Origin of the sequence: Asticcacaulis benevestitus DSM 16100 = ATCC BAA-896 (assembly GCF_000376105.1) — a bacterium.
GTDB classification, from domain to species: Bacteria; Pseudomonadota; Alphaproteobacteria; order Caulobacterales; family Caulobacteraceae; genus Asticcacaulis; species Asticcacaulis benevestitus.
On the sequence record NZ_AQWM01000024.1, the window covers coordinates 1 to 57,033 of the forward strand.

Annotated in this window: 48 protein-coding genes and 1 pseudogene; 22 read left to right on the plus strand and 27 right to left on the minus strand. The window is 57.7% G+C overall.

Annotated features, from left to right (window positions below):
• From B060_RS27630 to B060_RS0117525, 4 genes and pseudogenes are all read right to left on the minus strand, one after another.
• Window positions 1–221: pseudogene (locus tag B060_RS27630) on the minus strand (IS701 family transposase); the annotation flags it as partial.
• 207 nt (window positions 222–428) lie between these two features.
• Window positions 429–596, minus strand: a complete 168-nt coding sequence (locus B060_RS27330; RefSeq protein ID WP_155847831.1) for a hypothetical protein — start codon at window positions 594–596, stop codon at window positions 429–431.
• A 62-nt stretch (window positions 597–658) separates the two neighbouring features.
• A complete protein-coding gene (locus tag B060_RS25050) occupies window positions 659–2,947 on the minus strand; it encodes a beta-glucosidase family protein (protein WP_031220911.1) in 2,289 nt (762 codons plus the stop codon).
• 43 nt (window positions 2,948–2,990) lie between these two features.
• Entirely contained in the window at window positions 2,991–3,929 is a 939-nt protein-coding gene (locus B060_RS0117525; protein ID WP_018083104.1) for an aromatic alcohol reductase, read from the minus strand.
• Between the two features lie 80 nt (window positions 3,930–4,009).
• Here B060_RS0117525 and B060_RS0117530 point away from each other — a divergent pair, with 80 nt between their 5' ends.
• Window positions 4,010–4,456: a winged helix-turn-helix transcriptional regulator gene (locus B060_RS0117530; RefSeq protein WP_018083105.1), complete on the plus strand. Its 447-nt coding sequence runs from the start codon at window positions 4,010–4,012 to the stop codon at window positions 4,454–4,456.
• A 353-nt stretch (window positions 4,457–4,809) separates the two neighbouring features.
• Here B060_RS0117530 and B060_RS0117535 read toward each other — a convergent pair whose 3' ends face one another.
• Window positions 4,810–5,244: an RbsD/FucU family protein gene (locus tag B060_RS0117535; protein ID WP_018083106.1), complete on the minus strand. Its 435-nt coding sequence runs from the start codon at window positions 5,242–5,244 to the stop codon at window positions 4,810–4,812.
• Window positions 5,245–5,422: 178 nt separating this feature from the next.
• Here B060_RS0117535 and B060_RS0117540 point away from each other — a divergent pair, with 178 nt between their 5' ends.
• The 3 genes from B060_RS0117540 to B060_RS0117550 all read left to right on the plus strand — a co-directional run bounded on the left by B060_RS0117540 (window position 5,423) and on the right by B060_RS0117550 (window position 6,653).
• Window positions 5,423–5,848 carry a glycoside hydrolase family protein gene (locus tag B060_RS0117540; protein WP_269078015.1) on the plus strand — a complete coding sequence of 142 codons (426 nt, stop codon included), beginning with the start codon at window positions 5,423–5,425 and terminating at the stop codon, window positions 5,846–5,848.
• 134 nt (window positions 5,849–5,982) lie between these two features.
• A complete protein-coding gene (locus B060_RS0117545; protein WP_155847832.1) occupies window positions 5,983–6,375 on the plus strand; it encodes a glycoside hydrolase family protein in 393 nt (130 codons plus the stop codon).
• Between the two features lie 74 nt (window positions 6,376–6,449).
• Window positions 6,450–6,653, plus strand: coding sequence for a hypothetical protein (locus B060_RS0117550; RefSeq protein WP_018083109.1), 204 nt, complete (start codon window positions 6,450–6,452; stop codon window positions 6,651–6,653).
• Here the strand turns inward: B060_RS0117550 and B060_RS0117555 are convergent.
• Window positions 6,650–7,858, minus strand: a complete 1,209-nt coding sequence (locus B060_RS0117555; protein WP_018083110.1) for an ROK family transcriptional regulator — start codon at window positions 7,856–7,858, stop codon at window positions 6,650–6,652. The genes B060_RS0117550 and B060_RS0117555 overlap by 4 nt on opposite strands.
• Before the next feature lie 471 nt (window positions 7,859–8,329).
• On the opposite strand from B060_RS0117555, the gene B060_RS0117565 reads away from it, so the two are divergent.
• From B060_RS0117565 to B060_RS0117620, 10 genes are all read left to right on the plus strand, one after another.
• Window positions 8,330–9,646 (plus strand): sugar porter family MFS transporter, encoded by a 1,317-nt coding sequence (locus B060_RS0117565; protein WP_031220914.1) that lies wholly within the window; start codon window positions 8,330–8,332, stop codon window positions 9,644–9,646.
• 59 nt (window positions 9,647–9,705) lie between these two features.
• The gene (locus B060_RS25055; protein ID WP_018083113.1) at window positions 9,706–10,626 is read left to right on the plus strand and encodes an ROK family protein; all 921 of its coding nucleotides are present in this window, start codon (window positions 9,706–9,708) and stop codon (window positions 10,624–10,626) included.
• A 2-nt stretch (window positions 10,627–10,628) separates the two neighbouring features.
• Window positions 10,629–11,336 (plus strand): HAD family hydrolase, encoded by a 708-nt coding sequence (locus B060_RS25060; protein WP_018083114.1) that lies wholly within the window; start codon window positions 10,629–10,631, stop codon window positions 11,334–11,336.
• Between the two features lie 81 nt (window positions 11,337–11,417).
• Entirely contained in the window at window positions 11,418–13,037 is a 1,620-nt protein-coding gene (locus B060_RS0117580; protein ID WP_018083115.1) for a glycoside hydrolase family 32 protein, read from the plus strand.
• Between the two features lie 492 nt (window positions 13,038–13,529).
• Complete coding sequence (locus tag B060_RS0117590; RefSeq protein WP_018083117.1) at window positions 13,530–13,775, plus strand: hypothetical protein; 246 nt, start codon at window positions 13,530–13,532, stop codon at window positions 13,773–13,775.
• Window positions 13,776–14,522: 747 nt separating this feature from the next.
• Window positions 14,523–15,626, plus strand: coding sequence for a transporter substrate-binding domain-containing protein (locus tag B060_RS0117600; RefSeq protein WP_018083119.1), 1,104 nt, complete (start codon window positions 14,523–14,525; stop codon window positions 15,624–15,626).
• 519 nt (window positions 15,627–16,145) lie between these two features.
• Window positions 16,146–17,237, plus strand: a complete 1,092-nt coding sequence (locus tag B060_RS0117605; protein WP_018083120.1) for a hypothetical protein — start codon at window positions 16,146–16,148, stop codon at window positions 17,235–17,237.
• Entirely contained in the window at window positions 17,228–18,355 is a 1,128-nt protein-coding gene (locus tag B060_RS0117610; protein WP_018083121.1) for a hypothetical protein, read from the plus strand. Before B060_RS0117605 ends, B060_RS0117610 begins: the two co-directional genes overlap by 10 nt.
• Window positions 18,356–18,435: 80 nt before the next feature.
• Window positions 18,436–19,068, plus strand: a complete 633-nt coding sequence (locus B060_RS0117615) for a hypothetical protein (protein ID WP_018083122.1) — start codon at window positions 18,436–18,438, stop codon at window positions 19,066–19,068.
• The gene (locus B060_RS0117620) at window positions 19,068–20,513 is read left to right on the plus strand and encodes a CsgG/HfaB family protein (RefSeq protein WP_018083123.1); all 1,446 of its coding nucleotides are present in this window, start codon (window positions 19,068–19,070) and stop codon (window positions 20,511–20,513) included. Before B060_RS0117615 ends, B060_RS0117620 begins: the two co-directional genes overlap by 1 nt.
• Window positions 20,514–20,709: 196 nt before the next feature.
• On the opposite strand, the gene B060_RS0117625 is transcribed toward B060_RS0117620, so the two are convergent.
• On the minus strand, window positions 20,710–20,970 hold the full coding sequence (locus tag B060_RS0117625) for a hypothetical protein (protein ID WP_018083124.1): 261 nt from the start codon (window positions 20,968–20,970) through the stop codon (window positions 20,710–20,712).
• A 482-nt stretch (window positions 20,971–21,452) separates the two neighbouring features.
• On the opposite strand from B060_RS0117625, the gene B060_RS0117630 reads away from it, so the two are divergent.
• Together B060_RS0117630 and B060_RS25065 are read left to right on the plus strand one after the other, a co-directional pair.
• Window positions 21,453–24,080, plus strand: a complete 2,628-nt coding sequence (locus tag B060_RS0117630) for a glycoside hydrolase family 2 protein (protein ID WP_018083125.1) — start codon at window positions 21,453–21,455, stop codon at window positions 24,078–24,080.
• 47 nt (window positions 24,081–24,127) lie between these two features.
• Entirely contained in the window at window positions 24,128–26,605 is a 2,478-nt protein-coding gene (locus B060_RS25065; RefSeq protein ID WP_211210476.1) for a glycoside hydrolase family 95 protein, read from the plus strand.
• A 156-nt stretch (window positions 26,606–26,761) separates the two neighbouring features.
• On the opposite strand, the gene B060_RS0117640 is transcribed toward B060_RS25065, so the two are convergent.
• From B060_RS0117640 to B060_RS25070, 8 genes are all read right to left on the minus strand, one after another.
• Window positions 26,762–27,724: a Rieske 2Fe-2S domain-containing protein gene (locus tag B060_RS0117640; RefSeq protein ID WP_018083127.1), complete on the minus strand. Its 963-nt coding sequence runs from the start codon at window positions 27,722–27,724 to the stop codon at window positions 26,762–26,764.
• Window positions 27,725–27,753: 29 nt separating this feature from the next.
• Window positions 27,754–28,761 carry a GNAT family N-acetyltransferase gene (locus B060_RS0117645; protein ID WP_157405667.1) on the minus strand — a complete coding sequence of 336 codons (1,008 nt, stop codon included), beginning with the start codon at window positions 28,759–28,761 and terminating at the stop codon, window positions 27,754–27,756.
• Window positions 28,758–29,831 carry an ATP-grasp domain-containing protein gene (locus B060_RS0117650; protein ID WP_035423465.1) on the minus strand — a complete coding sequence of 358 codons (1,074 nt, stop codon included), beginning with the start codon at window positions 29,829–29,831 and terminating at the stop codon, window positions 28,758–28,760. Before B060_RS0117650 ends, B060_RS0117645 begins: the two co-directional genes overlap by 4 nt.
• Window positions 29,828–31,009, minus strand: coding sequence for a hypothetical protein (locus B060_RS0117655; RefSeq protein WP_018083130.1), 1,182 nt, complete (start codon window positions 31,007–31,009; stop codon window positions 29,828–29,830). Before B060_RS0117655 ends, B060_RS0117650 begins: the two co-directional genes overlap by 4 nt.
• Window positions 31,002–31,838 carry an MBL fold metallo-hydrolase gene (locus B060_RS0117660; RefSeq protein ID WP_018083131.1) on the minus strand — a complete coding sequence of 279 codons (837 nt, stop codon included), beginning with the start codon at window positions 31,836–31,838 and terminating at the stop codon, window positions 31,002–31,004. Before B060_RS0117660 ends, B060_RS0117655 begins: the two co-directional genes overlap by 8 nt.
• Entirely contained in the window at window positions 31,828–32,820 is a 993-nt protein-coding gene (locus B060_RS0117665; RefSeq protein WP_026172942.1) for an NAD-dependent epimerase/dehydratase family protein, read from the minus strand. Before B060_RS0117665 ends, B060_RS0117660 begins: the two co-directional genes overlap by 11 nt.
• Window positions 32,820–33,647, minus strand: coding sequence for a 3-oxoacyl-[acyl-carrier-protein] synthase III C-terminal domain-containing protein (locus B060_RS0117670; RefSeq protein ID WP_244874638.1), 828 nt, complete (start codon window positions 33,645–33,647; stop codon window positions 32,820–32,822). Before B060_RS0117670 ends, B060_RS0117665 begins: the two co-directional genes overlap by 1 nt.
• 329 nt (window positions 33,648–33,976) lie before the next feature.
• Window positions 33,977–34,246, minus strand: coding sequence for a hypothetical protein (locus B060_RS25070; RefSeq protein ID WP_018083134.1), 270 nt, complete (start codon window positions 34,244–34,246; stop codon window positions 33,977–33,979).
• A gap of 4 nt (window positions 34,247–34,250) precedes the next feature.
• Between B060_RS25070 and B060_RS0117680 the strand changes: the two genes are divergently transcribed.
• From B060_RS0117680 to B060_RS0117690, 3 genes are all read left to right on the plus strand, one after another.
• A complete protein-coding gene (locus B060_RS0117680; RefSeq protein WP_155847834.1) occupies window positions 34,251–34,724 on the plus strand; it encodes a hypothetical protein in 474 nt (157 codons plus the stop codon).
• A 127-nt stretch (window positions 34,725–34,851) separates the two neighbouring features.
• On the plus strand, window positions 34,852–35,394 hold the full coding sequence (locus tag B060_RS25075) for a DUF6438 domain-containing protein (protein WP_018083136.1): 543 nt from the start codon (window positions 34,852–34,854) through the stop codon (window positions 35,392–35,394).
• Between the two features lie 184 nt (window positions 35,395–35,578).
• Window positions 35,579–36,691, plus strand: coding sequence for a DUF5694 domain-containing protein (locus B060_RS0117690; RefSeq protein ID WP_236621642.1), 1,113 nt, complete (start codon window positions 35,579–35,581; stop codon window positions 36,689–36,691).
• Between the two features lie 57 nt (window positions 36,692–36,748).
• On the opposite strand, the gene B060_RS26235 is transcribed toward B060_RS0117690, so the two are convergent.
• From B060_RS26235 to B060_RS0117705, 3 genes are read right to left on the minus strand one after another with little or no spacing between them, the layout of a single operon-like run.
• Entirely contained in the window at window positions 36,749–37,486 is a 738-nt protein-coding gene (locus tag B060_RS26235) for a spermine/spermidine synthase domain-containing protein (protein WP_018083138.1), read from the minus strand.
• Between the two features lie 12 nt (window positions 37,487–37,498).
• Window positions 37,499–38,251 (minus strand): YoaK family protein, encoded by a 753-nt coding sequence (locus tag B060_RS0117700; protein ID WP_018083139.1) that lies wholly within the window; start codon window positions 38,249–38,251, stop codon window positions 37,499–37,501.
• A gap of 25 nt (window positions 38,252–38,276) precedes the next feature.
• Window positions 38,277–38,513 carry an alkylphosphonate utilization protein gene (locus tag B060_RS0117705; protein ID WP_018083140.1) on the minus strand — a complete coding sequence of 79 codons (237 nt, stop codon included), beginning with the start codon at window positions 38,511–38,513 and terminating at the stop codon, window positions 38,277–38,279.
• A 203-nt stretch (window positions 38,514–38,716) separates the two neighbouring features.
• On the opposite strand from B060_RS0117705, the gene B060_RS0117710 reads away from it, so the two are divergent.
• Window positions 38,717–38,983, plus strand: coding sequence for a helix-turn-helix transcriptional regulator (locus B060_RS0117710; protein ID WP_026172943.1), 267 nt, complete (start codon window positions 38,717–38,719; stop codon window positions 38,981–38,983).
• Window positions 38,984–39,122: 139 nt separating this feature from the next.
• Here B060_RS0117710 and B060_RS0117715 read toward each other — a convergent pair whose 3' ends face one another.
• Window positions 39,123–40,598 carry a methyl-accepting chemotaxis protein gene (locus tag B060_RS0117715; protein ID WP_236621643.1) on the minus strand — a complete coding sequence of 492 codons (1,476 nt, stop codon included), beginning with the start codon at window positions 40,596–40,598 and terminating at the stop codon, window positions 39,123–39,125.
• A 443-nt stretch (window positions 40,599–41,041) separates the two neighbouring features.
• Here B060_RS0117715 and B060_RS0117720 point away from each other — a divergent pair, with 443 nt between their 5' ends.
• The gene (locus B060_RS0117720; protein WP_023447378.1) at window positions 41,042–42,082 is read left to right on the plus strand and encodes a glycoside hydrolase family 43 protein; all 1,041 of its coding nucleotides are present in this window, start codon (window positions 41,042–41,044) and stop codon (window positions 42,080–42,082) included.
• Between the two features lie 221 nt (window positions 42,083–42,303).
• Here B060_RS0117720 and B060_RS0117725 read toward each other — a convergent pair whose 3' ends face one another.
• The 4 genes from B060_RS0117725 to B060_RS0117740 all read right to left on the minus strand — a co-directional run bounded on the left by B060_RS0117725 (window position 42,304) and on the right by B060_RS0117740 (window position 52,201).
• Window positions 42,304–43,932: a methyl-accepting chemotaxis protein gene (locus B060_RS0117725; protein WP_031220931.1), complete on the minus strand. Its 1,629-nt coding sequence runs from the start codon at window positions 43,930–43,932 to the stop codon at window positions 42,304–42,306.
• A 341-nt stretch (window positions 43,933–44,273) separates the two neighbouring features.
• Window positions 44,274–46,484: a beta-glucosidase family protein gene (locus B060_RS0117730; RefSeq protein ID WP_018083145.1), complete on the minus strand. Its 2,211-nt coding sequence runs from the start codon at window positions 46,482–46,484 to the stop codon at window positions 44,274–44,276.
• A gap of 29 nt (window positions 46,485–46,513) precedes the next feature.
• Window positions 46,514–49,723, minus strand: a complete 3,210-nt coding sequence (locus B060_RS0117735; RefSeq protein WP_018083146.1) for an alpha-L-rhamnosidase — start codon at window positions 49,721–49,723, stop codon at window positions 46,514–46,516.
• 231 nt (window positions 49,724–49,954) lie between these two features.
• The gene (locus B060_RS0117740; RefSeq protein WP_018083147.1) at window positions 49,955–52,201 is read right to left on the minus strand and encodes a TonB-dependent receptor; all 2,247 of its coding nucleotides are present in this window, start codon (window positions 52,199–52,201) and stop codon (window positions 49,955–49,957) included.
• 462 nt (window positions 52,202–52,663) lie between these two features.
• On the opposite strand from B060_RS0117740, the gene B060_RS0117745 reads away from it, so the two are divergent.
• Complete coding sequence (locus B060_RS0117745) at window positions 52,664–53,704, plus strand: LacI family DNA-binding transcriptional regulator (RefSeq protein WP_018083148.1); 1,041 nt, start codon at window positions 52,664–52,666, stop codon at window positions 53,702–53,704.
• Between the two features lie 210 nt (window positions 53,705–53,914).
• Here B060_RS0117745 and rhaT read toward each other — a convergent pair whose 3' ends face one another.
• From rhaT to B060_RS0117765, 4 genes are all read right to left on the minus strand, one after another.
• Window positions 53,915–54,994, minus strand: a complete 1,080-nt coding sequence (rhaT, locus tag B060_RS0117750) for an L-rhamnose/proton symporter RhaT (protein WP_018083149.1) — start codon at window positions 54,992–54,994, stop codon at window positions 53,915–53,917.
• 20 nt (window positions 54,995–55,014) lie between these two features.
• Window positions 55,015–55,932: an amidohydrolase family protein gene (locus tag B060_RS0117755; RefSeq protein WP_018083150.1), complete on the minus strand. Its 918-nt coding sequence runs from the start codon at window positions 55,930–55,932 to the stop codon at window positions 55,015–55,017.
• A gap of 62 nt (window positions 55,933–55,994) precedes the next feature.
• Window positions 55,995–56,741: an SDR family NAD(P)-dependent oxidoreductase gene (locus B060_RS0117760; protein WP_018083151.1), complete on the minus strand. Its 747-nt coding sequence runs from the start codon at window positions 56,739–56,741 to the stop codon at window positions 55,995–55,997.
• Window positions 56,738–57,033: fumarylacetoacetate hydrolase family protein (locus B060_RS0117765; protein ID WP_018083152.1), on the minus strand; the 296-nt coding region annotated here is incomplete at its 5' end. The genes B060_RS0117760 and B060_RS0117765, both read right to left, overlap by 4 nt.

Sequence of the window (57,033 nt, forward strand, 5' to 3'; positions counted from 1 at the left end):
CGCCCGAGCAAGGATTGAATGCGATAGGGCCTCTCAAGCCCAGCTTCTTCCGCTAGCATCCACCCTGTCTTGCGCTCAGCCCGCGACATAAGGCCTTCAATGAAGGCACCGGCAGATGCGCGTTGCTCTGAGCGCTTAAGCGCTGGAGCAATCGCCGCCTTCATCTCCGTCAACGCTTCGCGCCAGTTAGTCCCTGTACCCACCCAATCTGACACACTCATGACAATCTCCGCTCATCCTAACCAACGAAAGGGAATCATGATTTTCCATTATGCGCAACTGTAGTACTAGGTAGAGACCCTTCCCATCCTGATGGTCTCTACGATGCGTCGGATAAGCTAGGCGATAAAAGCGGTTATATAGCGCTGCGACCAAGTGTAATTGCCCTGCCCCTTGATCTCGAAATAAGACATGTCGAGGCTGATGTTTCAGGCAAACTCTGTGCGTCCCAGCGGCGCGCCGTTCGCACGGCGCACGGTGGCAGGCTTCGACCAGTCGGCCCGCTTGGCCGGATCACCGCCTTCGTGCATTGGATATTGGATCATCTCGGGGAAAGGAGGGAAGTGCGATGGCCTTGATTGTGCTTTCCCGCTCATAGGCGTCCTTGGCTTGATATAGTCGTGTTTTGGACGCCTGCGGACCGAAAATCACGTAATGCTTATGGCTCTAAGACAGAGATCGAACCTGACAAAGGCGTATCGTTTGCGGCTCGGCCCACGAAGAAGGTATATTTCCCGGGTTTGAGAACCCATGCATTCGCCTTTTCATCGAATGTCGAAATGTACATCGGGTCGATTTTGACGTCGACCGTTCGCTTTTCTCCTGTTTTTAGCGGAATGCGCGTCCAGCCGACCAATCGGCGTGTCGAGCCGTCAACGTCACCGGGGCGTTGCGCATAGACCTGCGCGGTTTCAATACCTTCAAAAGCTCCTGTGTTTTTGACTGTGAAATGCACCGTGTCGGCGGATACACTTAGGCCTTCATAGCCGTAACTCGTATAGCTCAGACCAAAGCCAAATCCGAAAATGGGTTTAATTTTCTTCAGTTCGTACCAGCGATAACCCACATTGGCCCCTTCGGGATAGGTGATATCAAAGGGTGGTGGCCCTACGCGCTGCCTTCCCAAACTATCCATTACAGGGGCACCGGTTTCGTCGACCAAGCCTTGCGTCTTAAGCGTAGACCCTGGGAGCACAGGGTTCGGCAGATCGGCAATTGAGCGCGGGAAGCTGATCGGCAGCTTTGCAGAGAAATTGACCTTACCCGTCATTAATCGCGCCATGGCTTCGCCGCCGCGGGCGCCTGGATACCAGGCTTGGATGACGCCACCAACCAAATCCAGCCAAGGCATGGTGATCGGCCCGCCGGTTTCAAGGACGACCACGGTGTGCTTATTAGCGGTGGCTATGGCCTTGATCAATCCGTCCTGATTTCCGGGCAGACTAAGATCCGGCAGGTCGACGGCTTCGCCCGCCGGCTTGTTCGCAAAGACGATGACAAGATCCGCCGTTTTTGCCAATTCTGCCGACTTTTGGGGATCGTTGCCTGAGTCATAGATTATGTTCGCATCGGGTCGAAGGGCCTTGAGCGCCTTAAGGGGCGAGGATGGATACCAAATTGGCCCCCGGCTAAAGACACCTGCGGCACCTTGATCCGAGACAGATGTCTCGGCTTTGACTGCACTGCCACCTGGAGGGTCGACCTGGCCGGAGCCCCCGCCGGTCAAGACCCCGACATCTGCGTGACTGCCTACCAACAGGATTGATTTTGCCGTGGCAGCGATAGGCAGTTCACCGTTATTTTTTAAAAGAACCATGCCATTCTCTGCGGCCATCTGAGAAATTTCGAGGCCACCATCAATATCGACGACCATAGTCACCGGTGGATTGTCCACAACACCAGAAGCAAACAGGGTGCGTACAATGCGCAAAGCGGCATCGTCGATGCGGGATTGCGGCACTTCGCCGGCGGCTACAGCGGCGGCGAGCCGTTCGCCGAAATATTTGTCGTCTGGTTGTTCCTGATCCAGGCCGCTATTCATAGCCTTCGCCGTAGAGTGCGCACCGCCCCAGTCCGATAAAACGAAGCCCTTAAACTGCCAGTCGCGCTTCAACACCTGGTTCAGCAGATAGTCGTTTTCGCAGGCATAGTCGCCGTTCACAAGATTGTACGAACACATGACCATACCGGGATTACCGATCTTGACCCCGATTTCAAAAGCCATCAGATCGCTTTCACGCAAAACCCGATGGCTCATGACTGGATTATTGACCTGACGACCGGTTTCTTGATCATTCACCGCAAAGTGCTTGATATCACCAATAACGTGCTCATTCTGCAATCCGACCAGGAAGTTCCCCGCCATGACGCCGGCGAGCACCGGATCCTCGCCACGGTATTCAAACGTCCGGCCATTACGAGGCTCGCGCATCAAATTGACCCCACCAGAGAGAGACGTATTGTAACCCTGAGCACGGAGTTCCCGGCCGATCAATGCCCCATATTCATGGGCTATTTGTGGATCAAAAGACGCCGCTTCAGCGATCGCGGCCGGCATCAGAGTGGAGTAGCGGCTCGTTGCTGCCCCGCGAGTCACGCCAACGGTCGAATCCGCCATATTGAGATCGGGGAGACCTAGACGGGGTATCCCTGGCACAAAACCAGCCCCGCCATTTGCAGTCGTGCCCTTGCGTTTAGGTGAGATAGGCCCGCCGTAGCCATGCAGGAGTGATAGCTTCTCGGACTGGGTCATTTGCGCCAGGACGAGGCGCGCGCGTGTGTCTGGATCCAATGTCGTGTTCATCCAGGGCTGGGTCGTCGCTGCAGCACCGGGCGTAGACGGCGCCTCGGCCCGTGATAAATTTGCCGTCAAAAATGATAACAAGCTAACCGTGGCCAACAGAGCCATGCGCGTCGCAAGGCCATGTTTATGTTTGAGGCTACTCATGGAGCTTTTCCTTTAAATTTTGCTACCCAAACCACCATCGCCATTAGGAGCGAAGGTTTTCTCGCATCCACTCTTCGGCGGTCTCAACTTTGATACCATTCCGCGCGTTAAAGCTATCGCGCTTCGGCCATGCCACGCCCCTGCCTTCGGCAAAGACCGCCCGATATTTCATGATGTGATTATCAGGGTCCTGCGCAAGTTCCGCCTTCAGCTGCGGTACGGTCCATTCTGCTTTGGTGAACGGGCGATCAAGAACGGTCTGAAGCGTCTCAGCAACCTCGCCGTAGGTGACTGTGTCACCTGCAAGATAGACGATCTCGTTGCGGATCGTCGGTTGAGCAAAGACGACCTCTGCGGTCAAGGCTCCGATATCATCAGGCGTTGTCAGCGTAACTTCCGTATTCAGACTGCCCAGAGCCTTGACCACGTTTTTCTCAAGATCGACGACCTCAAATATCGGTTCGAACAAAAAGCTCGTGAACATGCCCGTGGAGATCACGACCCAGTCCGTTTTGTCCTGGGCACGGAGGAGCTCCCGCACGTCGATCTGTGCGTCGAACAAGTCCTGAGGACTACCACGCCCGATGACGTCGAAATCGACGCCAAACTGCCACGGGAAATATCGCTTGAGGTTGGCTTCGAGGGCAGCCTTGGCAAGTTTCATGGGAGCGTCCAGGCCAGCGGAAAAGCCTGCGCATCCGATCACGGTGTCAAAAGGTGCAAAGATAGCTGCCAGCTCACTTATGGAAGCGGCGAGGATATCGCCGGTAACGATCTCGATACCCAATTCGCGTATTTCGGCGACCTCACGCCGTTTCACCGGGTCGTTCGACTCGATTGTTGCCGCTCGCAACAGGACACTGATCGTCGCTCCTTGATGATCCTTGGCTTTGCGCGCCAGATTGCGTAGTACCGGCATGCCGAGTTCTCCGGCACCAATGACCAGGATCGACTGTGATTTTACTGTTTGCGAAGAGTTCATTCGGAAATCCTTCCTATTCTCATCGTTGATGTGACCGGGTAAATGGCATAGTTCAAAAGCGGTCGTAAGAAGGTACATGCGTGATACCGGAGGGTAGGACACTGACGAGAGATGAAATCCTGAGCTATGCTCAAGCTGTCTGCGACGGTCTTCGCGAAGACGAGGACGGGGTAAGACGCGAAGTTCTGACCCACGCAGGGAACAGATGGTCGCTGGGCGTCATCCACACCTTGGGCGTATATGGCAGGCTACGCCATGCCGATATCGGACGCAGAATGCACGGGGTTACCCAAAGAATGCTGACACGTACGCTTCGTCAGCTTGAGAGAGACGGTTTGGTCACACGCTATGATCTCGTGGAGATGCCGCCACGCGTGGAATACGAGCTTACCGATTGGGGAATGGGATTGCTCGTCCGTATGATCCCGCTTTGGACATGGGTCGTCGAAAATTCGGATCAGTTTCGTAAGTCGCGTGAGGAATATGATTCACGTCCGCAGCAGAAACCGTCATGGCAGACGTTCTGATCAGGCCGTAGACTAGGCGACCTGATCAGAACGTCTGCCGCTACACTTTTGAAGTAGCCAGCAAGGTGAGGGGATTTTTGGCATATCGCGTGGCGATTGCCAGGCAAGACTTGAGCCGGCTGAAGCGCGCCCCGTCGAAAGGGGGCTTAACCTTTCGTCACCTTAAAATCAGACGACGCTGCCTTGACGAGAGGTCTCATTTGACCCGAATAATAGCGCAAAGGTGGTGTCGCCGGTCATCAATGAGACCACCGGCGAGCCGGCGGCACAAGTTGTACACCGTGGGGCTGTGAAGCTGTAACACTGTATTGCCTTGGGCGAGTCAACGGGCTGTGAGAACCGCCGTCCCGTGATTAGATGGCAGGCGAAATCACGCCCTTACGCAAGATTATGTTCCCGTAGAGCCGCAGTTCCCCGCTTGCGACTATGGCAAAGGCAGCCTTGATGCGATCGTAAAAGGGCGGCCCCGAAATGGGGGTCAGGCGTATCCCGTTGTCATTTTCATCAATGGCCGCCTGGAATTCCTCGTAGATCGGCTCGATACGATCACAGTCACCGAAAGCGCAGGGCCTGAACGCGGCTTCAGGAACGTCGCGATCCAGGGGCATCAGAGACAAGATCGCTTTCAGGATTGTCGGTGCGTCCGTCGCGTCCATCCGAACGAGACGCCGCGCATGGCTGAGCGCCGGGTAATTGGCATCGACAATGGCAATCTCATCACCGTGGCCCATTTCACGCAAGATCGCGAGCAGGTCAGGGCCGACAATGGGGTTTATTCCTTTAAGCATTTCATCCCGCCTTCTGTAATTCCAATCGTAAGCTTGGCACTCCCTCAGGGACTATGTCAATCATATTGACATAGTCAAATAGCCACGGATTGGAGTGTGGGATATTTTCCTGCAGTGGAGCGCCAATGCGTAAATGTTGCAAATATGACATAGGTGGTATGGATTGAGGTTCAATTAGGTGAGGTATCTTAATTTAAACAGAGTCGCATGGCGTCACCCATTTTGGATGACGCAGACGAATGACGCGGTGGCCTGGAAAGCCCCGGCTTTAACGTTACCGGTGGGTGACACGAGCGCGCCCGACGCCTGGCTCGGAAGTGGCAGTGGGATCGCCGCCCCTTCAGGAGGATACCGGCTTTTCTATACGGGGCATAATCCGGCCGCCAATCCTAAGGAAATCGTTATGCAGGCGCGCGCCGCCAGTCTCAACGGCCCATGGGCCAAGGTCGCGAGCTTTGGATTTGCTGGGACGCCGCAATACGATGCCATGGATTTCCGCGACCCGTTCGTCTTCTGGAATGCTGAGGCACATGCCTATTGGATGATCCTTGCCTCGCGGCAGGGCGCGAAGGCGGTCATGCCCGGTACAGTTCCCCTGATATGACAAGCTGGACGGCCGAAACACCGCTCTACACTGAGGACAGCCCGTTAAACCTCGAGTTACCTGATCTCTTCAATCAATGCAGTCATTGGAATCTGCTGTATTCGGATCAGCGATCTAACGCCCGGCAGGTCCGCGTGCTTACGGCTAGCCAGAGTTCTGGCCCTTATGCCTATCGGAGCTACGACGCGCTCGACGCAAAGGCCTTCTATGCCGGAAAGACAGCTGGAACCAACGACAATCGTCTCTTGTTTGGCTGGCTCGCTCACGAGCGCGGCCACACCGATGCCGGGGCTTTGGACTGGGGCGGCGACCTGGTGACGCATGCCGTCAAATGCCGCGCCGATGGTGAACTCGCTGTATGGCTCCCCGATATCCTGGCGCAGACCTTCAACACTCAGACCCGCCCCCTGTCTATCGGCAGCGCGACGATAGGGGAGGGCGGAAAGGCCACACTTACGCATCTCGACATCCAGGTTGTCCCCGGCAGCGAATTCGGCATAGCCTTCAAAGGCGCGATAACAATCTGACAAGCCTGCTGAAGGTCGATACGCAAAACGGCCAGGCCACGTTTCTTCTGAACGGCGGCGCGACGGAGGCGCCGATGGTCGCTATCCCGACGCCGGCTGATGGCCACTATACGGTCGATCTGGTCATAGATCCAAGGTTGGGCCTGGGAATCGCCTATATCAACGACTTCCGAGCCCTGAGCTTCCGATACTATGACGTCAGATTCGCAGACGTTTCGGTCTATGCCAAGCCGACACCCCTGGCCTTGAGCGGCACAGTACGTGAGCGCCGCCCCTAAGCTTGCACGGGCACACTTTTGAGCAGAGCCTCGAGATCTTCAGCAAACCGCTCCTGCATGGGTAGGCTGGCTGCCCCTATGACACGGGCAAAGTATCCAAGCGTTCCGGGAACGACTTCGAACGGTGACAGGCCGATGGTTGGATGCAGGCCGATCTGTTCTCTTGTCCGGTCGATGATCCGGCCGCGAACACGTTCAGGAAGTGAGCCGTCGATAACGATTTGCGGGACGTCCAGAATAGCGCTTGCGTTTATAAAGGCGCTCGCCAGGTGTGATGAGATCTGCTCAACCCACGGCCCCACAAAGGCGTCGATGGTCGACCAGTCGTCGTCCGGATTCCATATTTCTGCTGCATCCTGACCGGCTTCGCGCAGGCTATGCACGAGCGTAATGATCGAGGCGACGGATAAAAGTTGGCGGCTCTCCGTCGTGGAAGCGGCGGCATGTGCCAGCATGAAGCCTACAGCACCGGCTTTCAGGCGTGACCCACGCAGGATCTTTCCGTTGAGAACGACGCCGCCGCCGAGAAATGTGCCAAGGTAGATATACAAAAAATCTTTGGATTTTTCCGCTTTCCCGAAGGTGAGCTCGCCTGTGCAGGCTGCCGCGACATCGTTCCAGATAGTAACGGGAACGTCCGCCAGCCCTTCCAGCGCTGCCTTTACATCGAAGTCGTGCCAGGCCATCAACTCATCTTCGGGCGCGTCGAATTCCGGCCCCCAACGCCAGAGCTCGTTGGGCATGGCGACCCCCATACCGATGACCTTGTCCATGACCGATGGCGGAAAGGCCTCGCAAACCGCCTTTAACGCCGTCCGGACAAAGCTTATCATCTGATCGGGAGTCGGATAGTCTATGCCGTGGCGAATCCATTTCAGCACCTTGCCCGAAAAGTCCATAAGGACGAGTTCGAAACTTTTACGGCCGATCTTGAAACCGATTGAGTATGCGCCGTCCGGGTTGAGGGTAAATGGCACTTGCGGTTGGCCGATCCGGCCGCGAATCGGCTCACCTCGCAGCAAGAGGCCATTACCTTCAAGGCGGCCGATCACATCGGTCAGGGTTTGCTTCGACAAGCCCGTCTGCTGCGTGAGTTCAGCCTTGGACAAAGCCCCCCTGGATCGCAAAATCGACAGGACCAAACGTTCGTTGTATGCGCCAACCGCGACGATATTCGATCCGCGATTTAACTTCTGCGTGTTCATGCGTTGAGCTTCTGTTCTCTATTCTATCAAGCGCTTCCAGATCCCCTCAAGAGGTCGAAGGCATATGGATTTGCGTGTCCGCACGGTCCATCGGTGACGTGATTTTTATACCTTACGATAGCTTGCTCTGCAAAAAATCAAAAGGGCGCAATTTATATAAGTCCGGTATATTGACTTAATCTTCGCCTTGATGTTTAATTTCATCGTGCCCGGTCGAAGTGGCGTGGTATTATATCTGGCCCATGTCGACTGTAACACTGAAGGCTGTTTCAGTCAGGCCCAATCCTGCCGCGTGAAAGCAGGCGTTTGGAAAGATGACATGAGGCGGGTACGACGGCCTTTTCTCCAGGGCCATTCGATAGGCGTTGCGGTTGATTTGGACTTTCCCTCCCTGGACTTTCGAGCGCGGCATGCTCTGCCGCGCTCCTTTTTTTAGAAGCACAAAAAAAACGTTTAGGTAGGAGACATAGTATGAACTCGACGCTGGTACGAGGGATATTCGTGGGCGGATTGGCTGGACTGTTGTTCGGCTTTGATACTGCTGTCATCGCGGGAACCACCCAGGGGCTGACGCAAGCTTTCAATTTAGATCCGGCGACCCTGGGTTTCACTGTGTCGAGCGCACTTTGGGGCACCTTGGCAGGGGCTCTGTTCGCTGGAAGCCCAGGCGACAGGTTCGGCGCCAGAAATTGCCTCATTGCCATTGCCGTCATGTATATCATTTCCGGCATTGGCTGTTTTCTCGCTCCTTCGCTGCCGATCCTCATCGCATCGCGCATTCTGGGCGGCTTGGCGATCGGTGCTTCGTCCGTGCTGGCGCCGACCTATCTGGCCGAGATTGCCCCGGCGAAGAACCGTGGGGCCTTGGTTGGTATGTTCCAGTTAAACATCGTCTTCGGTATTCTGGTCGCCTACCTCAGCAATTATCTGATCGGAACTTTGGAACTCGGTGATCACGAATGGCGCTGGAAATTTGGCGTCACCATCGTGCCGTCGCTTATTCTTTGGATCTTCCTGTACACCATCCCGAATAGCCCGCGCTGGCTGGCCGTCAAGGGCAGGGTGGACGAAGCGCGCAGTGTATTGGCGCGTATAGGCGTGGCCTCACCCGATGTTGAACTCAACCAATACCTGGCCAAGCACGAGCAGCACAACGGACAGAAAGTGCGCTTGTCGTGGAAAACCTACGCAAAACCCATGTTGCTGGCGATTGCCATCGCCGGTTTCAACCAATTGTCCGGCATCAACGCCATTCTCTACTATCTCAATGACATCTTTGCTGCTGCCGGCTTTGAGAAGGTCTCGGCCGATCTGCAATCGATCATCATCGGTGCGACGAACCTGGCTTTCACCTTGCTGGCTCTCACCGTCATCGATCGGGTTGGCCGCAAGACGCTCCTGTTGATTGGTTCGGTTGGGCTCGTCATCTCTCTGGCGGCGACGGCCTACATCCAACTGACCGGCACCTACCAGGGCTATCTCCTGTGGATGCTCATCCTCTTCATCGCGTCCTTCGCGTTCTCGCAAGGCGCTGTCATCTGGGTCTACATTTCCGAAATTTTCCCGACCGAAGTGCGTTCACGCGGGCAAGGCCTTGGCTCTTCTACACACTGGTTCATGGACGCCATTATCGCGACAGCTTTTCCTCTGGTGGCGGCTTATTCCAAGGGGCTACCGTTTATTTTCTTCGCCGTCGCGATGCTCGTTCAGTTCTTTGTTGTCTGGAAGCTATTTCCTGAAACGAAGGGAGTCGCACTTGAGGACATGGAACGTTCCATCGGTCATTAAGTTTGCGACTGCGTCCGTCGACAAACCGCTTAAATCCTTCCCTTATAACGAGTAAAACTATGTTTATTGGTATTGAAGTTGGCGGCACGAAGGTCGTCATGGCCGCGGGAACGGGGCCGAATGACCTAACGGAACTCGTCAGATTTCCAACCGAAACGCCGGAAGCGACATCTGCGGCCATAGTCCGGCAGGTGAAGCAATATCTGGCGCTCTATCCGACGATCCGGGGTATCGGTGTGGCCTCCTTCGGGCCGATCCAGGTCGACCCGGCACATCCGGAGTTCGGCGTGATCTACGAAACGCCGAAACTTCATTGGCGCGGTTTTAATATCGTACAGTTGCTTAAAGCCCATTTCCCGGACATCCCGGTGGCGCTTGACACGGACGTCAATGGCGCCGCCATTGGTGAGGCCGAATGGGGAGGCGGGCGAGGGCTAGACACGTTTGCCTATGTCACCGTGGGCACGGGCATTGGCGCTGGGTTGTACGTCAACGGCAAACCCGTACACGGTCTCCTGCATCCGGAAGCGGGGCATATGTTGATCCGCCGCGAACCCGGAAGGGATCCGTTTCCAGGCATGTGTCCGTTCCATGGGGACTGTCTGGAAGGGCTGGCCAGTGGGCCTTCTATTGAGGCGCGCACCGGTCAGCGCGGCGAACATCTACCAGACGACCACGACGTCTGGCTCTTAATCGGTGACTACCTTGCCCAGCTCTACGTCAACATGGCTATGATCGCTGCCCCACAGCGGATTCTGATCGGTGGAGGCGTGGGGCTGAAGCCGGAGGTGATTGCGCGTAGCCGGGCGGAGTTTTTCCGACTGGTGGGCGGTTATTTGCGTGCCCTCAAGCAACCTGAGTCGCTTCAGGCCTTCATTCAACCGGCTCAACTGGGAGACAGGGCAGGGGTTTTGGGCGCGGTCGGCTTGGCTGTGCGCGCAAGCCCCCTGACGAAAGCCACGCAGCTAGAAGCACAGTAACTATGTCCCTGCCAAAAGCCTTCCTTTTCGACATGGACGGTACGCTCTGCAACACCGAGCCTCTTCACATGGCCGCGTATCAAACCCTGCTGCAAGAAAACGGAAGGGTTGTTGATCAGGAGACCTTTGACCATCAGTTTGCCGGCCAGACGACCTCAGCCGTTATTGCGCATTTGTTTCCGCACATGTCGGATGACATGCGTAAGGACCTCGTTGCATTGAAGGAGGCAAGATTCCGCGAAACCGTGGGTCGCCTTGCGCCGCTGCCGGGCCTTCTTGAGTATCTTGACGCGATTGCGGCGTCCAGCGCCACCTTGGCCTTGGTGACCAACGCGCCGCGCGCTGATGTCGACTGCGTGTTAGCCGTTCTGGGGATCCAAACGCGGTTTTCCGTTGTGATTATCGCTTCCGAACTGGCCCATCCCAAACCCCATCCGCTGCCCTATTTGCGCGCGCTTTATGAGGCCGGTGTTACCGCGAAGGAGGCCGTGGTTTTCGAGGATTCGATTGCGGGCCTAAGGTCTGCCCGGAGCGCTGGCGTTCAGACGGTTGGCGTGCGCACAACGCTCGACGCTCAACAACTCCTGGGCAGTGGCGCATGGCTTACAATCGCGGACTATCACGATCCTGCGCTTGTCAGGGAGGGGCTCTGGCCCACCCAGACCGAGCGTTCCGGCGGCGTAGCGCAACATATAAGTCCGGAATATTGACTTATATGTTGCGCGGTGATAACCTCGCGATACAGACGAGAGGCCCGGCGAAGACCAGGTGCTCCACAGAAGGAAACAAGAATGATGAACCGGCTTTTTTCCGCGTCACTGGGCGTGTTGGCACTTCTTTTGGCGGCGCAACCGGCCCTGGCATTTCAGGCTCCCGCAGCCAACGCCTCGGGGGTCGTTAAGGCGCCGCTCAGAACGACCGGAGAGGCCTATCGTCCGGCCTATCACTTCACGCCGCCTGGGCAATGGATGAATGACCCAAACGGCCTGGTCTACTACAAGGGGCAGTACCACCTCTTTTATCAGCATTATCCTGCCGGCAACGTATGGGGGCCGATGCATTGGGGGCATGCCGTGAGCAAGGACATGGTGCACTGGCAGGATCGTCCCATCGCGCTGGCCCCGGACGCGCATGGGCTGATCTTCAGTGGCAGTGCGGTTGTGGATTGGAATAACGCCTCAGGCCTCGGCACCAAAGCGAACCCGCCCCTGGTCGCCATTTACACGTACCACAATGAAAAGTTCAAGGAAGCCGGGCTGACCTATCCGCAAAGCCAGGGGATTGCCTATAGTACTGATGCCGGCGAGACCTGGCATAAATATAAAGGAAATCCTGTGCTGGTACCGCCTGAAGGGAAGCCGGATTTCCGCGATCCAAAGGTCATGTGGCACCCCGCATCGAAATCCTGGATCATGACCTTGGCGGTCGGGGACCACACAGAATTCTACCGGTCATCCGACCTAAAATCGTGGAGCTTCCTCAGTGCTTTCGGTAAGGAGATTGGCGCCCATGGCGGGGTTTGGGAATGTCCCGACCTGCTGCCCATGAAGGTCAAGGAGACCGGCGAAACCAAATGGGTCCTGATTCAGAGCCTGAATCCAGGTGGTCCAAACGGTGGCTCCGCCACGCAGTATTTCGTCGGTGATTTTGATGGCCGTGACTTCAAACTGGACCCGAAATATGCGGCCCAACTGAGTGCAAAGGGACCGCAATGGCTCGATTGGGGCCGCGACAATTATGCCGGCGTAACCTGGTCCGATGTGCCCAAGGCTGACGGTCGTACCTTGATGATGGGTTGGATGAACAATTGGGACTACGGTCAGGTCGTGCCAACGACGGCGTGGCGCGGAGCGATGACGCTACCTCGTGAACTGACCCTGCATTTCGATGGGACCAACTACCTTGTGAAATCGGAGCCTGCGGTGGAGGTGGACAGGCTGAAAGGTAGAACCTACACGAGCGTTCCACAGACTGTGTCTGAGGCACTTGCGGTGGACATGCCAGCCAAGAGCGTGATGCAATCCTCGATCGACGTCCAGTTCGCCAAGCCTGCTGACGGAACAATGGCTTACCTTGAACTGTCCAATGATGCGGGCGACATTTACAAAATTGGATATGACGCGACAGCCAATTCGTTTTTCAGCGACCGACGCAAGTCAGGCCTGGTCGACTTTTCGGACAAGTTCGCCGCATCGGTACATTCGGCTCCCCGAAATGTGGCCGCAGATGTGATTGATATGAAGGTGTTCGTGGATCACGATTCGATCGAGTTGTTCGCTGACGGAGGCGCCACGGCATTGACCGATACGTTGTATCCCCGCAAGCCTTACACTTCCCTGCGTTTTGTAGCTGGCGGCAAATCTGTGCAGGTCCTGAAAATGCAGGTGACGGAACTTAAGGACGCTTTCTGACCTGCGACAGCAAGGTCGGGATCGAGGCCTACGCCCGTCATTATCTGTAGCTGGCGATGAACAAAGGGGCTGTCCCTTGACAAACTCCTCATGTTTACCCCTCCGGTGCCGACGCGCTACGCTGCGTGTAAGGGCATCCGCGCGGGGATGAGAGGCGGACATTGCCGGCCGCACCTTGCCTATCCTAGAGAACTTGAAAACGCATGGAGACTCCTATGTTCGGGTCGGCGAAGGTGTCGGTTCATTGGACCTATTTGGAGACCTGTCGGCATTCGTCGCGTATGATGAAAGCTCTTTGGAATTCTGTGCGCGGCGGGGTGACGTACCTCCAGTTCGATGAAAAGGCTTGTCTCGGTGTCTGCCAAAACGGCAGCATCTCACGCCTGTGGCTTTGGTCCTAACGCCCGCTTGTGGCGTTTGCTGGACTGGACACGAGGCGTCCAGCTTGGCATAGGCTCTTGTAAGAAAAAGCATGCAAAGGAAAGCACACCCATGGCAATTGGTAACATCGTAATGATCGTCCTCGGTCTACTAGCCATTCTCCTGGGCTGGCTTATGTTCGCGTCGGTTAAATTCCGCGCCTGGACTATGAGCTACGGCCGTGGTGCCATGTGGACCAAACTCCTCGGCGAACGCCGCGCCGACTGGGCGACACGGTTTATCTTTGGGCCGGTGTGTCTGATTTTTGGTGCGCTGATGGTTGTGGTGTCCGCGTTCGGCGGGCCTATCAGGGCGTAGTGCGGCGAAACAAACAGGATGAGAGTCCAGACTGGATGAATGACGCAGCACAAGGTACAAGGATGCGGCCGTTTCGGACCAACAACGATGCGGCCCCGTCGCCGTTACCGGTCAGCCAGGCTGCAAAGTCCCTATATTCCTTGCCTTCCATCCAGCGATAGGGAGCGGCGATGGTATGCAAAAAGAGGGTCTCGACAGTATCTCCGCGCTTGGCAACAGACGAGTGTGGAGGCAATGGCCCAACCAGGTTGGCGATTCCATGAGAAGCAAGGGCAGAGCGTACGGCGCGACTGTGCGTATGAGGCGTAGCGCGATGGACGTCACGACCCCTTGCATTGACGGACGAAGTTCAGATTGAACTAACGGCGTTCTTCAATGTGAAATCACACGTTTGCCCTTAAACCGTTCTGAGCCGTGCAGCCTGTCTGACCCGTTGCCATCGGCGAGGACACCTCTTTAGTGATGACCACTTCGCGCGCACGATCATGGCGTATCTATAAAACTCTTATTTAAAAACATCAGGTAGCGGCCTTTGTTGTCTTTCGTCATGAGCCATGAGAAGGGTGGCGAAGTTTTTTCACTTGTTGGAAGCCCAACGGCGATAGAAATACTGCTTTCTAATGTGATGGACGACGCAATAAAATATAGCCCTGATGGCAGTGACGGATTCATCTGCTTCGAGACGCTTGCGGGCGACCAACAGAATCCGAAAGAACAAAACGTTCACTCCAGAGGCTGATAGACGACATGACGACTAAACTTATCTTACGGTGGAGCCGGGCACTCGTCTTGGCGCTGGTCGGGATCCTGGCCTGGTCAGCTCCGGGTCTTGCACAGCCCAAGGCCAAATCCGTCTCGGTCAGTGTGCGTGTGCTGCCCCCCTTTGTAGAGCAAACGAATGGAGCGTTGAGCGGCTTCAGTATCGATATTTGGAACGAAATTGCCAGACGGCTGGACTGGCATTCCGTTTATGAGATAGCTCCCGACGTTCGAGGCCAACTGACGGCCGTTGCTGGTCGATCCGCCGATGTCGGTGTGGGGGCTGTGTCTATAACGGCGGAACGCGACCTGCAATTCGACTTTTCACAGCCGATTCTAAATGGCGGCCTGCAAATTCTGGTTAGATCCGAACGCGCAAACCCTGAATCTACCGCCCTTACGAGTCTTCTAAAGTTGTTGTTTTCGCCTGCCGTTCTCGTCTGGCTCGGTATCGCGGTCCTTTTGACGATTATACCTGCACATATTGTTTGGTTCGTTGAGCGTAGACACCCAGAAGGCATGATCGGCTCCAAATCTTATTTCCCCGGCATATTCCAGGCGTTTTTCTGGGGTCTCGGCACGCTCGCCACACAGGCGGATTCAATGCCCAGACATTGGGTGTCGCGCATTGTTGCTATCCTATGGATGTTTACCAGCGTTGTGTTCGTGGCCTTCTACACCGCGACCCTCACGGCCAGCCTGACTGTTGCGCAATTCAGGAGCCAGATTAACGGCCCCGCTGACTTGCCCGGCAAGACGGTCGCAACGGTCTCTGGAACAACTTCGGCGCAATACTTGCAAAACAACGGCATACAATTCAAGGCCTTTGCAACGATCGACGATGCGCGAAAAGCCTTGTTGACGAAGCAAGTCGACGCGGTCGTCTTTGATGCGCCGGTGGTACAGTATATAGCGGCTCATCAAAGCATGGGAGCCGCTATGGTCGTTGGACCTGTTTTCAATACTCAGGACTATGGCCTTGTTTTTACAAATGGAAGTGAACTGCGCAGACCATCGGACGCCGCCTTGCTCGCCATGCGGGAGGATGGAACCTATGATCGTATTTCAGAAAAGTGGTTTGGTAAAAAATAGCGAGCGTATAAAGCAGACAAAGAGGCGCCTTCACAGAACGCGTACCAAATCTGGTCTATTTGCGCACCTTTCGTTGCACCTCATCCTGTGGCTGATCGCTCTGACCCCCAAAGTGACCCCAATGTATGTGGGGTCAGCTGGGACATGCGGAAACTCAGCGAGACAGTCAAGTCGCTAAGGTCCAAAATTTTAAGGGATTTCTCAACGTCGTGGGACGTGGATGCATGCCAAGCCGGCTCCTCCCATGGAGCCAAACCAGAGCGAGTGAGGGGCTGGACTCGAGCGTTTGGCCTTCCGAAAGCCTTGGCTTGCACCTATCCCACCTCTAAACGGGCGTCGGCAGGGCCGTTCAAATTGGAAATCGCGGTTGATTTTTTTTTAAATGCCCTTAGGGTTGTGCTGCGGTGACTGGGGGAGTGGATGGATCGTCGGGGGATGCTTAAGGGGGCCTTGGCCTCACCGTTGTTCGTTGCGGCATATGCGGCTACCAGTGTGGCGGAGCCGCTTTCCGACTCTCCGATGTCCGAGGAAATATATTTCGCGGGTTTCGCCTATCTCACCGATTATCAGGATGTTTCCCAACGTCTGCCCTGCACGTCGCGGGTGGTCAACGACACAGGGGCGCAGATCTTCGACCGCCAGCTATTCGAGCTGGCGACGTCCGTACCGTGTCAGGCGAAAATCAATGATGGTCTGGGCACGCTAAAGGCAGGCCGGGCTGCCTATGTGACCGCGCTTGCCGTCAATCATGAAATCACCGATGTGGAGCGCATCGGAAACCAGTATAAGCTCTCCGTCACGCTCTGGGGGCAGCTCCTGGTCTTCGACTTCCAGAGCAAGTCGGTTGTTTCTAGCACCCCGGTCGTCAGTCAGTTCATTGACCTCTTTGACACGGATCCGACAGAGGACGAAATTCTGGCCGCCTATGGTCGCCTGGTGAACGGTGAGGATGCCGGTGGGCTGAAATCCCAGTTTGCCAAGGCCATCAGCGGCTCCATCCTTCCGCGCAACAGTTCGCGGACGATCCGGGTCACGCAATCCACACTCTCGGAAAAGGCTCGTCAGCAGGTTATCGACCTAAGGCTGGGGGGGGCGGAAACCTACACTGCCAACATAGCCAGTCGTCTGAGCGGGTGGCTGACCAGCCAACAGAAGATATGTGTCCTGCCCGCCGCTTCCAATCAGGCATTGGGCGGCAAGATGGCCGCGCGCCTGAGCAATGGCGATGTCTACACACTGAACATACCTGCGCCCGACTATGAGCTTCACCTGACGCTGGATGGCTTCAAGAAGGTTCTGGTGACGGATGTGCCAGCCGGCAAGGGCTACGTATATGGCGCCTTTGTTACCCTTATGGCCGTAGAGCCGCTGAGCGCCACGCGCTTTTTCGAAGCACAGATCCGCGTGGGAGTAAAGCGCACACAGCCGGCGACAGCCTCTGAAATCAATGATGGCCCCGTGTTCGACGAAGCGCTGCAGGAACTGTTTATGGAGTTCACGCAGGCTATCGAACCCGCCGACGATGCTTGGGCCAGACAGAATATACTTCCCACTCAGACCGCCGTTAGCTCCATGCAAGCCTTGAGAAAGATGATCCAGACATGTCGATAAGAAAAACCCTAGCCGCAGCTTTCCTCACCCTGTCCCTGACGGTCTCCGGCATGGCCCATGCCGAGGTCATAGCAGCCCGCGGGGTCGCTACCATACCGGTGACCGGAAGCCGCCCCAAGCCTGAGCAACGCGATCAGGCGATCGCCAAGGCACGGGAAAATGCGCTTGACCGGTATATTGCCGAAAACAATCCGGCCAAGCAGCGCATATACGACGACGCCCGCGGTTCGATCCTCAGCAGCATTGGGGAGTATGTGCTGGGTACAACGGTTCTGGCCGAACAGACGGATACCAAAGCGAAAACCTACACGGTTACCGTGCGCGCTGACATCAATTCCAATACGCTGGAAAACAGGCTGTCGGATAGTGCCGGACAGTCGCCCGCCCGTGAGGGCGGTCGGGATATTCTTCTTGTCTTCGTTTCGCGCACCCCCAGCAGCATCCAGAGCTTCGATGACCGCGTGTATTCTCGGGTGGACAATGAGTCCGAGGGGGGCTGCAAGACAAAAGGCGACCGAAAGACCAGCGAGGGCGAACGCGTAACCAACCGGTCCGTTTCGACGTCGGACAATGCGAGTGCAAACGCGTCTTATGCCTGTAAAACAACGGATATTACTGAAAGCGGCGGCAGCACGACTCGCAAGGCGGACAAGGTGATCTGGGCTGTGGGTAATTCCGCCGACTTTGATCAGCAGATCACGGGGACCATGGCCGACTCCGGCTACAATCTGGTCCCCGCCGAATACATTGAAAAGTTCGACCTCTCAGCCGTTCGCGCCGACTATGCCCGCGACGATGAACTGAGCCAGCAAACCTTGCGCAGCACCGTAGCCGCGGCGAAGGCTGCCCACCTTACCTATATCGTGCTCGGCACCATGACCGTCGAAATGCCCGACCGTGACCCTGTCTCCGGGAACGTCCGCGTCTTCGCCTCGATTAATGCCAGACTCCTCGACATCAGCGGTGCCTTCCCCCGCCCGGTCGCCGCGATAGGTCCCGTTCAGTACGCCGGACTGGGGCCTAGCGAAGCCGTGGCGCGGACGCAGGCAACGACGATTTCCGCCCGTGAAGTCGCCAAGGTCCTGCTGGATCGCCTCGCAGTCAAAGGCGTTCGATAAAAACAAGCATCGCAAATCAGTCCTTAGTTCGGGTTTGTCCTTTCAAACCTGTCGCCATTTCATAGATATAGGGGTTCGTCATGAATCGTAAACTCATCGCCTTGGTGCTTTTGGCCACCATCAGTGCATCGCCAGCCGTCGCCCAGAATCCGTTTTCGCAGATGAAGCAGCTGGGCGACTCCCTCACGGGCAAGGGCTCTTCCAACAATTCGGTCGTCGACTCGGTCGATATCTATGCCAGCTTTCTGGCCGCGCGCCTCGAAATGAACAATGCGCAGCTTTCTCTTGCAAATGCGTTCGATCTCAAGGATCAGGTCACCCTGCTTCAGGCCGAGCAGACGCGCCTGCAATCGGGTGCCATCGATGCAGACGGCATCAAGAAGTCAACCGTCCTGTCCAATAATGTGTCCACCGCGCTCAATGAAAAAATGGGCCAGAAAACGGCCTTGTCGGCAGAAGGGCGGCATCATTTTGAAGCGGCCATTCCGCACCTGCTCCTTGGCACGATCATGACCGTCAGGCTCATTGTGGTCTCAAAGAGTGCCTTAAGCTCAGCTTCGTTTGCGGATAAGATTCCGCTTGCACTGGTCGCCAAGGACATACCCGGTCTGGCAAAGACCACCTATGAGAACTACAAGATGGTTCTAACCTACGGAAAGGAAAACAATATTCCCATGCCGTCAAACGCAAGCGATGCGCTCGGATCACTTTAATGAAAAACGCAATTTCAAAACGGACCTTTCTGATCGCTGGCACCTCCTTGCTGACATTGCAAGTGGCGGCCTGTTCCCCCAAAAAGGACGACGCATCCAAAAGCGCAGAGAAGCTGCGTGAAGAACCCGATTTTGGCGGGGTCAAAGAGGTTTATGTCGAAGCCGAAGGAAGAGGGGGCACGCCCGAAGAGGCCATAGACAATGCTATTCTGAACGCCGCTAAGCAGGTGAACGGGGCCCAGACTGAGAGCCTGAGTGAGAACCTGAAAGTTGCTGGCACGATCTCCGTCGGAAATCAGAGTATCGACTATTCAGGTCAGCGTTTCACTGATCTGGTCGCTACGCGCTCAGGCGGCGTTATTACGCAATTCAAGATCATCGAAGCGCCCAAGGAAGGGTTCGCTTTCCCCGGCGGCGATACCTCTTCGAAATGGCGGGTACGCATCGGTGCAAACGTCGCAAAATATCAAGCCTCCGCCGACAGCAAACGCCCGCGGGTAATCGTGGCCACACCCCGCAGTTCCACAGGTTCTTATGCCCTTGGAAACGGCTCGCGTTCGGCTGAGGAGGTGGGAAACGCTATTCGTGAGCAAATCAACACCTCACTGTCCCAGACCAACCGCTTTACCGTTCTCGACACCTCTGTAGCGCGCGAACTGGATGCAGAGGCCGATCGTCTGGCTTCGGGCAATGTCAATGCGACTGACACGGCGCGACTGGGGCAGCGCCTCGCCGCGGATCTGCTTATCATTCCGACGATCGAACGCATGGAATATATCCGTTCTTCGCGTCAGTTGAGAATGGCCGACCGCGAACTGGTTTCGTATTCGGGCGGCGCGACCCTCGCCTTCAAGGTGGTCAATGCCACGACCGGTCAGTTGGTCTTGTCGGAACGCTATAGCAATGGCTTTCCTTCAACGGAGCCCACCACTTTGGGCGCGCGTGTCGATGGACTGAGCGCTTCGGCGAAGTCTATCGGTGAAATGACGCAAAAATTCGTCGCGGCCCTGATGCAAAAGACATTCCCCTTATCCGTCATCAAGCTTGACGGTGCAGATGTCGTCATCGGGCAGGGGGGCTCTCTGGTACGGTCGGGCAACAGGTACCGGGCGGTTTTGCTGGGCGACATGATGAAGGACCCGCAAACCGGACAAAATCTGGGCCGGACCGAAAGCGATTTCGGAACGGTCGTCATAACGCGGGTCGATACGAACCTCTCCTACGGTCGTCTCGAAAATGCGCCGGCATTGTCACAGGCTTTCCAGCCGGGCTTGGTCGAACTCAGAGACTCCGTAGGCGTGACCGCGCCCGAGACGGCCCAGGGCGGTGACGCCACGCCTGCTGTCAAGCCCAGGAACAGTAGTAAGGCTGCGCCTTCACAAAGCACAAACTCGGAACATCCAGTTCCTGCCGCACCCAGTAAATCCAGTGATAAGGATTGGTAAAATCCGGGTTCGCTCGGCCATAGGCTCGATGACCTTGCGCAGAAACGCCACCTCGCGGCGCAAGTCATCGAAGGCCTGCGCTGGCGACTTTGGCTCTGCTTCAATATCCGGATTGTCAGTCATGTCTGCTTCCCTTTTACGGCATTCCAATGTCGAGCCTGCGTGATTGGGGGCCAGGCCTATGCTGGCGCCAAGGTCACGGGACAGGCTCCGCTCCATGTCCTCCGGCGCCGACGCCACTGAGGCCCAAGGCTATGCGTTGATTGCACGGGCGTGAGTCCATCTGCGGGTCGCGTTCCAACGACTTGGCCATAGCGCCCATCTGACCGCGCATGCGGTTAGACATAGCCGTATCACCAGAGCCATCAGCCCCGATCCGACCCGCATCCATCCGCGCCCATTCATGGACGAACTGGTCGGCCGGTTTTAATGGATCGGCCCGGATCTCCGCTTCCATCGGCCGGACACGGCGGAATCGATTTGTGCGTCCGTCATCGGCCTGGCACCGATCGAGAATGGACGGCGGGTTCTATTCACCCGCACGACCGATCTCATTTAGAAGCTTCAAACCACAAGACGGGCCCCTCGGTTCCGGCCCACGAACAGCCCAGACAAGACAAGACAAGCCCAGACAGCCGGCCCGTTCCAAGACGTCCGCATTGGCCGTACCGGCATGCACCCAGACGGCCAGCCTTTGAGCCGAGGCAGCGGTCTCATGGCTGAGCGTCCAGGCCGCCAATTTTGCTCTGCGCGTGGTTCTGCTATCGGCCCCGCAGCAGACACGTCAAATTTGCTGCAGTTGTAGCCAAGACGCCTCACTTACTATTTAATAAATTGCCATCTATGGAATTTGTTTTCATATGCGAGACGATCGGATAAGGGAATGTCTCACGCGTTAGGCAGCCAAAAAAAAGGCTTCATGCGAAGGTGAGGAAACATATGCTGGGTCATTTTAAAGATGTCCTGAAAGTGATAGCGGCCATTGTACTGGCCAGCGGTATGTCGGCAAGTGCCGCATCTCTTGACATGGCTACCAAACCGGCCCTCGACAGTTCGAGCCGGACTCGCGCGAACTTCAATGCCGATTGGCGTTTCAAACTCGGCAGCAGCGACGGGGCCGAGAGGCCGACATTCGAAGATCAGGCATGGCAAACCGTTGGGCTCCCGCATAGCTTTAGTATGCCCTATTTCCGGGCGGCAGCCTTCTATACCGGCGACGGATGGTATCGAAAGACATTTCCGCTTCCCTCTGTGCCCTCCGGCCGGCGTTATTCCCTGGAATTTGAAGGCGCCTTCCAGGATGCCCGCGTTTACGTCAACGGGATTGAACTGGCGCATCATCGCGGCGGTTATACCGGATTTTCTGTCGATATAACTAAGGCTGTGCACGCGGGAAATAACATTGTAGCGGTCAAGGTGAACAATAGTTGGGACCCGACCCTGGCGCCGCGCGCCGGCGAACATGTGTTCAGTGGCGGGCTTTACCGCGATGTCTGGCTGGTTTCGTCCGATGCCGTCCATATCCCGTGGACAGGCACCCGCGTCACCACGCCCGAACTATCAGAGCATTCAGGCAAGGTCTCTGTCGAGACCGAAGTCCGCAATGACCAGCCGGACGCGGCGGTTGTCACGGTTCACACGACCCTTGTCGACCCCGCCGGTAAGCCCGTCGCCACCCTGAACGATGAGCACGCGAGCATCGCCCCTGGCGCCATGGTTATTGTCAGGCAGGTTTCGGCACCGATCCAGCGCCCCAGACTGTGGAGTCCCGAGACGCCTGCGCTTTATCGAGTCGTCACCACGCTCACTGTAGCGGGTCGTGAGCGTGATCGGTTGGAAACCTCCTTCGGCTTCCGCTGGTTCGAATGGACCGCGGATCGTGGGTTTTTCCTGAACGGCAAGCACCGCTATTTCAAGGGCGCCAATGTCCATCAGGACCAGGCCGGATGGGGAGACGCCGTCACCAATGGTGCGATCGAACGCGATGTCCGCATGATCAAGGAGGCGGGGTTCGATTTCATCCGGGGGTCTCACTACCCACATGATCCGCACTTTGCCGATACAACCGACAGGCTGGGCATGTTGTTCCTGTCCGAAGCGCCCTTCTGGGGCACCGCCGCCTTCAAGAACCCGTGGGGAGCGCCGGCCTATCCGACTGAGATCGCGGATCGCGCGGCCTTCGAAGCCAGCGTCAAACAGCAATTGGCCGAGATGATCCGCATCAACCGCAATCATCCATCGATCGTCGTGTGGGGCATGGACAACGAGGTCTTCTTCACCAAGGAGGAGACGCTGCCCGACGTCCGTCGACTGTTGAAGGAAATGGTCGCCTTGTCACACCAGCTCGACCCCACGCGCCCTGCCGCGATTGACGGTGCCCAGCGCGGCGAAATCGATAAGCTGGGCGATATTGTGGGCTATAATGGCGATGGGGCCAGCCTTTTCCCTGATCCGGGCATCCCCAACTTCGTTGCAGAATACGGGGTGACCATGGCGGACCGACCGGGCGATTATGCGCCGGGCTGGGACGACCTGCCGAACACGGTTGGGGCAGACAAGACAAAAGAGGGATCGTGGCGCCTGCCGTGGCGATCGGGCGAAGTGATCTGGGCGGGCTTTGACCACGGCTCAATCGCGGGCAAGCGGTTTGGTGGCATGGGCATGATCGATTATTTCCGTCTGCCGAAGCGCCAGTATTATTGGTATAGAAATGCCTATGCCCACAGGCCACCGCCGGTATGGCCGGTTGCGGGCACACCGGCTGCGCTTCGCGTGACGACAAGTGCCCCCACAATTGCGCGCGCCGACGGCACGGACGACGTACAGGTTATTGTTAGCGTTGTTGATGCGACAGGCCGGCGCTTAAGCAACAGTCCTCCGGTGCGGCTTGCCATCGAATCCGGGCCGGGCGAATTACCGACCGGGCGTTCAATTGATTTTTCGCCGGACAGCGACATTGTCATACGGGACGGGGAGGCGGCGATCGCGATGCGGAGCTGGCAGGCTGGTGTCACGCGTTTGCGCGCGACGTCACCTGGTCTGAAGGATGCGGTCGCGCAGGTTCGCACGCTGCGCGGCCCTGCCTTCGTCGCCGGCGAGACCTTGCTTGCCGACGATCGCCCTTACGCGCCTTTCACGCCTGTCTTGCGTGATTTGCCCGGCGATACGGTGTTCGGCTTAAGCAACCCCACATTCGCCAGCACCAGTGCGCCTGACCACAGCTCACGCATGGTCAACGACGGCAATCCCGCGACCTACTGGGCCCCGACCCCCGAAGACGCGGTGAAAGCTATTACCATCGACATGGAGCGCTTCGTTGAAGTCCACCGTCTGACGCTTACCTTTCCGCACATTGGCCCCTATGGTTTTGTGGCCGAAATTCAGGACCGTCAGGGCCATTGGCAGAAGCTGGTTGAACAGATCGAAGGGCAGGAAACGAGCCAAACCCGTACGGTCGAAACCGAGCCCCGTGAAGGTCGCAATGTCCGCATTCGCCTGCGCGTGCCAGCAGGCGCGCCAGCGGGATTAGCCGAGGTGCAGATCACCGGGACTTTGCGAGCCGATTGAATATCTGCGCGTGAAACACGCATCAAATGCGACGAAAAAGAGGGCCGATGTCTGATAATTGGACGCGACGACACGTGTTGCAAACGGGCATGTTCATGTCCGCCGCGGGTGCCCTTGGGGCCTTGCCTCTGCGCGCCATGGTGACAGGCTCTGACAGTGAGCATCATCTCTGGTTTGATGCACCTGCCGAACGCTGGGTCGATGGTTTGCCGGTCGGCAACGGTCGGTTGGGTGCCATGGTGCGTGGCGGAATCGTTGACGAGATTATCTCCCTCAACGACGATACGCTCTGGTCAGGCTATCCCACCGAGAACGCTAATCCCGAAGCGATATCGACACTCGCCGATGTCCGCGAAGCTGTCTTTGCCGGCGATTATCACAAAGCAGATCAGCTTGCGAAGCTTATGCAGGGGCGGTACAGCCAGAGTTATGCCCCCTTGGGCGATTTAAGACTCTCAATGCAGCACACTGCGGACGTGACGGCGTACCGGCGTGAGTTGGCGCTTGACCAGGCCGTTGCGGTGACCAGCTATGCTATGGGGCACACACGTTATCGCCGTGACGTGTTCGTGTCCCATCCCGATCAGGTGGTTGTCGTGCGCTTGTCAGCCGAAGGCGGCACCCTGGCATTCGACGCGAGGCTCGACACACAATTGCGGGGAGACGTGAGCGCGACGGGGAACCGGCTGCTGCTTCGTGGCAAGGCACCGGCGAGGTGCGCTCCGGACTATCAGAATGTCCCTGATCCCGTCATTTATGACGACACCTCAGGCAAGGGCATGGCATTCGTGGCCGCAATTGATGTTGAAGCAGACGGGGGCGAGGTTTTTGCGCAAAGTGGGATGATCTCTGTCCGCGGTGCCCGCGAGGTCGTCTTGCGGATCTCGGCGGCAACGGGATTTCGTGGCTTCAATCTTCTGCCAGATATGTCGGTCACCATGATCGAGGCACAAGCCATCCATACCCTCTCGGCCGCCTCTGCGCGGTCCTTTAACGATCTGCTTGCCCGCCATACCGCGGATCACCAAAGCCTTTATCGCCGGTCTGCCCTGCGGCTGGCCTCAGGGGCCGCTTCTGGCACTACGGCGGCAAGGCGTGAAGCCAATGCGGTGAGCACCGATCCGGGCCTTGCTGCCGTGTTGTTCCATTTCGGTCGGTATCTTCTGATCGCCAGTTCGCGTCCGGGAACACAGCCTGCGAATTTGCAGGGGATCTGGAACGCGAAACTGCGTCCGCCGTGGAGCAGCAATTACACCACCAATATCAATGTTCAGATGAACTATTGGCCGGCGGAAGTAACCAATCTGTCCGATTGTCACCAGCCTTTCCTCGACTGGATCGCGCGCGTCGCGGAAAATGGTCGCAAGGTCGCCCGTGATGACTACGGGATGCCTGGCTGGTGCCTGCACCACAACAGTGACATCTGGGCGATGGCCAATCCGGTGGGTGAAAAGGCCGGCGATCCATTCTGGGCGAACTGGCCTATGGGCGGGCCGTGGCTTGCTCAGCATCTCTGGCAGCATTACACCTTTGGTGGCGACATCGAGTTTCTGCGGGAGCGCGCCTATCCTTTGATGCGGGGTTGTGCCGAGTTTTGTGCCGCCTGGCTGGTGAAGGATTCGAACAGTGCGCATCTGACAACCGCCCCTTCCATCTCTCCTGAGAACCGGTTTCTTGCGCCGGATGGCAGGCCCGCGGGTGTCAGTTCCGGCTGCACCATGGACCTGGCTCTCACGCGAGAGATCTTTGCCAATTGTATTCAGGCGGCAGATCGGCTGGGCACGGATGCCGTCTTTGCGCAACGGCTGGGGGCATTGGCGAAACAACTGGAACCCTATCGTATTGGCCATCTCGGTCAACTGCAGGAATGGTCGCAGGATTTTGACGAGGTTGAACCCGGTCACCGCCACATGTCTCATCTTTATCCCTTTTATCCTGGAGACGAGATTGCACAGCCTAGCACCCAAGACTTGGCGCTGGCGGCCACCACTTCGATGCTGCGGCGTGAGGCTAACGGCGGGGCCGCAACGGGCTGGAGCCGTGCGTGGGCGACCGCCATCTGGGCGCGCGCCGGGGATGGCATGCGGTCAGGACACTCGGTCGATTTGTTCATTAGAGACAGTACGCTCGATAATCTGTTCGATACGCATCCGGCCACCACGGGCCCGATCTTCCAGATCGATGGAAATTTCGGGATGACCGCTGCGATTGCGGAGATGCTGCTGCAAAGCCACCAAGGCGCAATCGCACTGCTTCCCGCCCTGCCGCCAGCCTGGCACGCGGGAGAGGCCTACGGCCTTCGTGCAAGGGGCGCGATCACCGTCGATCAAATTTGGAAAGACAATTTGCTGCAAAAGGCGCGACTACACTTGGAACGCACGAGCGTGACGTCTGTTCGTCTGCCTACAGGACGTCGCCTGTTGTCAGCGACCTCAACCGGCCGAAATGTGTCCGTTCAGTTTGACGCAGACCTATTACGTTTTGAAGGTGCGGCGGGTGACATCATTGACCTCACTTTCGGCTGATCTGTTCAATGTGTTAATCCTCGATGAGTTGGGCGACCTGCCGTTCAGTTCGATCCCTGGCTCTCGGTGGTTTGGCACAAGTCGAACGTAATGAGTGCAGCAACGGGCGCGGCTCGCTCATATTTGGAGAATTGAGCTTCTTTATGGGCGCGATGTTCAAAGCCAGAACTCAAAAGGCCCCTGCGTCTCCGGTGTGAGTTTCTGGCCCTGATAGAGACGAGCGAGTTTGTCGCTTAGACGATCTGCCGGGCCTGCTTTGAAGCGCTGTCCACCAAAGGCCTCGATATTGTCTCGCAACTTCTTGAGGGCATCAGCATCCTGCTCGATAACTCGGAAGAGAAAGAGCCTGATCAGCGCCTCCTTAAGCCAGGCGGGGCCCTTTGATTTCAGGGTCGAAAAGCGGGCAAAAGGGCGGATTCTTCGTTCATTTTCCGGTACGAACCAGATGGTTACGCAAAGGCTGAGGCCTTTGGGGCCCTCCCATCTCCCCTGAAAAGCCACGGGCGGATAATAATGGCCGATGCTGCGCGTGCGCGGCCCTTCAAGTGCGCGCGACATCCAGCCGCGATCGGTATCCTGAACATAGGTAGCTTCGAAACTGTCTTCAAAGATTTCGATATTTTGCTCAACACGTTGCCGCCGGTTCTTGACCCTAATGTATCCGTTGTGGATAAAATTGGTGTGGAAGGGATCGAGCACATTATCCAGTGCATCGTAGACTCGTGCCGCCTCTGGTTTCATCGCCCACCAGAAGTGATCATATTCGGCACCTTCTGGCATGGGTGGCAGATCACTTTGGCGGGAGCCAGGTTTCAGGCATACGAAAACAACGCCATAGATTTCACGGGCCGCAAGGCTTTCCGCGTTCAGGCGTTCCAGGTCGCCGGCGCATCCCGGTACGTCAGCACAGGCGCCGCCGGCGTGGAATGCCCATCCGTGATAGGGGCAGACGAGCCGGTCGGCCTCGATGTGGCCTTCCGACAGCGGGTAGTTGCGGTGTGGACAGCGGTCCTTGAACACACTCACGCCCGCCTTCGAACGCCACAGAACGATCGGGACGCCCGCCAATTCACGCTTGAGCGGCTTGTGCCGGACCTCCCGGGTGAGCGCGACCGGCAACCACGTCGTTTCAATATTTGCAGGTAGTCTCATGAGGCTGTCCGTTCGAGGGCTGGCGCCATAAGGCGCAAAACTCTACCGATCATCGCATACCCCCATCGCCGCCAGTATGGCAAATGACCATCCATGATTAGCAGGTATTCCATATAAGGTTTGGCGCCCCTGTGGCGTTTGAAGGCCGCGGCACCCGCGGAGAGATTCAGGCGCAGGCCACGCGTCTGCGCCTCTTGTACGGCCTGCAGCATGGTGGCGCGATAGAGGCCTTCGGCCTGAGATCGCCGCCTGTTATAGCCGAGCAACGGCACAGACAGAATATCGCCGCAGGCATGCAGGGCGCAAAAAGCCTCGACCTGTCCGGCGCTGTCCTCGAGGGTCACGAGTTCAAGCACGCTTTCCTCCAGCAAGTGCCGCAGATAGGACGTTTCATAGTCGGGATTAAATTTCGAGTAGGTCGAAAGATAGAGCTCTCGGTACAGGTCGACGCATGCCGACAAGGTGTTCTCGGTTATCGCCTTGCCATGGACCTGCCGTTTCAGGTTCAACTGCGACAACAGGGCGGTGTCTCGCTGGGTATCACGCCGCGGCAGGCAATCTTGCGCAATGTCATCAATGATCCAGATCATCCGGATAGGCCAGCAGCCTGGACCGATATGCGCCAGGTGATCACGGGCATTGAGGGATCGGATAACAACCGCCTTGTCAGGATATCGCCTTGCAAACGCATCACCGGCTGCCAGGATTTCCGTGAGATCTTCAGGATGATAGAGACTCGTCGTCAACAAATGATGTTCCGGAAAAATAACATCGTCTATTCTCAGCAACCGCCCCAAGGCTTCGAAAACCTGACTAAGTGCCTTTGCGGCCAAGGAAGATGGTGGCGTCATTTCGCGATCGATTTCCTGACGCGCCATGGGGCCGATAGCCGTGCTGAGGGAGGTTACCCAGCATGCATTGAATGACTGAGGCATGGCGACGCAGAGATGACGATCCTTTATCTCCACCCTTCCAAACACGACATCGGCATTTTTCAGGCTCATGACAGCCTGCCGTTGCATTCGATATCCTGCGTCAGCAACTCAGCCAGCCCGCGACCGCCCTGGGCGGCTTTCAGGCTGAGCGAAAGGCTATCGGCCAGGGCTGGCAGTTCACGCTTCGCCAGAACATCCCGTGCGCGCCGGCTGTCCTGCCGCCAGCCCCTCAGACGTCCATTGCGCACCGCGTCAGGCAGACCGTAGAGCGCCATGGCCAGGCCTACGCAGGCGGGCTGGCGGTCTGCGGCCAACCTATCGCCGTCCGCCAGAAAGGCCGAAGCCAGGGCAGCTGGATCATGGGCCAGCAGATGAAGGCCGCTGGTCGCGCGCGGGTTACATTCCAGCAACCAAAGCTTACCATAAGCATCCATCCGCAGGTCACAGGCGATCTGGCCGGTCAGATCCAGCGCGCTTACGAGCGTCGCCGCGATGGTCAGCAGACGATCGCTCAATTCGGATTCCAAGGGATCGAAATAGTAACTGGCACCGCCTTTCGTTCGCCATGCCGAGCGATAGGCGCTGAAGGCGCGCAGGCGGCCTTCGCGCGCAATGGCATAAAAACTCAGGTCTTCACCATCGACATAGGCCTGTCGTATCCATGGATTGCACGGATCTTCCTTACCAGGGCCTTGAGCGTGACGGATCAGCAGGCGAACGCCGAAACGAGAAAACTCCGGCTTGAAGACGCTGTCCGGTGCCCAGTCAGGCGTACGTTCGGTCATGGGCACAGAAAGACCCAGCCCTGCCGCGAACCGTGCAAATTCATGCTTGGAGTGCAAACGCATCAGAGTTTCAAGAGATGGCGCGAACAGGGCGGGGGGCCGCAATTGCGCCCAATAGTAGATTTCCTCGCACAACGGAACGATCAGATCGGGGTTGGTCTGTTCGACAATTCGCTCTGCATCGGCCGCGAAACCGTCGGGCTCGAAGCGGGGCGATCGGTAGGTCAGCCCCTTGCCGAAGAGCGCCGTTTGGAAGACATCACAACCCATGACGTCGTGCCCCTGACTCCGAAAAGCTTGGGCCAGATCGAGAGCCACAGGTGCGCGTGTGCCGGTAATAAGGATTCGGCTCATGGCTGCCACCTGACGTGACGGCGTTTGGGATAGTCGTTTTCGGCGAAGTATGATCGCCTCAGAACAGGTCTGCCTAACGCCTTCAGTGCATCACAAAGAACGTTGGCATCTTCATCAAGGCAGGCAAGACGTATCTCCTTCGGGCTGGCTTCAGCTATCCAGGGGTGTTGAGCCGGGATCAATGGCGCCAGAAGGTCTTCAACCTCGCGCGGAAAGATCGGCCGTTCCCACCACCATATATCCTGAACCCGGCCTTCCACGGGGAGGACGGCGGTCAGCGGAGAGCCGCAGGGGCAATGGGTCTTCTGCAAGATATCATCCAGGCGCAGACGCACGACGGCTTGGGTGCGGCGAACTAGATCAGTTACAATAGGCCGGAAGCGGTCACCGGCCAGTGTCTCGGGCTCAACAATCAGGCTGTCCTCGTTCAGGTGCAGCGTGCCCAGGCGGCACGGTGCGCCCAGGAATCCTTCTGTCGCCTGATATATGGGGTCCGGCCGGATACCGAGGCGCTCGGTGATAAACGCCCGTTCAACACGGTTGAGCGTTTCCGCCCCGTAGAAGACATGCTTGAGAGACGGTACACGGCCAGCTTTCGCCAGGCTCAGAAGGACCTGCGGCGGCGCGATAACCAGATCCGGAGAGAAGGCCGCTATCTGTTCGGCACTGTCCGCGCCCAATGGGAAAAACCTCAGGTCGATACGACCGGCCTTGTAAAGTGCGTTAGGCGCTCGCAGGCAAACGGCGACACGGCGGACAGATAAAAGTTGAAGGGGTGAAAGTAGTTTGGCCATGATCTGGCCCGTGTAGGTGGCTCGCTCCTGTGCGGAGGTTACGAACAAGCCCCGCTGTGCACCTGAGGTGCCGGTCGAGAAGCCGGCGCGAAGGTGGTGAGGCAGATGCGCAATTGTACCTTCTTCACTGGCTTGCGCCGCCTCGGCCACTTTTTCTGTTGGCAATCCATATCGATTATAGGCCTGAAAACAGGCACGGAAGGTTGCCACATCCATGACTGGCAAGTCTTCAAAAGCGGCCTGTTGAAAGTCCTGCAAGGCGGGATAGTCAGCGAAGCTCGACCGCAACTGCCGCCACAGCCTGCTCTGGTGCGCCGCAAGTTTTCTGCGGCTCCGAAACCGTTTGCACCACAAGGCTGAGAGATAGGCGGCGCGCTCACCCATGGCCCAGCCATTTCTGCGCAGTCACCTGGCAATGCGACGGTATAATCTCCACTTGCGGCATGGATGTCATGAGCTGACCGAGCGCTGAGAGTGTGGCGCGATAGGTTGCGGTCTCTCCGAGCAGGGCTGTCGTGACGGCAGGGGGAGGAGCATTATCCGTGATTGCCGAGATCGACCATGCGGCGTCACCAATAAAGAAGGCCTCAGGTCCGGTTTGCGGCCGGACCCACAATCCCCAGTGTCCGGGGCAATGGCCCGCAAGTTGAACGGCCAGGAGGGTGCCGTCCGCCAGCAAATCTACCCCGGAGGCAAAGGGGCCCAGTTGCAAGGGCTGCGGCGGCATGTCTTCCAGAAAGGTGGCGCGGTGATCAATATCGTCAGGAACAAGCGCGCTTAGCAGTCCCTGCCTCACGCGTGTGAAGCGGCCACCCCGGCGCGTCCGGTCAAGTCCGTCCCGGGCGCAAAAGATCCGCGCTTTGGGAAACGCCTTGAGACCGGCGACATGATCGCCATGGAAATGCGACACGAACACACCGGCAATGTCGGACGCCGCAAGACCGAGGCGCGCCAGCTGCACGTCAAGGCTTTCAGCTTCGTCATACTGTACCGGCGTCATCAGACGGTAGAGGCGTTCAGGGAAGGCCTCGGTGGCGGTGAAAAAGCGGCGATGGTAGCCGGTATCGAACAGGATCGGTCCGAATGTTTCATGCAGGATGAGACCAACGAGCGCGGGAAAATCGACAGGACAGACATGCCCGCCTTTTCGCGCCATGATTTCCGGGTGCCGGCAGGCACCCACGCGCAGCAGATGCCAGCGTTTAACGGCCATGGGCTTGCCTCGCTATATGAAGGGCTGTCTCCACAGCGTCATATTGCGGCGTGTAATCCAGTAGCTGGTGCGCCTTGGCGAGGTCGAAGGTCTGCGAAAAGCTGAGCGTAGCCAGACTGTAAACGGTCAGGAGAGGCTCGGGCCTGCCCGGAAGGAGGCCGCAAACCCGCTCGGATATTTCGGCGACCGCGCGCAGAAAGCCGTAGGGCAGGTCTGTAAAACGCACGGTCCTGCCCAGGGCATTGCCTAGGCGGTCGACCATGTCGCGAACGCAAATCGACCGGCCTCCGGATATGTTGATGACTTCACCCGACAAGGCTTCCGCCCGATCATACGCGGTCAGCAGAGCGGCCACAACATCCCGGACATCCGTGAGCTCAACCTCGGCCGCGCCCCGGCGGACCAGCGGAAAACGTCCTTTGCCGATGAGTCGCAGAAACCGCGGCAGCAGCACTTCGTCATCGGGACCGATAATGGCGCGTGGACGGATAGTGACGCAGCTCATACCCGCATTTGCCTCACGCAGGACAAAGGCTTCCGCCTCGGCTTTGGTGCGGGCATAGTCGTTCAACGGCCGGCTGTTGATCGGGTCATCTTCCTTCAAGCCGAACTGATCGGCTTCACAGGCATAGACGGAGGGGGATGAAACGAACACAAAACGCTGGCATCCCGCATTCCTTGCCGAGACCAGCAGGCGCCGTGTCACATCCACATTGATGGCCTGAAAATCCTTCGCCTTCCCCCAGGGACTCGAGAGGGCAGCGCAATGGAACACGCCCTCGACGCCTGCCGTCAAAACGTCCAGATCGCTATCCAACAGATCAGCTGGCATGTAGGTCACCCCTGATCTTTCAATTTTGTGCCCGTCCCGCCGCCCGTTCGCTCTTACGGTCATGCCGCGTTCGCACAATCCGGCAACCAGCGCCTTGCCCAGCCCGCCGCTGGCTCCCGTCACCAGGATTGTTTTTGAGGGGCCGTTCATTAAAAACGCATGACCATGGCGCCAAGGCTTACACCGGCGGACGTACCCAAGAGCAAAGCGTGAGAACCCTTGCGCAAAAGCCCCTGATTATGGGCGGTGTAGAGCGCTGAAGGCAACGAGGTGGCGATTTGATTGCCCTGTTCACGAAACACGTCGACAACTCGCTCAGGTCGAACCTTGATCAGATGGCGCACATATTCGAGCGCCGGTGCGCTCGCCTGGTGGCATATGAGCGTGTCCACTTCAGCAATCGACACCTTTGTGTCGGCCAAAGTGTCTGCGATCAATTTTGGTAGATAACGCCCCGCCGCCTTGAAGATGCCGAAGGCATCCATGTGAAATTGCGCGGCCTTGCTCAGTGTCTCGAAACCATCGTCTATCCGCATGCGCGTGCCGCCGGCGCGAAGGTGCGCGAGATCCTTGCCGCCGCTCAGAGTCATAAAGCGGGCGCCCAGAATTGCCGGGCCGTCTTCTGTGGCTTCAATACAGACAGCCGCCGCGCCGTCGCCGAAAATAGCCGACATCTCCGGTTGCGAAAAATTGAGCCCCGCCGAGGCAATATCACTGGCAAACACGAGGGCGCGGCGATAGCGTCCAGCCTTCATGGCCAGGCTGACCTGATCAAGCGCCGCGAGAAACGACAGGCAGGTCATGTTGATATCGAAGCAGGGGATACCGGATTTTTGTAAGCCCAATTCATGATGAACCAGTACGGACGTCCCCGGAATGGGTTGTTCCATAACCCCGCAGGCCCCGATGACAACATCCACACTATTGGCAGCCCAGCCCGCTTCGTCGAGCGCTTCGCGACAGGCCTTTGCAGCCATCACCGAACTGGTCTCATCGCGGCTGGCCACGTGCCGAAAGGAAATGGCAAACCTGTCTTCGGTCCAGCCGTGCGGCTGACCAAACAGACTATCAAGATCTGAGGAGGGACGCCTGAAAGCAGGCAAGTATCGGCCGAAACCACGGCAGGCGAAACCAATTGGATAAGTCATCATGCATTCCGAATAACAGTGTATGCATACCGGGTTCGCCCTCCGGCTGCATGTCTTATACTTAAGGCGACATCAGGCGCTTTTCAATCTAAGAATTGAAGAAGGCATTTCCGCTCCAAGGCAGGTGCGTACGTCTAAAACCCCGGCTTCCTCAGGTGTCACAGAGGACGGGTCGGACATGGGATCTGCATGTCTGCCCTCTGCAACAGCCCCGTACGAGCCTGACTAAGATCCTTGCCGTCGCGCGCGGGCGTTTCGGCATCGCCGGCTAGGCCTGCCCAAAGGGCGGCATTGAAAGCAGTTGTGTCGAGATGATCCTCGACTTCGAAATTCAGCCCTTTCATTGCCTGCGCCCAATAGGCGGCCGTGCGCATGGGGCAGGTCTGGGTCAGACTGGTCGCCACGAAGGCCTGCGGCGGAATGGGCAAGACGATGGCCAGGGCACGACCAGCCTGTGCTCGATTGTTCGCCCGAATCCATGACGTTGTCGAAATTAGCAAACTGGCGGGCAAGTTCATGATGATTGGCCGCGCCGCACGCCGTCGGCGGGGCGCGCTCGACCGCGACCTTGGGCTGACACCCGTGAGGATTAGGACCTCGCGGGCTCTTGCGGTTGACGACGAAGACCAGGCCACGGCGCGTCGCGACGGCACTTCGATACCTACCTGTCGGCATGAGACCTTCGACACGGGCGCTGGCCCCAGCAGTGTCGACCAAACCCACGGCGTTGATGCCACCGAAGGTCACCAGAAGCTGTCCATCCGGCAGCAGGGCCAGCGCATTGGGATTTACGCCCTTACCCAGATCACCTGCCTTCATCTGCTCAGGGAAGCCCATGGCCGCCTCCTCGAGCAGGCGATCGCTCGATGTATCGATGACGGCCAGTTTCTTGGCATTGTCCTTTAAACCCGAAATATGAGGGTATTCATGCGGCGTTCATCCTGCGGACCTGATATAACCACATACCGTTGGCATGGTTGCCAGTAGTTCGAGCCGGTGGCTTTCGATCAAGCACAAAATAATGAGAGACTGAATGCAAAATTTGACAAACCGTGTCGCCAATTTCACCGCTGTGGTCGGGATCGGCGCTCTTTTGGTGTCCGTAGGCGGCTGCTCAACTCTGAACCCGCAGCCATCGGATGGGGCCGCGCAGCAACAGGAGACCATTTCGTATTCGGTGGGCCCTTGCTTTGGATTCTGCCCGGTATATTCGGTGGCGGTCACCCCGGAAGGGCATGTCGCTTACTTGGGCGAGCGCCACACGGCCGTATTGGGCGCGAAGGGCCGTGAAGCGGGCGAAAAAGCCTACGATGGCGCCGCAACGATGCTTGCGGCGTTCCGGCCAGCGGACGGTACAACGGCCGATACGCAATGTGAGGAACGACGTACAGATGCACAGCACTATGTGATTACGTGGACCAAGCCGGACGGCACAAAGACGGTCCTGCGACATGATCGGGGGTGCATGTCGGCGAAGAACAACGCGCTCAATAAAGCCTTGGATGAAGTGCCGGCACAGCTAGGCGTTGCGGATTGGGCGAAGCAGACAACGGAATCTGGCGCCTCGCGCGGCTGATGCGTAAGGCAGAGCTAGCTTTGAGATTCCCCTTCAGCGTTGGCGGTCGAACGTGTTTAAAGATAACGCCTTCAGCGACGATTGCCGCGGAAACATGACGGAAGCTTAATGCGGTACCCCATTGCATTCGCCGCAAAATGTGGCGATGCTGACTTGGAATTTTATCGCGTTAAGGTTTTTCCTCATGATCCGTAAGTCGATGGTTTCAAAGCAATCTTGTCTTGCCATAGCGATAGGTCTGTTGCTGGTCGCGACGTCCTCTCAGGCGCAGACCTACCAACCCTCATTTCACCCTGAGACATTGAAGGGCCCGCCCGTCGGAGCCCTCAACGAAGTGCTGGTTCTGGGCACGGCGCATCTCTCCAATATGCCAAAAACCTTTGACCCGGAGACGTTGTCGTCGCTTCTGGATCGTTTGGCGGCATGGCATCCGACCGCCATCGCCACTGAGGACATGTCTGGCCTTCAGTGTGACAGTCTGCGCCGCTATCCCGCTCGCTATGCCGATACCGTCAAGACCTATTGTCCCGACCCTACGCCTGCCGGCAAGGCCACGGGGCTTGACGTTCCGGCCGCCAATGCCGAGGCTGAGCGCTTGCTGGCCAGTTGGCCGAAGGCGCCAACAGCTGTGCAGCGACGGCATCTGGCGGCGGTTTTTCTGGCGGCGGGTGAGCGTCACTCCGCCTTGGTGCAATGGCTACGGCTGGAGCCTACGGAGCGTCACCCCGGTGATGGCCTGAATGAGGACCTTGTCACCGCGCTGGATAAGCTGAAGGATCGTCGCAATGAGACCAGTCTGATCGCCGCGAGGCTTGCCGCGCGACTGGGGTTGGAGCGTCTTTGGAGTGTGGACGACCATTCGGCCGACACGCCCGACCCTGCCGATCCTGTAGAGGCGAAAGCCTTTAATGATGCGATCATGCAGGCCTGGAACAATGCCGCCACGCAAGCGCGACAAGCCGATAAAGGCCGCTTGCAGGACGGCCTGACGAAGTCGGACGGTATCCTTGATATGTACAGGTCGTTCAACGCACCGGAGGCTTCGATGCAGACCTATCAATCCGACTTTGGCGCGGCGTTTATGGAGCCGTCTCCACAGGGGTTCGGGCGCAAATACCTGGGGTATTGGGAGACAAGGAACCTGCGGATGGTGTCCAACATCCGAGATGTGCTTGGCCAATATCCCGGTACACGCCTGCTGGCGATCGTTGGGGCGTCTCACAAAGGCTATTATGAAGCCTATCTCAATCAGATGCACGACGTAAGGCTGGTAGACGCCATGGGCGTGCTCAAGTGAGCGCAGTGAAAAGGTAGGCCACAGCGCACAGCGCGGCTGTGACGCGTTTGAGTCGCGTCACAGCCGCGCCTGCCTGACGTGCGCCCGCAAGGAAAGCAGATAGCTTCTGGCCTCGGTCGGGCGATCAAGAATCTCGGGCGTGCGTAAATTTATGGCGGGTTGCGTTCGGGACAGGATAAGAAGCTCGTTGCCTTCCCAGCCATCCTCAGGGCGTAACAGAACGCTGTGAAACCCGAGGCGGCTCATCTCCTCGGACAAGGCAAAGCCATCGATGGCCACGCTGCCTTCATTGACGAGATTGTAAGCGAGGTTGAGCATTAAAACGCCTGAGTCCGTGCAGGCTTTCATAACGCCGGACAACCAGTCTGACCGGGTAAAGCCCGGGACCGTGCCTTTCCCCGTACAGGCATCAACAACGATCGCGTCATAGGTTACGCCGCAGCGATCAGGAAAGGTCAGACCATCTTCCGTGAACCAGCGCACGCGCGGATCGAGATCGAAGTAGCGTCTCGCTATGGTCTCCGCCATGGGGTCGATATCGACGACCGTCACACTATGGCCTTTTCGCGCCAGCATCGTGGCCAGGCTTCCGCCGCCGCCACCGAGCATCAGCACGCTTTTTTGGTCGCGCAGGAGCAGTTTCAAGGCGTTGACATAACCGAAGAGGCTGGTGCCTGTGACATCAACGAGCGTCTGTAAGCCGCCTCCCATCGAATAGGAGCGTGCTCCGTCGCACAAACGTTCTATGATCCGAACCTTGCCAAAGGGTCCGTCATAGAGAGCTAATTGCTTCATTTACTTTCAGCCTTAAAGATCGTTGTCCATAGGAAAATCCGCGCGATTGACCGTTGATTGTCTGGCTTGTGTCAGGCCGCGCAGGGAAATCGCGGCCAGAATGAAGGCCGCAATCCAAAACATCGCCCCGCCTATGCCGCGGTAAAGCGCTACGCCAAGGACGCCACCGCCAAGGAAGGCGAGGATGGTTTCCAAATGCAGTTGCAGGCGGGCGCGGACAGCGGCCATTTCGGACGGCAGACCGCGCCGGAACGCTGAGTCTATAAGTAGACCGATCTCAATGCCAATATCCGTGGCCATTCCGGAGACATGAGTCGTGCGGACACGTGCTTCAGAAATGCGTGTAACCACCGCGTTTTGCACGCCCATGAGATAGGCAAGGCCCAGCACCACGAAAGGCGTACGCAGGCCTGACTCGAGCCACACCTGCAAACAGCCCAGGACGGCCATGCCGCCGGCCTCAAAGAGGATGACCAGGGCGTATATGCCGGCAAACCCACGTGCATGGCCCGCGCTGATTAGGAGGGTTGAGCACACGGCACCCACAACAAAGGCCAGCACAATCAGGATGTAGACAGCCGCCGGACCAAACTGGCCGAGGGCGAGATGGTCCGACAGGGTGGAAATATTGCCCGTCATATTGGCGGAGAAGAAACCGACCGCATAGAAGGCGGATGCATTCAGCGCGCCGGCGACCGCCGCGAGTGTGCAGGCAAGCCTTCGATCAATGGCAAAGTTTCTTGCGCTACCCTGTTGAACTAACATCGACGTCCTGTGCTTTCGCTTCCCATCAGGCCTTCCTGACAAACTCTGTTCGCAGGACCAGCCCCTTGACCTTGTCAGCATTGCACTCAATTTCCGCTTCATCATAGGTCAAACGGATGTTCTTGATAAGCGTGCCGCGTTTAAGGGTGACGCCACCAGAGCCCTTCACTTTCAGGTCCTTGATCAGGGTTACGCTATCGCCATTGTTCAGGCGGGTACCGTTGGCATCCTTCACAACCAGATCGTCATCATCATTCGCCATTGGAATGTCCTTCTAAAAATACAGCAGGTGTCGTCATCCCCTGTCTGTTTCACGAAAAGGCCTATGAACGCTTGCGCGTTGTCGTTCGTCAGGCCAAGGTCAGTCGCCACAATGCACGATTTGCCTCTGCAAATGCAATAAAATAGCGGCACACTCATGTTTAAAACATGAGTTGTCGGATTTAAAAGCGAGAATTTTCCATCATGATGACATCTGCCCAATTGAGAGCTGCGCGCGCTTTGCTTGGCATAGATCAAAAAGCGCTGGCCGACCTCGCCGGTGTGTCGATAGCGACCATCCAGCGCATGGAAATGAGTGATGGCAATGTGCGTGGCGTTGTCGATACCTTGACCAAGGTGGTCGAAGCCCTGGACAGGTCCGGCGTGGAACTGATCGGCGAACTTTACGCCGGTGTGCCGGGCGGAAGAGGTGTGCGACTTAAAGGGCCACCCCACCCGCCACGGGCCTAGGTGCGAGGACGAAGGGGAGGGCGCACCGACGCGCGGTTTACTCTTCCCAAGGCCTGAGCGCTTCCTCGCCCTGGCGGGCATTCATTGCCGAAGGTGTGCGGCGCTGATGCCTTGTCTATCACGACCATCAGGGGGCACATCAGCCGGCTTTCAGGAAGCGCTCGACGCTGCCTTTCAAACCGTCAGAGTGTCCGGCCAGAACCGAGGCAATGGCGCTCACGCTGCCGGCCAGTTCTCCTGTCGCCGCAGCGGCCGTGGAAACACCGTTGATATTGCTGGACATTTGCTGTGTGGTTGCCGCCTGTTCTTCAACGGCGCCGGCCATGGCGGTTGTCAGGTTCGACAATTCATCCACAGCCTGTGTAATGGTGCCGATGGCCAGAACGGCCTCTTCGGTTGATTTTTGAATTGCGCTCACCTGCTGCGTGATCTCATCGGTCGCTCGGGCTGTCTGTCCCGCCAGGGCCTTCACCTCACCGGCGACGACGGCAAACCCCTTTCCAGCGTCTCCGGCACGTGCGGATTCGATGGTTGCGTTCAGGGCGAGCAGGTTGGTTTGCGCCGCAATTGAATTGATCATAGCGACGACCGCGTCAACCTTGCGCGCATTTTCGGCCAGTAGGCGCACGGTCGTATCCGTGGTCGCGGCCTGCATTGCAATCTGCTGTGCGCGATCTGATACCCGGGAGACCTGTCCGGAAATTTCATGGATGGCGCCGGTCATCTGTTCCGAACTGGCCGCCACTGAGGAGGCCCGTTCACTGGCGTTTTCGGCAGCTCCAGCCAGACCGTCGGCTGAACGTTGCATATCGCCAACCGCCTGCGAGACCGCGGCGACGACCTGGGACACATCTGTCGCGATATTTTCCTGGTTGGTAATGATAGCCCAGGTCAGCATGGGTGCAATATATTCTCCGTCAGGCCCTTTGATAGCTGTTATCTGCAGTTCCAGAACTTCAGGCCCTATCCTGATCTTCGTCTTGTGCGGCAGATGGCGATCGTCGGCCAGCATCTGTCTTTGGTGCGAGGGGTTCTTGTGGAAGATATCGATCGAGGCGCCCAGCATATCGGCTACCTTGACCGGCAGATACTGCTCAATCGCGCCCAGGGTTTTCTCAGAGGTGGCATTGAGATAGTTGATGCGGAAATCATTCTTTGGATCGACGGTCATAACCGCCACCGGCATGCCATCGATCATGGTCATCAAGCGGCTGGTTTCATTCTTCTTCGCCGTGATGTCCGATGCGAACTTAACAACCCGGGCTGGCCTGCCATGCTCGTCGAAGACCGGGTTATACGTCGCTTCCAGCCAGACCTTAGCGCCGCCTTTGCCAAATCTCAGGAATTCACCAGAGGCAAATGTCCCTTGTTTCAGATCTTGCCAGAAACGCTCGTACTCAGCGCTCTGGGCGAAGGCAGGGTCAACGAAGAGTCTGTGGTGCTTTCCTTTGATCTCGCCCAGATCGTACCCAATGACGCGCAGAAAGTTCTCGTTGGCATCCAGAACCGTACCGTCCATGGCAAATTCAATGATCGCCAAGGAGCGATTTAAAGCATCCAGTTTAGCTTGGGCAGAGTTAAATTCTGCCTTGGCGAACATGTTCCAATTACCCATCTCTGACTCCCTGATTTTCCTACATTTGGCTATGAGTTTTTATTTAATACCTACAAAAAAAATGGGGCTAAATTCTTAAATTTGATTTAAGCTTGTCGCATGGGTCGAAGGCTTGCTGGCTCACCTGGCATCTCGATACCGCAAAGATTTGCCAGGCCTCTTGACCTTGCCCAGTGCGGCCTATGCGAGAGATATTGGACGTACAGGTAGGATGAAGCGCTTGCCTTCGACAAGGCCGCTACCGCCAAGGCAAAGGTCGCTCGGCAATTGCGTGCCTTTTGGATCATGTGTCAGCAATACCCGACCGCGGCCTATATGGGGCGGTAACCGGACGATCTTGCACGTTGAACAGCAAAAATTATAGATATAGGAACACAGACATGACGCGGTGTTTGTGGCTAACATCGATCTGACGTTTCACTTTGTCTGCTTAGAGAACGAAAATGAACAGCTTTTCACGGCGCCATTTTATCCAGATAACATCAAGTTGCGGTCTTGTGTCGCCGGGCGTCATTCCTTTGGCGGCGAAGGCGGCTACAGAGAAACTTGTTAATCCGCTGGTGCGTCAGCGCGCGGATGCCCAGATATTCAGGCACTCTGACGGATGGTATTATATGATGGCGTCGGTGCCGGAATATAACCGGCTGGCGATAAGACGGTCGCGGACCCTGGCGGGCCTGGGGTTAGCGAAGGAAACGGTCGTCTGGACTCGTCCGGAGGCCGGCAAACTAGGAGGTTATATCTGGGCGCCGGAACTGCATTGGTTTGACGGCCGTTGGCACATATATTTCGCCGCGGGTGATGGCGATGACAAGTTCCATATTAGGACCTACGTCCTCTCCAACCCGTCTAAAAATCCACTCAGTGGCCAATGGACGCTGCTGGGGGCATTGGAAACGCCATGGGACAGTTTCAATCTCGATGCGACAAGCTTTGTTCACAAAGGGGTGCGGTATCTGTGCTGGGCTCAGCAAGAACCTGGCATCGACACCAATAGCAATATTTATCTTGCGGCCTTGGCAAGCCCGACGACCTTTGCGGCAAAACCGGTTCGGCTATCCATGCCGACGCTTCCATGGGAAATCATTGGTTTCAAGGTCAATGAGGGCCCAGCCGTGTTGGCGCGCCATGGCCGATTGTTCCTGACCTATTCGGCCTCGGCCACGGACGCAAACTATTGTATGGGCATGCTGACGGCCAATGAAGATGCCGATATCATGGCCCCATCTTCATGGTCGAAATCCCTGGAGCCGGTGTTGCGCAGTTCTCCAGAGCACAAAGTCTGGGGGCCGGGCCACAACGGGTTTACGGTCGATGAGAAAGGTCGCGATATACTGGTTTATCACGCTCGCGACTACCGAGATATTCAGGGTGATCCTTTGTTTGATCCTAACCGTCACACCCGCGTCCAGTTCATCCGTTATAAAGCCGATGGCGTGCCCGATTTTGGTATGCCTGTGGCCATTGGCCCCCTTGCTGGCTAGATCCTCGCGGGCAGATAGCGCGGTCGCTCCTCTTCTAAGACAAGAGCCGGCCCGTCAACACGAGGCGCCTAAGATCTGGTTACATCCACAAGTTCACGCATGATGCCAGCCGTACGTGCGCTCATGGCTTTAGGGAAGCCTTCTAAACCATCGAGGTGGCCGTCAAAGCGCAAACGGTACCGCCCGACGGGCTAGAAGGCCTACCCAAGTCCTTGACGGCGTCAGGCGACTTTGGACAAGCGCATGAAGTCGTCCATTTGGATCTGAAGCATGCCGGCTTGCTGCGCCAGTTCGCCGGAGGCATTCAGCATCTGGCCGGCGGCCGCGCCGGTCTCTTCCGCGGCTTGTGCGACGCCGACCATATTCTCGGTGACGTGGCGTGTTCCGACCGAGGCCTGAGTGACGGCCTGTACGATTTCGCTGGTGGCGGCACTTTGCTGCTCAACGGCGACGGCGATGTTGTTCGCGGTCTTCTGGATTTCGCCGATGGTCCCGTTGATCGCCTGAATGGCCTCGACGGCACGTTCGGAGGAGGACTGAATTTGCATGATCGTCTTGCCGATTTCCGTCGTCGCACGGCTTGTCTGGGTGGCCAGTTGCTTGACCTCTGAGGCGACGACGGCAAAGCCGCGTCCCGCTTCACCGGCGCGCGCCGATTCGATGGCGGCGTTCAACGCCAGCAGGTTGGTCTGGCTGGCAATATTTGAAATGATGTCGACCACGTCTCCAATGCCCGTCGCCAACTGATTCAGCTCGTCCACGACCTTCATTGCCTTTTCCGCTTCGATCACGGCGTGCGCTGAAATTTCCGTAGACGCATGAATTTGGCGGCTGATTTCGGTGATAGAGGCGCCGAGTTCCTCGGCCGCGCCCGCCACGGATGTCACGTTGCTGCCCGCCTCCTCGGCCGCACTCGAAACCGTCACCGATTGCGCGCTGGTCTGGTGCGCAGACGCGCTGAGTTGCGTGGCTGTGGCTTGCATCTCGGTCGAGGCTGAAGAAACAACTGACACGATACCGTTCACCGAACGCGCCATGGTGCGGGAGCGTAAGGCGTTCTCACGGAACACCTCAAGGCCGCGCGCAATATCGCCGCACTCGTCCTTACGCGTAAGTCCCTGGATCGTAATATCGAGCTTGCCATCGGCCAGATCGCGCAATTGCTCGACGGCCTTGATGACAGGGTTTGAAATCCCGAAGGTCGCCAGCACGTAACCGCCGATCATCCCGACGAGGATACCGACAAAAGCTACGATCATCATGGCCATGGCCGCAGCCTGAGCCTGGCGGCTGTGCTCGGATGCCGTCTGCGTGCCGAGCTGGTCGGCGGCATCTGCGTAGGTATCGAGCTTCTTGGTGAACTCGTCCGAACCGGCGCGGCTCGTCTTGACGTGATCCTCCATGTCCGCCGCGTTTGCCGTAAGGGCGTCTTGTCCGGCATGACGTTCGGCCAGGTCGAAGGTGGTTTCGCGGGACGCCTTGTACTGAACATAGGCCGCCTTGATGTCCTCGAGTTGACGGCGTTGCGCGTCGTCTGTCGCCCTTGCGACGGCTGAGTTGAGCTGTTTTTCGAACTTTGCGTCACGCTCGATGTTTGTCTGGCGAATCTGGGCAGTCGTGCCGTTCGAAAAATCGGTCATGGCCCTGTATTCAGAGCGGTTCATGGCGGCCGCCAGGGCCGACATGCGCGCCGACGCCGTGGCTGCGCCATCCACCTGGTCCACCTGTAGGATGGCCTTACCCAATTGCTGAATGCGATTAAATCCGAAAGCGGCAACCCCTCCTGATAATATGACCAACACCCCAACCAGGGCCAATAGTTTCGTCTTTATCTTTACGGTACTCAACATGATAGCCTCCTCCGCGGGGCTAAGCCTAGGGTTGATCATTGTGGTTTAGGAAGGGTTAATTTTAAGGTGCGTTCAAAATAAATACAACCGCAGGTCTAAATGCGAAATGAGTAGCCAGTAGCCGAAAGTCTAATGCTCTGAGGTGTGCCATGAGGGACAGGCTCGCTTTTCGATCAATCAAGATAGCGCCGCTTGCCTTATCCGCGAATGAAACCGCCGTGCTCGGTTCTCAATTGGTACGGATAAGGCCAGGCTATTTCACGGATTTTAAGACCGTGCGCGGGAGGTTCTGACGGAGGCGACACGCTTTCGGCGCCCCAGCTCGATAGCTGAGCTGTCACCTAGGGTTTAAGTGACCTCTTGGTAGCGCGCGTCTCCCCGACAATACCTTCGTCACCGGCTGAACTCGCTACAGTTACGGTGTAGTTACCACCGGCTATATCCCACCTATTGGTTTTCAGGTTGAAACTGGCCAATAAACGCGGATCAGCTGTTAGAGTAACGGTCTGGCTCTGACCCGGCATAAGGTCCACCTTACTGAAACCGATCAGTCTTTGGATTTTGGCACCAGGCGTGTGGCTAAGATAGACCTGTGGGGTGTCTTTGCCGCTCAGCTTGCCGGTATTCGTCACCGTAAAGCTGACACTCACGGTCTGTCCCCCGGTGACTTTCAGATCGGTATAGCTGAACTGTGTATATGACAGGCCAAAACCGAAGGGGAAGAGGGGTTTGGCGCCGGTTTTGGCAAAGCGGCGATAACCAACATCGGCGCCCTCCTCGTAAACGACATCGAAGATCTGACCATCAGGCACATCGAGGCCCGGCAAAGCTACGCGCGGATACTGATCGAGCGACGCGGGGAAGGTCACTGGCAGACGACCCGATGGGTTGACCTTGCCCGTCACGATATCGGCGATAACCTCGCCACCTTTTTGTCCAGGATACCAGGCTTCGATGACCGCGCCCGCCTTATCCAGCCATGGCATGAGCACCGGACCACCTGTCTCCAGGACGACGATCGTATTGGGGTTGGCCGCAGTCACAGCGGAGATCAGGTGGTCTTGCCCATTGGGCAAGGACAGATCTGGCGCATCCTCATTCTCCCCCATCCATTGCAGGCCAAAGACGATGACCACATCGGCCATTTTCGCCAGACGCGCCGCCTCTGCGTCATAGCGACCGTCATAGAAGCGTATCTCAGCTTCTGGCAGACGCTCGCGCAGGGCCTTAAGTGGCGAGGAGGGGTGGAAATTGGCATTGCGGAACATGGCCAGCATGCCTTCGCCGCCAAGTGGCACAATGAGCTGGCCTTCGCCGGCCAGAACCTGTGAGGAGCCACCGCCCGACGCGACACCGGCATCGGCATGACCGCCAATGACCAGTATCTTTTTAACCGTTCCCGCCAACGGCAGAAGGCCGGGCGTGTTTTTGAGAAGAACCATGCCCTCGGCGGCTTGCCGCGCCGCCACCTCAGCATGGGCGGCATAGTCGATCTCACCGACTGGCTCTGGCGTGTCGAAGAGACCCGCTGCGAACATTGAGCGCAGGATGCGCCGGTTCATATCCTCTATCCGTGCCTGCGGCACGGTGCGGGATGCGACAGCGGCTTTCAGCGGCTCACCAAACCACACTTGTTTATCGAGTTGCTCCCCTGATTGCTGATCGAGCCCCAGCAGGGCGAAATCGGTCGATTTCACTGCGCCCCAGTCCGACATCACCCAGCCCTTATAGCCCCAGTCGCCTTTTAGAACCTTGTTGAGCAGCCAGTCATGGCCGCAGGCGTATGCGCCATTGACCAGACTATAAGCGCACATAACCGATCCAGGCTGGCCTTTTTCGATGGCGATCTGGAAAGCCAGGAGATCGGATTCACGCAAAGCCGCCTCGTCGATGACGCTATTGGCAAAGTTACGGCCGGTCTCCTGATCGTTTAGCGCGAAGTGCTTGACGGTTGAGATCACGCCTTCGCTCTGGATGCCGCGGATCTGTTCTCCCGCCATCATGCCGGCTAGCCAAGGGTCTTCGCCGACATACTCGAAGTTGCGGCCATTGCGTGGATCACGCGCCAGATTGGCCCCGCCGGCAAGTTGCACATTTATTTTCTTGTGGCGTGCCTCGTTGCCGACCACGACGCCGCCGGCAAAGGCGATATCGGGGTTGAAGGTTGCGGCCAGGGCAAGTCCGGAGGGCAGGGCGGTGGCGTGGTCACCGGGCCTGATGCCCAGCGGATTGGTAACGCCGAGCGATGCGTCGCTTTCCTGAAGCGCAGGGATGCCGAGGCGGGGAATGGGCGGGTAGTACCCCGCCGAACCGATGGCGCCGTCTGGAATCTTGCCGCCTAAAATGGGCAACGCCATGGGACCGTGCAGGAAGCTCAGACGCTCGTCATTGGTCATGGCGGCATTCAGCAGGCTAGCGCGGACATCAGGCGACAGGTGGGCGTCGAGCCAAGGCTTTGCGGGCTCTGCGGCCTGCGCGGACAGGGCCATGCCGAGTGCCAATAGGCTGACCCTGGCGGCGGACATAAGGGTGCGGTGACGGTTGAAGATCATGGGATATTCCTTCTAAAAGGGCACTAAACCTAGGCGGTGATGGTGAAATGATAGGTACCCGAACCAATCTCGACGACCGTGCGGTCTCCATCGGTGCCGATCAGGCGAATATCTGGATGGCCGGCGACGGCTTTTCCGCCTTCACGTACCGTCGCCGCCGAGAGTGTCGGCAGATAGACCAAGGCCCGGGAATTGGTAGCGACTGTGACGCTCAAAGAAAATGCACCCTTTGGCCCTTGAGACCAGTCGGTGGCCAGACGTCCCGTCACGCCGTGATAGTCGCCGCCGCCTGTCTTGACGCGCGGATCGAGCAAAGGGTTGACTTTGAAGGTTTTAAAGCCCGGGTCGATCGGATCGAAACCGGCCAGACGGCGGAAAACAAAGCCGGTGACCGCGCCGAGTGAATAGTGGTTGAACGAGTTCATCGACACATCTCCGGTATCGCCGTTCCAGCGTTCCCAGATGGTCGTTGCGCCCTTCGCCACCATGTAGCCCCAGGACGGATAGTCGGTTCGCAACAAAAGATCATATACCGTCTGGCTATAGCCGGCATCGGCCAGGGCATCGAGGCTAAACGGTGTGGCGAGGAAGCCGGTGGTCAGATGACCGCGCTTTTCGATATTGGCCTTAAGCTTAGCGCTCGCGCTGGCGCGTAGAGCGTCTGGTAGCAGGTCGTAATGCAGGGCCAGGATATAGCCGGTTTGGGAATCGTTGCTGACGAGGCCATCGGGCTGGACATAGGCCTTGATAAAGGCCGTCTTGATATTGGCCGAAAGGGTGGTGTAGGCGCTGGCGTCGCGGCCGGTCGCCTTCGCCATATCGACCATGGCATCGACCGAGTGTTTCCACATGGCTGTGGCGATCAGGTCCTTTGGCGTAGTGGCGTCACCGGGATATTTGGAATCGAACGACAGCCAATCGCCGAAATCGGCGCCACGGTTCTTTGTCCAGATGAAGTCGTCGCTGTTGGCGATGATGAAGTCGATATAGCGGGTCATCGACGCCCAGTGCTGATCGATCACCGCCGTATCACCAAAGCGCTTCCACGTCGTCCACGCCAGTATGACACCGGCATCGGCCCAACCGGGCGCAGCACCGGTGCCAAACTCGGTACCAATTGTGTCGGGCGAGACATTGCTGTAGGCGCCATCAGCGCTTTGCGCATCGCGGACATCGCCCAGCCACCGCTCGGTGAAGGCCGCCACATTCATGTTGAAGGCGGCGGCGTCCCAGAAGACATTGGCATCCCCCATCCAGCCCAGACGTTCGTCGCGCTGCGGGCAGTCGGTGGGAATACCTATGAAGTTCGAGCGCTGGCTCCACAGTGTATTTTGCCACAATTGCTGGATGATCGGATTGCCCATGCGTAGATGTCCCGTCTCCAGAAGATCTGAATGGATGACGATTCCGGTAATATCGTCGGGCTTTGGCGCAGCGCTAAGTCCGGATACCTCGACATAGCGAAAGCCATGATAGGTGAAATGGGGCTCATAGGTTTCGCCGGCCGGATCACCTTTCAGGATATAGATATCAGCGGCGCGGGCGGCACGCAGGTTGGATTGGTCGATAGTCCCGTCGGCCTTGAGCACCTCGGCGAATTTCAGCGTGACGGTATCACCGGCCTTGCCCTTGGTTTTCAGTCGGACCCAGCCGGCGAAATTCTGGCCGAAATCTATGACATAGGCGCCATTGATCAGCGTTGTGGTGGCGGGTTTTAGCGTGCGGGTGCGGCGAATGGGCGGGCTGATCATGCCCTCCAGCTTGCCTGCGGCGGTCGGGGCGAGGGTTGCTGGTGACCAGCGGGCATCGCCCTTGAAACCGGCACTGGCCCAGCCCGGCTGTTCAAGACGGGCGTCATAGTCTTCCCCGTCATAGATGTCGCTCATCGTGGCGGGCGCTGCGGAAATCAACCATTGATCGTCAGTCGTAACGGTCTCGGTGCGGCCGTCGGTATAGGTCAGCTCAAGCTGGGCTAAGTAACGCAAGGGGGCATCCCCGAAAGCATAGCGTCCTGCGGGGGCCAGATAGCTGCCGTAGAAGCCATCTCCGACCATGGCGGCGATGGCGTTCTGACCCGTTTTGACGAGGGCCGTGACGTCGTGGACGCGATAGAGGATGCGCTGACTAAAATCCGTGCTCTCCGGCGCCAGAAGGCCGTCGCCGACGCGCTGGCCGTTGATATGCGTCTCGTAGGCGCCAAGCGCGGTCACGTAGAGGCGCGCTTGCGTCACAGGCGCTTTCGCACTGAAATCCCGGCGCAATAGAAAGGCGCCCTTGCCGGGAAGGGGCATGGTCTTGCCAGGGATCAGCGTGATGGGCGACCATCCGCTGTCATCAAAGGCCGGTGAGGTCCAGGTGTCCGGCTTGTCGGTCGAGGTGAGGGCGGTCTCATCGTTGACGCGCACCACGCGGCCGTCTTTCAGTTCGGCGCGTACCATTAGGGCAGACTTTATGAGGCTTTCGGGGGTGACACCCCAGCCGGTAAGATCGTCGAGCGCCACGGCCAGCACATGCTTGCCGGCTTTCAGGGTAACACGGCTCTCGACCGTGCCCTGCTTGCCGAAGGCAACCGACGAATAGGGTGGCAATGTGATGGCCTGACCATCGATAAACGGCTTGTAGCCGACATTCGCAAGGGTCATCACGGTCACCTCGGCATCGGCGTCGAGGGTGAAGCTGAGCCGGACTTGGCGGGTCTGGTCCTTGGCGGGGCGCTTGACGCCAAACCAGTGAAGACCGGCTTCGCGGTCGCCCCGCATTTCAGCATCCTCGGCTGCCAGCCACTGGCCGGTCCAGTCGGCAGGCGACAGAAGGCCCATTTCCCAGAAGGCGGCGGGGCTGAGCGCGCTCTGGCCGTGATTGTCCCATACCTTGACCTGCCAGCAGGCGCGTTGGCGACTTTTCAGGGCCTTTCCCTTGTAGGTCACGTCGAAAGACTGATCGCTGTCGATTTTGCCGCTGTCCCACAGGTCGAAATCACCGGCTTTCAGACTGTCGAGGGATGAGGCCACCTGCACCTGATAGGCGGTCTGCATCGTGCCGCGAGTTGGCGATTCCAGCCGCCAAGAGAGGCGGACATTTGCCAGTTGCACGCCCAGGGGGCTCTCGACGTTTTCGCACAGCAGGCCCAGAACGCGTAAACCCTTGCCTGTGGACGCGGCAAGGGTGGGGCTTGAGGCAACAAGACCAGCAAGGCCGGTGCCGACGAGAATACCGCGACGTGAGGGCCGAAACGACATGAGTGGGCTCCGCTGTAGATTTTATGTTTGGCGCAGGGTGCACCTGAAAGGACAAAAAGGAAATTTCATAAAAAAGAGAGGCTGATCGCCAGCGCCGGAGGGCCAGGGTAGGCAACGCTTGGGGTGAGGGGCCACCCGGTGGTTGTTGCCGGCGATCAGCCTCAGAGGAAACACCCAGGGAGAAGACTAGGTCCTCGGGGTATATCCTGAAGAGGGCTTAGACGAGGTGGCTCAGAAATCGCGACGTAGCGTGATGCCCACCTCGCGGCCCTTGGTGACCGTGCCGATGCGGTAGCCGGTATTCTGACCAAGGGTGTACCACGGACCGCCATCGGTATCCTGTACGACGTTATCCAGCAGGTTCTTGGCGTACAGGCTGGCCTCCCACTTGCCGTCCGGTCCCTTCAGCCCGACAAAGCCGTTGACCACGGTATAGGACGGCTGGGTCCAGGCGGTTTGAGGGAAGTAGGCCTCGTCATGATAGGCGGCGTTAGCGCGAATATAGGCGTCCAGGCCCCACAGCTTGAAGCCATAATCAGTGCTGGCGGTAATGCTGACCTTGGGCAATTGGCCCAACGAGGCATTGGAGATGCAGGTGGAGACGTAGTGCCCCAGCTGGACCTTGGGCACGCCTGTGACGTCGGGGGTGCCGTCGCCGTTGTAGTCATTACATGGCACAGTGGCGCTATCGTAGTGAGCGTCGGTATAGGTGGCATTGAGGCCGACGGACCAATCTGGCGTGACCAGGAAGCGGCCTTCAAACTCAATACCCGAGCTGACCGCATTGCCGTTAGAGAACATAGTATCGTTACATGAGGAGCCGGTCGCAGTGCCGTCAGCCGTCGCGTAGGCTGTGCCGGTGGTCGAGGGCACGCCCGTACAGGCGATGATAAAGGACGAGCCGATATATCCGTCGTAGTTCTGCTTGAAGATCGCCAGGTTGGTAGTCAGGCGGCGGGCGAACCACTGGCTCTTGATACCCAGTTCGAGCGAATCTGAATGCTCGGAACCGAAGTTGTAGAAGCTGGTTGGGATCGGGTTGTTGCCGGTATTGGCGCCGCCGGAGCCGGGGCGGAACGAGGTGCCGTAGGAGGCGTAGAGCATAAGGTCGCGGCTAAACTCATGCTGGTAGCTGGCATTGCCGGTGGTCGCCTGATAGGTAATCGAACCGACGGCGCGTTCGACCTCAAAGTGCGAATAGCGCAGACCGAACTGGACCTTGTCCTTTTGCGTCAGGTTGAAGCGTTGGTTGGTGAAGATGCCATAGTCCTTGATGGTCTTGGCGTTGAGCGCATTAGAGGTAAAGGGCACGACCGAGGTGACCTGAGCGAACTCATTGTGGCTCGAGAAGACGCCGTAGGTAAAGTTATAGACGGGATTGGCCTTGCTTTCGAAACGGAATTCGTTGGTGGCGGTCTTCTGCTTGATCGACTGGACAATGTTCGAGGGCAGCATGATGCCGGTATTGGCAAAATCGAGGTCAATGTTTTGGGCGAAGGTCGAGTCGGTGTAGCCCCCGACATAGTTGATCTGGTAGTCGCCCAGATCGTACCGCGCTTGCAGGACGGTCGTGACCGCGGTCGAATCGGAATAGTTCTTGCCTGAATTAAGCGCGGTCAGATCATCAAGCCTATAGGTTTCGCCTGCATTTTTTGAGATCGCCGTACCTGTGCCGGACACCGAGCGATAGAAGGCGCGATCGTCACGCAGGCCTTGCGTTACCAACGAGACTTCCAGATCGTCGGTCGGGCGCCACATCAGCGTCCCGCGCAAGGAACGCGTCTCGTGGTGCGACTTGTCGCCGTTGGCTATATCTTTCACGCCATTATCGTCATTGCTATCGTAAAGGCCGGCCAAGCGGAAAGCCAGAGTGTTGGTGATCGGTCCGCCGTAGGCGGCTTGCAGGTTTTTACCGTTCGAATCGGACAGGCTGCCTTGTACGAAGCCATCGGAACCTGAGAAGTTGGGGCGCAGCGTGTTCACCGTAATAGCGCCCGACGGTGAGGTGCGACCGCGCAGGGTGCCTTGCGGCCCGCGCAACACTTCGATCTGACCAATGTCGTAGATGGAGTTGAAGGCGTCCTGCGTGGCCACAGGCACTTCGTTGAAATAAACGTCGACCGTATTGGTGGTGCCGCCGATCCCCCCCAGGCCAGGCATCTTGATCCCACGCAGCGAAACAGATTGTTCGTCACCGCTGGTGCGGGTCAGCGAAAGACCGGCGCTGAGAACAGCCACTTCCTGGAAGCTTTCGATATGGGCCTCCTTGAGCGCTTCTGACGTTACAACGTTGACGGTCTGCGGAACGGCCTGAACACGCTCCTTGCGCTTGCTGGCGGTGACGATGACTTCAGTGGTGTCATTTGCGGCTGTGGTTGAATCCTGAGCGTAGGCGGGGCCGGCAAGTGCCAAAAGACTGGCGCCGGTCATGAGAAGTGCGAGCGTTTGGGACAGCGCTGTCGTAGAGATGCGGACCATGGTTGTTTCCCTTTTTGCTCGGCCGGTTCATCCGGGCCGGTTCCTGATTTAGCACGGCCTCGCCAAGACGCTTTTAGGGCGCGCAGGCGATGCGTGTTGTCGTGATGTGAGAGACGAAAGTGTTTTCCTGCGCGTCGCCGTTTGGCGACATTCCTGTCGTATTTTTTATCGTGACCAAAGATAACGAAGTCTTGCAGGAGGCGTCAACAAATTTCACAAAATGAATATTAAAATCACTAAATGGGATGATGTGTTGTGATAAATATGGCACTATGCGTCCCGACATCTGGGATTTTACCTCGAAACATTTCGCGTTAAAATGACTTATAAAAGCTATTTCTCTATAATAAATAATTGGTTATAAGTATGCCTGCATGGTAGCGATATCATTTTGTGTCGACGGCTTAACCCACGACAGCCCTGTCTTATTTTTGAGTCCACGCATGAACTGCGAAGGCGATTATGACCCATCTGACCATCATGGAACTGGCGAAACGCGCCCAGGTATCGATGAAGACGATTTCGCGGGTCATTAACAAGGAGTCCGGTGTCGGCGCTAAAAAGCGCGCGGAAATCGAGGCACTTATAGAATCGCTGGGCTTCGTGCCGAATGCGGCGGCGCGCGCCATGGCGAGTTCGCGCAGCTATCTGATCGGCCTTTTGATGCACCAGACCAACAACCATTACTATCCACACGAATTGCAGATCGGCGCTATGCGCGCATGTCGGCAGCGCGGATATCATCTGACGGTCGAAGAGACACGCAACTATGAGGAGGGGGGGCTTGAGGGCTTCCGCAAGCGCCTCCTTGCGGCACGCTTTGATGGCATTGTGCTGACACCACCTGTGACCGAGGATGTCGGTCTGATGGCCTTGCTCGAACAGCTCAAATTACCCTATGTCCGCATCGCGCCCGTGAGCGACTATGAACGCTCGTCCTATGTCTACATGGATGATGAGGCGGCCGGATACGAAATGACCTGCTACTTGATCGACAGGGGCCACAGTGAGATTGCCTTTCTGGATAATATCCTCGGGCTCGCCTCATCCGATCAGCGCCGCAGCGGCTATGTTCGCGCTATGAACGAGGCGGGGTTTACCATCCGGCCAGAATGGAGCGGTCATCGGCTATCCTATCTCAGCACGCGCATGGAAGAGGTTGAGCGACTGATTTTGCTAGATACGCGGCCCACCGCCATCTTCGCGTCTGCGGATTTTCTCGCTTTCGGCGCCATCGCTGCGGCGTACAAGAACGGCCTGACTGTGCCGAAAGACATCAGTATTGTTGGTTTCGACAATTCTCCGGGGTGCGAAAGCGTCTGGCCGCCACTGACCACCGTCCATCAGCCCATCGCTGATATGGCTGAGACCGCCACGTATCTGTTGCTCGACCAGTTCGGCGGCGATCTGGCGAGACCACAAAAACGAGGGCAGAAACTGCCCTATCATCTGGTTGTGCGCGCGTCGGTGGCGCCAAGCCTCGGGCGCAGCGACGAGACTTAGGAGGGCAGACGTCACGGTCAGGATGTCAGCAGGCCTAAACGGATCGATTGCCCCAACGGCGTGGTTGCGACTGTTCTGCCTTTCGGTGATTACAGGGGGTGGGGTGTATCCGATCGTTACTGCCGTCAGGAAGCCTGCGCTCGGATCTTAGACAGCATCAACAAGAGGGTGTCGATGCTGTCTAAGATCCTGGGCCGAGCGTGGCGTGTTCTATTGTGCCACCATATTGCCGATGCCGATGATCACGGTCGAGATAATCAGGGTACCGATGCCGAGCCAGACCATGAAACGCGTCTTGTTGGCGGTGCCCTTCCATTCCTTCAGAGCAAAACCCCACAGGGTCGAGAACAGAATGATCGAGGCCATGTGCAGCGTCCAGGACGAAAAGCCGAACTTGCCCATCTGGCTTTCTCCCATGGTGTAGAAGAAGAACTGGAAGTACCACAAGGTGCCGCCCAGCGCCGCCAGCAGGTAGTTGGCCATCAGGGGCGCTTTGCCCTGACCGGCGTGAACCTTGGATAGCGTGCCGCCCCACTCGCCGGCCGATTTGTTCTTAAGGATCAGGTACAGGCACCACAGGAAATTAGTGGTGAAGCCCCCTGCCAAGACGACGCACAGGACAGGCAGGCCAACCCAAAGGGGGCCAGTGCCTGCCGCGGCCGTCGCTTCACGGATGGGATCGCCTGCAGCTAAGCCGAAGGCGAAGAAGGACGACATGACGCCGGAGAAGACCGCGATCAGGAAGCCTTTCTTGAGGTCGAATTCTCCCCGATCCGGCGCACTGGCATCACCCGCCACATTGGCCAGTTGCTTTTCCTTGGCGTTTCCCGCCAGGGCGACGATGACAATGCCCAGAACCACGACAGCAATACCGATAAAGGTGTAGGCGCTACCGGGCTTGGCGATCAGTTCTCCGAAGGTGCCCTGGAAGATTGGCGGGCCCACCGTGCCAATCACGGTCGTCAGACCCAGCGCGACCGCCATGCCGAGCGACAGGCCGAGATAGCGCATGGTCAGACCAAAGGTCAGGCCACCGAGCCCCCATCCGGCGCCGCATAAATAGCAGATCAGCAGGGTGTGCGAGGGAACCGACGTCAGGACATTGATCAGGTCCTTGCTGCCTATAAAGGCGCCGATCCATGGCGCCAGAATCCACGAGAATACCCCGCCGGTCAGCCAGAAAATTTCCCACGACCATAGCCTGATGCGTTTATAGGGCACATAAAAGCTGGCGGACGACAGCCCGCCCAGCCAGTGGAAGAGGACGCCGAGTAAAGGGTTGGGGTTCATGCGCGTTTCCTGTGTTTTTGTTATAGTCTGTAAAGGCGTTCGGCCGTGCCGGCAAAGAGGCTATCCCGTTCATCAGCACTGAAATCCTTGGTAATCTCGTCATAGGCATCAAGCGCCCGGCGATAGGTATTGAACAACTTGTCGGTCGGGAAATCACTGGCGAAGGCGCAGCGCTCAGGGCCAAACGTCTCTATCGTTTGAAGGATCAGGGGCCGCACCGTCTGCGTCGTCCACCGGCGATCAACAAATCCCATGCCGGAGATTTTGACGGCGGCGTGGGGCAGGGCAGCCAGAACTGCCAGTCCGCTTCGCCATTCGGTCAGATCAAAACCCCCATGCTGGTCAGGAACTGGCATGCCCATATGGTTGAGAATAACAGGTACGTCCGGGTGTTTGGCGGCCAGCGCGGCCGCCTGTTTCATCTGACCGGGATAAATCTGCAGATCAAAGGATAGCCTATATTTGGAGAGGAGGCCGTAACCGTAGTCAAATGCGTCATCGTCGAGCAGATTGCGTGGCGTGTAGGTGCGCGTGGGATCGGCGTGCCAGTTGAGGATATGACGGATGCCGCGGACATTGCCATGCTCAGCGTGAGCGGCCAGAAGCGGCTCGATATCGAGACGGTTGAGGGCCGCGAAGGCGACGATGGCGTTCGGTTTTCGGCCGGCATCGGCGAGGGATTGCAACCATTTCGTTTCGTTCAGTGCGTCATCTGGGTGCGCGCCGGCATCTATGTGGACGATCTTTTCGACCGGATACCCGGCGGCATCGGCAAAATAGTCGTTCAGCGTGTAGTCGCTGGCAATCGCTTCAACACTGCCATTGGGCCCGTCATCGGTGAATGGCGGGGTCAGCCACGGATACCGTAGCCCCGTTCTATCACTTTTGGCCAATTGCCAAAGATGCACGTGCGCGTCGACAAAACGCCCAATCGCCATGATATCCGCCTGTTCTTATGGCGCGAGGTTTGTTCCCCGCACCGCTTTTATACGTATGTAGTTTAGTACGTGGTCCGGCCCCCGGACGTATCGAAGACCGAAGCCGTTGTGAAGGAGCATTCTTCCGAGGCCATGAAGCAGACCGTTGCGGCCGATTCATCGACAATGCCCAAGCGCCCCATCGGGATCTTCGAGCGCATATACTCGACCTGTGACGGCGGTAATTGCGCCAGGATCGGGCTCTCGAACGTGGCAGGGGTCAGGGCATTGGCGATCACGCCCCTTGTGGCCAACTCCTTGCCAAGGCTTTTGGTCAGGCCGATCACGCCGGCCTTGGAGGCCGAGTAGGCCGAGGCGTTGGGATTGCCCTCCTTACCGGCCACGCTCGCCACATTGACGATGCGGCCATAGCCGTTTTCGAGCAAATAGGGGATGACCTCGCGGCAGGTATAGAAGGTGCCGTTCAGATTGATGTCCATGACCTTCAGCCACGACTCGACTGGGAATTCCCACACCGGCACGGTGGCACCGGTGATGCCGGCCGAATTGATCAGGATATCGATCTTGCCGAGGATATCGCGGCTGAGCTTAGCAGCGGCCGCCACGGCCTCACGATTCGAGACATCAAGCGCCACCACGGCGGCTGCGCCGGTTTCGGCTTTTGCGGCATCCAAAGCCTCGGCGTTCAAATCCCATAACACGACCGTGCCGCCCTCGGCGACGATGCGGGCAGCCGCCGCCTTGCCGAGGCCGGACGCGGCGCCGGTTATGATGGCCGTGCGGCCCTTATAGCGGTTCTCAAAGATCACGAAAGTATCTCCAGGCCTTCAAGCGTGAAGGGGACAACGGTTTGTTTTTGTTCGCCGAGCTTCGAGACGCCGAGGTGCATCACGTCGCCGGCGTTGAGATAGATCGGATCGGGCTTCTTGCCTTCACCGACGCCCGGCGGTGTGCCGGTGATGACCATGTCGCCGGGCNGGAGGGTTACGAAGCGGCTGATATAGCTAAGCGCTTCGGCGACCGGGAAGATCATGGTGCGCGTATTACCGGTCTGCATGCGGCTTCCGTTGACATCGAGGAACATGTCGAGGGCTTGCGGGT

Coding starts and splice junctions, on each gene's coding strand:
- B060_RS0117650 (WP_035423465.1), bottom strand. CDS start 29,831: ATGAGCCGAATCCTTATTACCGGCACACGCGCACCTGTGGCTCTCGAT.
- B060_RS0117580 (WP_018083115.1), top strand. CDS start 11,418: ATGATGAACCGGCTTTTTTCCGCGTCACTGGGCGTGTTGGCACTTCTT.
- B060_RS0117740 (WP_018083147.1), bottom strand. CDS start 52,201: ATGGTCCGCATCTCTACGACAGCGCTGTCCCAAACGCTCGCACTTCTC.
- B060_RS25050 (WP_031220911.1), bottom strand. CDS start 2,947: ATGAGTAGCCTCAAACATAAACATGGCCTTGCGACGCGCATGGCTCTG.
- B060_RS0117605 (WP_018083120.1), top strand. CDS start 16,146: ATGTCCGAGGAAATATATTTCGCGGGTTTCGCCTATCTCACCGATTAT.
- B060_RS26235 (WP_018083138.1), bottom strand. CDS start 37,486: ATGAAGCAATTAGCTCTCTATGACGGACCCTTTGGCAAGGTTCGGATC.
- B060_RS0117600 (WP_018083119.1), top strand. CDS start 14,523: ATGACGACTAAACTTATCTTACGGTGGAGCCGGGCACTCGTCTTGGCG.
- B060_RS0117680 (WP_155847834.1), top strand. CDS start 34,251: ATGGCCAGGGCACGACCAGCCTGTGCTCGATTGTTCGCCCGAATCCAT.
- B060_RS25065 (WP_211210476.1), top strand. CDS start 24,128: ATGTCTGATAATTGGACGCGACGACACGTGTTGCAAACGGGCATGTTC.
- B060_RS0117705 (WP_018083140.1), bottom strand. CDS start 38,513: ATGGCGAATGATGATGACGATCTGGTTGTGAAGGATGCCAACGGTACC.
- B060_RS0117555 (WP_018083110.1), bottom strand. CDS start 7,858: ATGAACACGCAGAAGTTAAATCGCGGATCGAATATCGTCGCGGTTGGC.
- B060_RS0117725 (WP_031220931.1), bottom strand. CDS start 43,932: ATGTTGAGTACCGTAAAGATAAAGACGAAACTATTGGCCCTGGTTGGG.
- B060_RS0117745 (WP_018083148.1), top strand. CDS start 52,664: ATGACCCATCTGACCATCATGGAACTGGCGAAACGCGCCCAGGTATCG.
- B060_RS0117670 (WP_244874638.1), bottom strand. CDS start 33,647: ATGGCTGCAAAGGCCTGTCGCGAAGCGCTCGACGAAGCGGGCTGGGCT.
- B060_RS0117715 (WP_236621643.1), bottom strand. CDS start 40,598: ATGGGTAATTGGAACATGTTCGCCAAGGCAGAATTTAACTCTGCCCAA.
- B060_RS0117630 (WP_018083125.1), top strand. CDS start 21,453: ATGCTGGGTCATTTTAAAGATGTCCTGAAAGTGATAGCGGCCATTGTA.
- B060_RS0117625 (WP_018083124.1), bottom strand. CDS start 20,970: ATGGAAGCGGAGATCCGGGCCGATCCATTAAAACCGGCCGACCAGTTC.
- B060_RS0117655 (WP_018083130.1), bottom strand. CDS start 31,009: ATGGGTGAGCGCGCCGCCTATCTCTCAGCCTTGTGGTGCAAACGGTTT.
- B060_RS0117690 (WP_236621642.1), top strand. CDS start 35,579: ATGATCCGTAAGTCGATGGTTTCAAAGCAATCTTGTCTTGCCATAGCG.
- B060_RS0117610 (WP_018083121.1), top strand. CDS start 17,228: ATGTCGATAAGAAAAACCCTAGCCGCAGCTTTCCTCACCCTGTCCCTG.
- B060_RS25055 (WP_018083113.1), top strand. CDS start 9,706: ATGTTTATTGGTATTGAAGTTGGCGGCACGAAGGTCGTCATGGCCGCG.
- B060_RS0117525 (WP_018083104.1), bottom strand. CDS start 3,929: ATGAACTCTTCGCAAACAGTAAAATCACAGTCGATCCTGGTCATTGGT.
- B060_RS0117700 (WP_018083139.1), bottom strand. CDS start 38,251: ATGTTAGTTCAACAGGGTAGCGCAAGAAACTTTGCCATTGATCGAAGG.
- B060_RS0117590 (WP_018083117.1), top strand. CDS start 13,530: ATGGCAATTGGTAACATCGTAATGATCGTCCTCGGTCTACTAGCCATT.
- B060_RS0117710 (WP_026172943.1), top strand. CDS start 38,717: ATGATGACATCTGCCCAATTGAGAGCTGCGCGCGCTTTGCTTGGCATA.
- B060_RS0117735 (WP_018083146.1), bottom strand. CDS start 49,723: ATGTCGTTTCGGCCCTCACGTCGCGGTATTCTCGTCGGCACCGGCCTT.
- B060_RS0117660 (WP_018083131.1), bottom strand. CDS start 31,838: ATGGCCGTTAAACGCTGGCATCTGCTGCGCGTGGGTGCCTGCCGGCAC.
- B060_RS0117535 (WP_018083106.1), bottom strand. CDS start 5,244: ATGCTTAAAGGAATAAACCCCATTGTCGGCCCTGACCTGCTCGCGATC.
- B060_RS0117645 (WP_157405667.1), bottom strand. CDS start 28,761: ATGAGCCTGAAAAATGCCGATGTCGTGTTTGGAAGGGTGGAGATAAAG.
- B060_RS0117565 (WP_031220914.1), top strand. CDS start 8,330: ATGAACTCGACGCTGGTACGAGGGATATTCGTGGGCGGATTGGCTGGA.
- B060_RS0117550 (WP_018083109.1), top strand. CDS start 6,450: ATGGTCGCTATCCCGACGCCGGCTGATGGCCACTATACGGTCGATCTG.
- B060_RS0117720 (WP_023447378.1), top strand. CDS start 41,042: ATGAACAGCTTTTCACGGCGCCATTTTATCCAGATAACATCAAGTTGC.
- B060_RS25075 (WP_018083136.1), top strand. CDS start 34,852: ATGCAAAATTTGACAAACCGTGTCGCCAATTTCACCGCTGTGGTCGGG.
- B060_RS27330 (WP_155847831.1), bottom strand. CDS start 596: ATGAGCGGGAAAGCACAATCAAGGCCATCGCACTTCCCTCCTTTCCCC.
- B060_RS0117665 (WP_026172942.1), bottom strand. CDS start 32,820: ATGAACGGCCCCTCAAAAACAATCCTGGTGACGGGAGCCAGCGGCGGG.
- B060_RS0117730 (WP_018083145.1), bottom strand. CDS start 46,484: ATGATCTTCAACCGTCACCGCACCCTTATGTCCGCCGCCAGGGTCAGC.
- B060_RS25060 (WP_018083114.1), top strand. CDS start 10,629: ATGTCCCTGCCAAAAGCCTTCCTTTTCGACATGGACGGTACGCTCTGC.
- B060_RS0117615 (WP_018083122.1), top strand. CDS start 18,436: ATGAATCGTAAACTCATCGCCTTGGTGCTTTTGGCCACCATCAGTGCA.
- rhaT (WP_018083149.1), bottom strand. CDS start 54,994: ATGAACCCCAACCCTTTACTCGGCGTCCTCTTCCACTGGCTGGGCGGG.
- B060_RS0117620 (WP_018083123.1), top strand. CDS start 19,068: ATGAAAAACGCAATTTCAAAACGGACCTTTCTGATCGCTGGCACCTCC.
- B060_RS0117755 (WP_018083150.1), bottom strand. CDS start 55,932: ATGGCGATTGGGCGTTTTGTCGACGCGCACGTGCATCTTTGGCAATTG.